Origin of the sequence: Bulleidia sp. zg-1006, assembly GCF_016812035.1 — a bacterium.
GTDB lineage: Bacteria > Bacillota_I > Bacilli_A > Erysipelotrichales > Erysipelotrichaceae > Bulleidia.
The window spans coordinates 346,029-403,699 of sequence record NZ_CP069178.1 but is presented as its reverse complement, the minus strand read 5'-3'; the positions used below and the strand labels follow the sequence as shown (position 1 = coordinate 403,699).

52 protein-coding genes and 1 other RNA gene (2 of these 53 cut by a window edge) are annotated in these 57,671 nt (G+C 36.4%); 11 read left to right on the top strand and 42 right to left on the bottom strand.

Annotation, left to right across the window (positions count from 1 at the left end; translation table 11 throughout):
• The 10 genes from JOS54_RS02095 to JOS54_RS02050 form a co-directional block, all read right to left on the bottom strand.
• A protein-coding gene (locus JOS54_RS02095) for a DNA translocase FtsK (RefSeq protein WP_203245423.1) crosses the window boundary here: on the bottom strand, positions 1-108 show its start. 2,247 nt of this gene lie to the left of the window's left edge; the window shows 108 of its 2,355 coding nt (coding positions 1-108); its start codon is at positions 106-108; the stop codon falls past the left edge of the window.
• Between the two features lie 8 nt (positions 109-116).
• Positions 117-1,790 (bottom strand): ribonuclease J, encoded by a 1,674-nt coding sequence (locus tag JOS54_RS02090; protein ID WP_203245422.1) that lies wholly within the window; start codon positions 1,788-1,790, stop codon positions 117-119.
• A gap of 48 nt (positions 1,791-1,838) precedes the next feature.
• Positions 1,839-3,281: a tRNA (N6-isopentenyl adenosine(37)-C2)-methylthiotransferase MiaB gene (miaB, locus tag JOS54_RS02085; RefSeq protein WP_203245421.1), complete on the bottom strand. Its 1,443-nt coding sequence runs from the start codon at positions 3,279-3,281 to the stop codon at positions 1,839-1,841.
• A 34-nt stretch (positions 3,282-3,315) separates the two neighbouring features.
• The gene (gene rny / locus JOS54_RS02080) at positions 3,316-4,911 is read right to left on the bottom strand and encodes a ribonuclease Y (RefSeq protein ID WP_203245420.1); all 1,596 of its coding nucleotides are present in this window, start codon (positions 4,909-4,911) and stop codon (positions 3,316-3,318) included.
• A gap of 52 nt (positions 4,912-4,963) precedes the next feature.
• Entirely contained in the window at positions 4,964-5,401 is a 438-nt protein-coding gene (locus tag JOS54_RS02075) for a phosphatase PAP2 family protein (protein ID WP_203245419.1), read from the bottom strand.
• Positions 5,394-6,869 (bottom strand): UDP-N-acetylmuramoyl-L-alanyl-D-glutamate--2,6-diaminopimelate ligase, encoded by a 1,476-nt coding sequence (locus tag JOS54_RS02070; RefSeq protein WP_203245418.1) that lies wholly within the window; start codon positions 6,867-6,869, stop codon positions 5,394-5,396. Before JOS54_RS02070 ends, JOS54_RS02075 begins: the two co-directional genes overlap by 8 nt.
• Before the next feature lie 30 nt (positions 6,870-6,899).
• A complete protein-coding gene (recA, locus tag JOS54_RS02065; RefSeq protein WP_203245417.1) occupies positions 6,900-7,940 on the bottom strand; it encodes a recombinase RecA in 1,041 nt (346 codons plus the stop codon).
• Between the two features lie 45 nt (positions 7,941-7,985).
• Positions 7,986-8,579, bottom strand: coding sequence for a CDP-diacylglycerol--glycerol-3-phosphate 3-phosphatidyltransferase (gene pgsA / locus JOS54_RS02060; RefSeq protein ID WP_203245416.1), 594 nt, complete (start codon positions 8,577-8,579; stop codon positions 7,986-7,988).
• 74 nt (positions 8,580-8,653) lie between these two features.
• An RNA gene (rnpB, locus tag JOS54_RS02055) (RNase P RNA component class B) lies at positions 8,654-8,988 on the bottom strand.
• Positions 8,989-8,998: 10 nt separating this feature from the next.
• Complete coding sequence (locus JOS54_RS02050) at positions 8,999-9,325, bottom strand: DivIVA domain-containing protein (RefSeq protein ID WP_203245415.1); 327 nt, start codon at positions 9,323-9,325, stop codon at positions 8,999-9,001.
• 88 nt (positions 9,326-9,413) lie between these two features.
• On the opposite strand from JOS54_RS02050, the gene recU reads away from it, so the two are divergent.
• The 3 genes from recU (at position 9,414) to JOS54_RS02035 (ending at position 12,927) form a co-directional block, all read left to right on the top strand.
• A complete protein-coding gene (recU, locus tag JOS54_RS02045) occupies positions 9,414-9,995 on the top strand; it encodes a Holliday junction resolvase RecU (protein WP_304502722.1) in 582 nt (193 codons plus the stop codon).
• A gap of 5 nt (positions 9,996-10,000) precedes the next feature.
• A complete protein-coding gene (locus JOS54_RS02040; RefSeq protein ID WP_203245413.1) occupies positions 10,001-12,676 on the top strand; it encodes a transglycosylase domain-containing protein in 2,676 nt (891 codons plus the stop codon).
• A 113-nt stretch (positions 12,677-12,789) separates the two neighbouring features.
• Complete coding sequence (locus tag JOS54_RS02035) at positions 12,790-12,927, top strand: hypothetical protein (RefSeq protein ID WP_203245412.1); 138 nt, start codon at positions 12,790-12,792, stop codon at positions 12,925-12,927.
• Between the two features lie 86 nt (positions 12,928-13,013).
• On the opposite strand, the gene JOS54_RS02030 is transcribed toward JOS54_RS02035, so the two are convergent.
• From JOS54_RS02030 to parE, 10 genes are read right to left on the bottom strand one after another with little or no spacing between them, the layout of a single operon-like run.
• A complete protein-coding gene (locus JOS54_RS02030) occupies positions 13,014-13,190 on the bottom strand; it encodes a hypothetical protein (protein ID WP_203245411.1) in 177 nt (58 codons plus the stop codon).
• Between the two features lie 59 nt (positions 13,191-13,249).
• A complete protein-coding gene (locus JOS54_RS02025; protein WP_203245410.1) occupies positions 13,250-14,143 on the bottom strand; it encodes a DegV family protein in 894 nt (297 codons plus the stop codon).
• A 56-nt stretch (positions 14,144-14,199) separates the two neighbouring features.
• Positions 14,200-14,841 carry an endonuclease III gene (gene nth / locus JOS54_RS02020; RefSeq protein WP_203245409.1) on the bottom strand — a complete coding sequence of 214 codons (642 nt, stop codon included), beginning with the start codon at positions 14,839-14,841 and terminating at the stop codon, positions 14,200-14,202.
• On the bottom strand, positions 14,838-15,368 hold the full coding sequence (locus JOS54_RS02015; RefSeq protein WP_203245408.1) for a DnaD domain protein: 531 nt from the start codon (positions 15,366-15,368) through the stop codon (positions 14,838-14,840). The genes nth and JOS54_RS02015 overlap by 4 nt, the downstream gene beginning before the upstream one ends.
• A gap of 12 nt (positions 15,369-15,380) precedes the next feature.
• The gene (rsfS, locus tag JOS54_RS02010) at positions 15,381-15,725 is read right to left on the bottom strand and encodes a ribosome silencing factor (protein ID WP_203245407.1); all 345 of its coding nucleotides are present in this window, start codon (positions 15,723-15,725) and stop codon (positions 15,381-15,383) included.
• A complete protein-coding gene (yqeK, locus tag JOS54_RS02005; protein ID WP_203245406.1) occupies positions 15,676-16,494 on the bottom strand; it encodes a bis(5'-nucleosyl)-tetraphosphatase (symmetrical) YqeK in 819 nt (272 codons plus the stop codon). Before yqeK ends, rsfS begins: the two co-directional genes overlap by 50 nt.
• Positions 16,491-16,784: a YhbY family RNA-binding protein gene (locus JOS54_RS02000; RefSeq protein ID WP_203245405.1), complete on the bottom strand. Its 294-nt coding sequence runs from the start codon at positions 16,782-16,784 to the stop codon at positions 16,491-16,493. Before JOS54_RS02000 ends, yqeK begins: the two co-directional genes overlap by 4 nt.
• The gene (locus JOS54_RS01995; RefSeq protein ID WP_203245404.1) at positions 16,781-17,827 is read right to left on the bottom strand and encodes a GTPase; all 1,047 of its coding nucleotides are present in this window, start codon (positions 17,825-17,827) and stop codon (positions 16,781-16,783) included. Before JOS54_RS01995 ends, JOS54_RS02000 begins: the two co-directional genes overlap by 4 nt.
• Positions 17,824-20,316, bottom strand: coding sequence for a DNA topoisomerase IV subunit A (parC, locus tag JOS54_RS01990; RefSeq protein WP_203245403.1), 2,493 nt, complete (start codon positions 20,314-20,316; stop codon positions 17,824-17,826). The genes JOS54_RS01995 and parC overlap by 4 nt, the downstream gene beginning before the upstream one ends.
• Positions 20,316-22,232 carry a DNA topoisomerase IV subunit B gene (parE, locus tag JOS54_RS01985; protein ID WP_203245402.1) on the bottom strand — a complete coding sequence of 639 codons (1,917 nt, stop codon included), beginning with the start codon at positions 22,230-22,232 and terminating at the stop codon, positions 20,316-20,318. Before parE ends, parC begins: the two co-directional genes overlap by 1 nt.
• A gap of 101 nt (positions 22,233-22,333) precedes the next feature.
• Between parE and plsY the strand changes: the two genes are divergently transcribed.
• Complete coding sequence (gene plsY, locus JOS54_RS01980; protein ID WP_203245401.1) at positions 22,334-22,939, top strand: glycerol-3-phosphate 1-O-acyltransferase PlsY; 606 nt, start codon at positions 22,334-22,336, stop codon at positions 22,937-22,939.
• A gap of 105 nt (positions 22,940-23,044) precedes the next feature.
• Positions 23,045-24,076, top strand: coding sequence for an NERD domain-containing protein (locus JOS54_RS01975; RefSeq protein WP_203245400.1), 1,032 nt, complete (start codon positions 23,045-23,047; stop codon positions 24,074-24,076).
• Positions 24,077-24,092: 16 nt separating this feature from the next.
• On the opposite strand, the gene JOS54_RS01970 is transcribed toward JOS54_RS01975, so the two are convergent.
• The 6 genes from JOS54_RS01970 to uxuA all read right to left on the bottom strand — a co-directional run bounded on the left by JOS54_RS01970 (position 24,093) and on the right by uxuA (position 29,392).
• Positions 24,093-24,623, bottom strand: a complete 531-nt coding sequence (locus JOS54_RS01970) for a Gx transporter family protein (RefSeq protein ID WP_238928364.1) — start codon at positions 24,621-24,623, stop codon at positions 24,093-24,095.
• Positions 24,596-25,048: a NusG domain II-containing protein gene (locus JOS54_RS01965; RefSeq protein WP_203245399.1), complete on the bottom strand. Its 453-nt coding sequence runs from the start codon at positions 25,046-25,048 to the stop codon at positions 24,596-24,598. The genes JOS54_RS01970 and JOS54_RS01965 overlap by 28 nt, the downstream gene beginning before the upstream one ends.
• 76 nt (positions 25,049-25,124) lie before the next feature.
• Complete coding sequence (gene uxaC, locus JOS54_RS01960; RefSeq protein ID WP_203245398.1) at positions 25,125-26,519, bottom strand: glucuronate isomerase; 1,395 nt, start codon at positions 26,517-26,519, stop codon at positions 25,125-25,127.
• The gene (locus tag JOS54_RS01955) at positions 26,516-26,719 is read right to left on the bottom strand and encodes a hypothetical protein (protein ID WP_203245397.1); all 204 of its coding nucleotides are present in this window, start codon (positions 26,717-26,719) and stop codon (positions 26,516-26,518) included. The genes uxaC and JOS54_RS01955 overlap by 4 nt, the downstream gene beginning before the upstream one ends.
• A complete protein-coding gene (locus JOS54_RS01950) occupies positions 26,703-28,322 on the bottom strand; it encodes a mannitol dehydrogenase family protein (RefSeq protein WP_203245396.1) in 1,620 nt (539 codons plus the stop codon). The genes JOS54_RS01955 and JOS54_RS01950 overlap by 17 nt, the downstream gene beginning before the upstream one ends.
• A 2-nt stretch (positions 28,323-28,324) precedes the next feature.
• Positions 28,325-29,392 (bottom strand): mannonate dehydratase, encoded by a 1,068-nt coding sequence (gene uxuA / locus JOS54_RS01945; protein ID WP_238928379.1) that lies wholly within the window; start codon positions 29,390-29,392, stop codon positions 28,325-28,327.
• A gap of 109 nt (positions 29,393-29,501) precedes the next feature.
• On the opposite strand from uxuA, the gene JOS54_RS01940 reads away from it, so the two are divergent.
• On the top strand, positions 29,502-30,398 hold the full coding sequence (locus tag JOS54_RS01940) for an AraC family transcriptional regulator (RefSeq protein ID WP_203245394.1): 897 nt from the start codon (positions 29,502-29,504) through the stop codon (positions 30,396-30,398).
• A gap of 36 nt (positions 30,399-30,434) precedes the next feature.
• Here the strand turns inward: JOS54_RS01940 and uidA are convergent, their stop codons facing one another.
• The 8 genes from uidA to JOS54_RS01900 form a co-directional block, all read right to left on the bottom strand.
• On the bottom strand, positions 30,435-32,225 hold the full coding sequence (gene uidA, locus JOS54_RS01935; RefSeq protein ID WP_203245393.1) for a beta-glucuronidase: 1,791 nt from the start codon (positions 32,223-32,225) through the stop codon (positions 30,435-30,437).
• 48 nt (positions 32,226-32,273) lie between these two features.
• Entirely contained in the window at positions 32,274-33,560 is a 1,287-nt protein-coding gene (locus JOS54_RS01930) for a PTS sugar transporter subunit IIC (protein WP_238928363.1), read from the bottom strand.
• 180 nt (positions 33,561-33,740) lie between these two features.
• The gene (locus tag JOS54_RS01925; RefSeq protein WP_203245392.1) at positions 33,741-35,888 is read right to left on the bottom strand and encodes an FAD-binding protein; all 2,148 of its coding nucleotides are present in this window, start codon (positions 35,886-35,888) and stop codon (positions 33,741-33,743) included.
• Positions 35,889-36,055: 167 nt separating this feature from the next.
• On the bottom strand, positions 36,056-39,211 hold the full coding sequence (locus JOS54_RS01920; RefSeq protein ID WP_203245391.1) for a collagen binding domain-containing protein: 3,156 nt from the start codon (positions 39,209-39,211) through the stop codon (positions 36,056-36,058).
• Positions 39,212-39,276: 65 nt separating this feature from the next.
• Positions 39,277-40,539, bottom strand: coding sequence for a histidine phosphatase family protein (locus JOS54_RS01915; protein ID WP_203245390.1), 1,263 nt, complete (start codon positions 40,537-40,539; stop codon positions 39,277-39,279).
• Between the two features lie 46 nt (positions 40,540-40,585).
• Positions 40,586-41,950, bottom strand: coding sequence for an aminopeptidase (locus tag JOS54_RS01910; protein WP_203245389.1), 1,365 nt, complete (start codon positions 41,948-41,950; stop codon positions 40,586-40,588).
• Positions 41,947-43,191 carry a GTPase HflX gene (gene hflX, locus JOS54_RS01905; protein WP_203245388.1) on the bottom strand — a complete coding sequence of 415 codons (1,245 nt, stop codon included), beginning with the start codon at positions 43,189-43,191 and terminating at the stop codon, positions 41,947-41,949. Before hflX ends, JOS54_RS01910 begins: the two co-directional genes overlap by 4 nt.
• Positions 43,188-43,925: a hypothetical protein gene (locus JOS54_RS01900; RefSeq protein WP_203245387.1), complete on the bottom strand. Its 738-nt coding sequence runs from the start codon at positions 43,923-43,925 to the stop codon at positions 43,188-43,190. The genes hflX and JOS54_RS01900 overlap by 4 nt, the downstream gene beginning before the upstream one ends.
• Positions 43,926-44,112: 187 nt before the next feature.
• Here JOS54_RS01900 and JOS54_RS01895 point away from each other — a divergent pair, with 187 nt between their 5' ends.
• The gene (locus JOS54_RS01895; protein WP_203245386.1) at positions 44,113-44,589 is read left to right on the top strand and encodes a nucleoside 2-deoxyribosyltransferase; all 477 of its coding nucleotides are present in this window, start codon (positions 44,113-44,115) and stop codon (positions 44,587-44,589) included.
• Here the strand turns inward: JOS54_RS01895 and JOS54_RS01890 are convergent.
• Genes JOS54_RS01890 through JOS54_RS01880 form a run of 3 tightly spaced genes read right to left on the bottom strand, consistent with a single transcriptional unit; the run spans position 44,579 to position 46,697 of the window.
• Positions 44,579-45,250: a YitT family protein gene (locus JOS54_RS01890; RefSeq protein WP_203245385.1), complete on the bottom strand. Its 672-nt coding sequence runs from the start codon at positions 45,248-45,250 to the stop codon at positions 44,579-44,581. The two genes, JOS54_RS01895 and JOS54_RS01890, sit on opposite strands and share 11 nt — an antisense overlap.
• On the bottom strand, positions 45,235-45,915 hold the full coding sequence (locus JOS54_RS01885; protein WP_203245384.1) for a hypothetical protein: 681 nt from the start codon (positions 45,913-45,915) through the stop codon (positions 45,235-45,237). Before JOS54_RS01885 ends, JOS54_RS01890 begins: the two co-directional genes overlap by 16 nt.
• A gap of 2 nt (positions 45,916-45,917) precedes the next feature.
• Entirely contained in the window at positions 45,918-46,697 is a 780-nt protein-coding gene (locus tag JOS54_RS01880; RefSeq protein ID WP_203245383.1) for an enhanced serine sensitivity protein SseB C-terminal domain-containing protein, read from the bottom strand.
• 208 nt (positions 46,698-46,905) lie between these two features.
• Between JOS54_RS01880 and JOS54_RS01875 the strand changes: the two genes are divergently transcribed.
• The 4 genes from JOS54_RS01875 to JOS54_RS01860 all read left to right on the top strand — a co-directional run bounded on the left by JOS54_RS01875 (position 46,906) and on the right by JOS54_RS01860 (position 52,424).
• On the top strand, positions 46,906-48,309 hold the full coding sequence (locus tag JOS54_RS01875) for an ISNCY family transposase (RefSeq protein ID WP_203245382.1): 1,404 nt from the start codon (positions 46,906-46,908) through the stop codon (positions 48,307-48,309).
• A gap of 182 nt (positions 48,310-48,491) precedes the next feature.
• Positions 48,492-49,691 carry a S1C family serine protease gene (locus JOS54_RS01870; protein WP_203245381.1) on the top strand — a complete coding sequence of 400 codons (1,200 nt, stop codon included), beginning with the start codon at positions 48,492-48,494 and terminating at the stop codon, positions 49,689-49,691.
• Between the two features lie 77 nt (positions 49,692-49,768).
• A complete protein-coding gene (locus tag JOS54_RS01865; protein WP_203245380.1) occupies positions 49,769-51,121 on the top strand; it encodes an FtsW/RodA/SpoVE family cell cycle protein in 1,353 nt (450 codons plus the stop codon).
• Positions 51,099-52,424: a penicillin-binding transpeptidase domain-containing protein gene (locus JOS54_RS01860; RefSeq protein ID WP_203245379.1), complete on the top strand. Its 1,326-nt coding sequence runs from the start codon at positions 51,099-51,101 to the stop codon at positions 52,422-52,424. The genes JOS54_RS01865 and JOS54_RS01860 overlap by 23 nt, the downstream gene beginning before the upstream one ends.
• An 86-nt stretch (positions 52,425-52,510) precedes the next feature.
• Here the strand turns inward: JOS54_RS01860 and JOS54_RS01855 are convergent, their stop codons facing one another.
• The 5 genes in view from JOS54_RS01855 to arcA are tightly spaced (at most 60 nt apart) and all read right to left on the bottom strand, a layout consistent with a single transcriptional unit that may run on beyond the window.
• Positions 52,511-53,791 carry an AraC family transcriptional regulator gene (locus tag JOS54_RS01855; RefSeq protein WP_203245378.1) on the bottom strand — a complete coding sequence of 427 codons (1,281 nt, stop codon included), beginning with the start codon at positions 53,789-53,791 and terminating at the stop codon, positions 52,511-52,513.
• Between the two features lie 60 nt (positions 53,792-53,851).
• Entirely contained in the window at positions 53,852-55,309 is a 1,458-nt protein-coding gene (locus tag JOS54_RS01850; RefSeq protein ID WP_203245377.1) for a YfcC family protein, read from the bottom strand.
• 40 nt (positions 55,310-55,349) lie between these two features.
• Positions 55,350-56,291 (bottom strand): carbamate kinase, encoded by a 942-nt coding sequence (arcC, locus tag JOS54_RS01845; RefSeq protein WP_203245376.1) that lies wholly within the window; start codon positions 56,289-56,291, stop codon positions 55,350-55,352.
• Between the two features lies 1 nt (position 56,292).
• The gene (argF, locus tag JOS54_RS01840; RefSeq protein ID WP_203245375.1) at positions 56,293-57,285 is read right to left on the bottom strand and encodes an ornithine carbamoyltransferase; all 993 of its coding nucleotides are present in this window, start codon (positions 57,283-57,285) and stop codon (positions 56,293-56,295) included.
• 38 nt (positions 57,286-57,323) lie between these two features.
• Positions 57,324-57,671 carry the final stretch of an arginine deiminase gene (gene arcA, locus JOS54_RS01835; RefSeq protein WP_203245374.1) on the bottom strand. 882 nt of this gene lie beyond the right edge of the window, so the window shows 348 of its 1,230 coding nt (coding positions 883-1,230); its start codon lies beyond the right edge, outside the window; it ends in the stop codon at positions 57,324-57,326.

The following is a 57,671-nucleotide window of genomic DNA, read 5'->3' as shown; positions in this document are numbered from 1 at the left end:
CTTCATAATGGACACAGTTAAAAGAACCACTAATACAAGAACTAAAACGACCTTAGTGATTTGTTCATTAAATTCTTTTTCTTGTTGAGCTTTTGATTTTCTTGCCACAATAACTCCTATTCTTGAATATTTATTTCAACGATAGCTGGTAAAATCATTGGTCTCTTACCTGTTTCTTTCAACAAATAACGAGCAATCTTTTCTCTTGCTTCCGAACGCGCTTCAAGATTATCATAACGCTTTTCTTTCACCATGGTATTGATGGTGGTTTCTAGGATATTTCCCACTTCTTTTACAATGTAATCCGCATCTTTTAAATAAATCACACCACGACTTTGGACATCTGGTCCACCAATGATTTCTTTATTATGGTGATTCATCACAACTCCCACCACAATAACACCATCAGTACTTAAAATATCACGATCCTTTAAGACCATACCACTAGCGTCCAGGCTATCTTTTCCATCCACCATGACATCACCGGCTTTTACGCTATCGTATTTCTGATCTAAAACACCATCTCTAAAAGTTGCTACTTGACCATTGGCTAAAACCACAATCTTATCCGCTTGATAGCCCATGCCCAAAGCAATATTCGCATTCGCAATCAATTGACGATATTCACCCTTAACGGGTACATAGTATTTCGGACTCATCAAATAAATCATCATCTTTAAATCTTCCATAGAAGCATGCATGGAATAGTTGCGTTTGGCATCAACGGTTAAAACACGATTGGCTTCTTTGTATAAATCATTTTCCATCGAAGCTTCAAGACGTTCGGTACCAGGCACAGCCGGAGAAGCAATCACAACGGTATCACTCTTCTTTAATTCAATCACAGAATCTTCTTTATTCGCAATGCGATGTACCTTTTGAAAAATAGAATCGCCTGTTCCACCAACTAAAACAATCATATTTTCTTCTTCGTTATGGAATTTGGATGGCACCACTTCTAAGCCGGCTGGAATATGATAGTAACCAAGTTTAGCCATATCAGCCATAATAGCCTTCAATCCTTCATCGTATAGGAATACACGACGATTGTATTTATTCGCTAACTCTATGATTTCAATAATGCGGTAGAGATTTTGATTAAAGACAGTAATTAAAATACGTCCTTCGCTTTCTTCAATAATTGGTTCTAAGACATTACTTAAACGATGGTGGGGAGTAGAATTTCCTTCCCGCGTTGCAGCAACGGATTCACAAAGTAGAGCTAAAACACCTTCTTTCGCCAAATCCGTCACATTTGTAATATCGAACACAAAGCTTGGCATATGGGTATCATAGTCAACAATAAATTCAGAGCTATACACCACATAGCCTTCTGCCGTTTGAATGGCTAAACCGAAGCCATCAGCGATGGATTGCATGGTTCCAAAAGTACGGATATTCGTATTACCAACTTTGAATTTCGCATTACGACGAATGCGATGCAGATTGATTTTACCTATGCCTTCTTCCTTTAGTTTTCTTTCAATCATTAAAGCTGTTAAAGGAGCGGTATAGATAGGAGCATCCGGTATTTGTTTCAAAAGGTAAAGTAAACCGCCCATCACATCATCATGACCATGGGTTAAGAAAACCCCTTTCACTCGATCTTTATTTTCAACCAGATAACTTACATCGGGAACAATCATTTCAATACCTAAGCTATCCCCATTCAAGGGAAAGCGTAGACCACACTCAATCACAAAAATATCATTATTATTTTCTACAACATAGAGATTCTTGCCGTCTTCATCAAGACCTCCAAGTGCAAATAAACGCACTATATTATTCATATTTTCCTCCAAAAAATCTTCTCCTTTTTTATTATAAAGTAGCTAACCTTATTTTTCCAACACTCTTCCATTCAAGGTATAAGAATGTGTTTCTGTAATCTCAACATCCACAATTTCATCCAGACAATTCCAAGAACAAGAAAAATTCACTAATTTATTATCTTCTGTATACCCGGCATACATTTCATTATTTTTCTTAGAAGCACCTTCACATAAGACTTTTACCACTTTGTGCAAATAAGTCTTATTCTTTTCCGCCGCTATATCACGCAAACGTTGATTTAGTCGTTGTAAGCGTTCTTTTTTAACTTCTTTTGAAATGAAATCCGGCATAGAAGCCGCCGGTGTTCCCAGCCTGGCTGAATATAAGAAAGTATAAGCCATATCGTATTGACAATGTTCCACAAGGCTCATGGTCTTTTCAAAATCCGCTTCACTTTCTCCCGGGAAACCAACAATAATATCGGTGGTAAAAGTGATATTAGGAACCTTTTGAATCATTTCATTGTATAAAGAAATATAATGTTCAACTGTATACCCACGTGCCATTCTTCTTAAGACATCGTTAGAACCAGATTGAACAGGGAAATGTAGAAAAGGCATAATATTCTTTCTTTCCGCCATTAAATCAATTAAAGAAGAATGATAATCTCTAGGATGAGAAGTATAAAAACGAATGCGCTCAATTCCTGTATCAGAGACAGCTCTTAGTAAATCTGTAAAGCCATCTTCCATGTGTAAATCTTTGCCATAGGCGTTCACATTTTGTCCTAAAAGAACCACTTCTTTTCGCCCACTTTGTTTCAAATCTAAAACTTCATCCAAGATATCTTTCATGCGACGGGAACGTTCTTTCCCTCTAGTATAAGGCACAATGCAATAGGTACAAAATTTATCACAGCCATACATAATATTTACAAAACCCTTTGCTGACATGGATCTTTTCACCGGTAAAGCTTCCACTACTTCTCCTTCTTGAGAATACACCTCTACCTTTTGGATTTTCTTAAGCATTACTTCTTGTAAAAGGGAAGGAAAGCGATACAGGTTATGGGTACCAAATATCAAATCTATTTGTGGATGCTTCTGAAGCAATTCTTCCACCACATCTTTTTCTTGAGCCATACAACCGCAAAGAGCAAAAATGGTATCCGGTTTTTCTCTTTTTAGATACTTTAAATTACCAATTTCCGCTATTACTTTTTCTTCTGCGGCGCGACGAATAGCACAGGTATTAAAGAGGATGACATTCGCTTTTTCTGGTACTTCGGCATACGTAAATCCCATCATTTCTAGCATTCCCGAAAGTGATTCACCATCTCGCACATTGGCTTGGCAACCATAGGTTTTCACAAAATATTTTTTATCTTGTCCTAAGCGATTGGCTTCTAAACTCATTTGAAAATCACGATAGTTGGTCGCATTATCTTTTTTCAAACTTCTTTTCTTTTCCAACTTTAAATCCGGCATCAAATAATCTTTATTTTTCATAGACTACCATTATAACAAAAAATAGGGGCGAGCCCTATTTCGCTAATTCTTGTGCACGAACTTCACGAATCAAGGTCACTTTAATTTGACCTGGATAAGTTAATTCTTTTTCAATTTGATCCTTGATATCATGAGCCACTTTCACCATCGCAACATCATCCACCACTTCCGGTTGAACCATCACTCTTAATTCACGACCGGCTTGAATCGCATACGCTTTTTCAACACCTTTATAACTGGTCGCAATCTTTTCAAGATTTTCCAAGCGAGTAATATAACCTTCTACCGATTCATACCGAGCCCCCGGACGAGCTGCACTAATCGTATCAGCGGCAGCAACCAACACAGAAATAATATCGGTTGGTGCCACATCTCCATGGTGTGATTCAATCGCATTCACAACAATTTCATGTTCACCATATTTACGAGCTACTTTCGCTCCTAATTCGACATGACTTCCCTCTTGTTCAAAGTCTAAAGCCTTACCAATATCGTGCAATAGACCAGCTCTTTTCGCTAACACCTGGTTTAAGCCTAATTCAGCCGCCATCATACCGGCAAAACGTGCCACTTCTTCGGAATGCTGCAAACCATTTTGACCATAGCTATAACGATACCGCAAACGACCAACCAACTTAATCAACTCACGATTCATCTTACCAATACCAAGACGATAAACGGCTTCATTACCAATCTTGAAGATACTATTTTCCATTTCACTTTGGACTTTTTCAACCACTTCTTCAATACGCCCCGGTTGAATACGCCCATCCTTCAATAAGATTTCCATAGCTTGACGAGCCACTTCACGACGAATTGGATTGTAACAAGACAAAGTAATCACATCTGGTGTATCATCAATAATCAAATCAACACCTGTTGCCTGTTCAATCGCACGGATATTACGACCTTCACGACCAATGATGCGTCCTTTCATCTCTTCATTTGGTAGCGTAACAGTACTAACTGTTCTTTCCATTACTTCTTCTTGTGAATAGCGATGAATAGCATTAGCGATAATGTTACGAGCTTGCGCTTGTGCATTATCCTCTGCCTCTTCTAATTTATCACGCAAATAAGCACCAATTTCTTTTTCACTTTGGCTTTCAACCTTTGCCATCAATTCCGCTTTTGCGTCAGCTTGGCTCATTTGTGCCATCTTCTCTAATAAAGAAGATTGTTCCTGTATTTTTTGATTTAATGTTTCTTGTTTCACTTGAAGAGATTGCTGTTGTTTCTGTAAAGACTCTTCCATTTTGTGAAGATTAGCCATTTTATCATCGATTGAACGATTCTTATCTTCCCATTTTCTTTGGTTGGATTGAACTTCATTCTCCTTAAAACGCAACGCATCCTCTTTTCTTAACAATTTATTCTCTTGTTGAATCAATTGTTCTTGTCTACGTTGAGCTTCCTTCTCCGCTGTTAATTGTACTTCGTATGCTTTTTCTTTTGCTTCTAAAGTCGCCTCTTTTAAAACACTATCTGCTTTGTTTTGAGCATCTTTTACGATTTGTTCAGCTTCGGCTTTCGATTTAGAAAGACCTGCTGAATTCATGATTAACATAACGACGATTCCGATTGCTAAACCGACTAATCCCACAAAGAAATACACCATTTCTGGATTCATATGTTCTCCTTCTTTGTTGGACGTTATTCTTCTCGTCTTTTCTATTATACGGTTAAAATAGTTTTTGAACAATATAAGCAACAAGGATACCACTGATTATGCCTAAGCTCATGCCGGATAAAATATCCCGATAATCATGCACTTTGGATTTTACTCTTAAAATAGCTAAAGAAATAGCCGGGAAAAACAAAAAAACACTTAACCAAGTTGGAAACATAAACCAAGAAGAAAAGATGACATAAAAAGCTGAGTAGCTATGCCTAGAAGGCCAAGCTTCCCCTTGCTTCTGCTTATCTAGCAAATTTTTCTCCGGTCGATTCTTATTCACTACTTTACGAATCAAGGTCACAATACCTAAATTTATAACGGATAATAAAACATATACAATTAGCTTTTTAAAGCTTTGTTGACTGAATAGATATAGCAACCAACCTGCTAACAACACAAAGAAAGCTGTTAGAAGATAATTAATGACTTTAAGTTTATTCATGTGCCTTTTTTTCCAAAGCTTCTTTTACAAATTGCACTTCATTAAATGGAATTCTTTCTCGCTTGATAAGTTGATAAGGTTCATGTCCCTTCCCCGCAAAGAAAAGAATATCACCCCTTTTGGCTAAGGATACCACTTGATCAATGGCTTCATGACGGTCCACCACAAATTCATAATTCTTCTTATCTGAGCCCTTGACCATTTCATTCATAATCTTCATCGGATTTTCATCACGAGGATTTTCTGAAGTAAACACAACATAATCACTATGTTCTAAAGCAATTCGACCTAAATCTTGACGAATAGAGTTATCACGATTACCACCATCATGACCAATCATCGTAATAATCCTTGTGTGTTCAATTTCTTTCAAAGCAGTCATGGCTTTTTCTAGTCCATCTGGTGTATGGGCAAAGTCGACAATTGCATGAATACCTAAGCTATTTTCAACTCGTTGCATACGACCTTCTACACCCTTAAAGCTCTTTAAAGCTTCAATCGCTAATTCTAAGTTTCTATGAACTGCATAATACGTCGCTAAAGCCGCTAAAACATTCTGTACATTAAATTCACCAATTAAGCCAGACTGAATAAGATATTCACGACCTTGGAATACCAATATAAACGAAGTGCTTGTTGCCGAATACTGAATATCCTTTGCATAAAATTCAGCACTAGAATCTTTCGTACTATAATACCAAATCATCGCATTACAACGATTCGCTATTTCCTTTGCGTAAGCATCATCTTTATTCAAAATAGCGACTTTTTTATCATTTCCCGAACCCAGTTGAGCAAACAATAGACTTTTTGCCATACAATATTCACTCATCGTATGATGTGTTTCTAAGTGTTCATGAGTTAAATTCGTAAACACAGCTACTTTAAAATCCACATGTTGAACACGACCCATCACCAAAGCATGTGAAGATACCTCGGCGGTACAAAACGATACCCCGGCCTTCTTCATCTTGGCTAAACTCTTTTGTAAAGTAAGAGCATCAGGAGTTGTATTAGGGCTATAAATGTGTTCTTGTTGATACCAAATACCATTGGTACCAATCATCCCACAGACTTGTTTATTCTTTTCAAACAAATGACGGATGATATGCGTTGTCGTGGTTTTACCATTGGTGCCTGTTACCCCAATCAATGTTATTTCTTTACTTGGATTATGGTAAAAACGCATGGCTAAAAAAGCCATCGTTCGAACAACATCTTCGACATAAATAATCGGAATTTGTACATCCACCGGTTTAGAAGCAATCAAACAAACCGCTCCTTTTTCCTCTGCTATTTTTGCGAACTGATGCCCATCAAAAGCTGCTCCCGGTACACAAAAGAACAAAGTATTCTTTTGTATATCACGTGAATCTTGCGATAGATATTCAATATTTATATCTTGAATAGAACCTTTGATTGTACGGTATAACTGATAATTCAAATCCAATAAATCCACCAACTTCATAAAAGCCCCTTTCTGAATAAAAAGCAGAAGTTATTCTTCTGCTTGTGTTTCTTTATACTCGCTTGGGAATAATTTTTCCTTCACTTGTTCACTAATTTTCGTATCTAATTCTGGATGAGATTTCAAGAAATCACGCACCGCATGAAAGCCTTGACCAATCTTTTCTCCCTCATACGAGAACCAAGCCCCTGCTTTATCAATAATATCGTATTCAACCGCTAAATTAATGACTTCATCTATATGTGAAATACCTTCCCCAAAAATCATATTGACAATTGCCATTTTAAATGGTGGAGCTACTTTATTCTTAACCACTTTAATTTTCGTTGCTGAACCAACCACATCGGTACCACTCTTTAAAGCCTCCCCTTTGCGAACATCTAAACGAACGGAAGCGTAGAACTTAAGTGCACGCCCACCCGGAGTCGTTTCCGGGCTACCAAATAGAACACCCACTTTTTCACGCAATTGGTTGATAAAGATAGCTGTTGTATTTGAACGGTTCATTGCACCGGCTAGCTTACGCATTGCTTTGGACATCAAACGAGCTTGTAAACCAACCGAGGCATCCCCCATTTCACCATCCAATTCAGCTTGTGGAACTAAAGCGGCTACTGAGTCAATCACAACCAAATCAATACCGCCTGACTTAATTAAAATTTCGGTGATTTCCAAGGCCTGTTCACCAGAGTCCGGTTGTGATAGGATCAGTTTTTCAATATCAACCCCCAGTTTAGCCGCATATTGCGGATCAATCGCATTTTCAGCATCAATAAAGGCGCAACAACCGCCTTGTTTCTGACATTCCGCAATCGCATGCAGAGCCAATGTCGTCTTACCGGAAGATTCAGGACCATAAATCTCAATAATTCTCCCTTTTGGATAACCACCGATTCCTAAGGCCTTATCCAAAGCAAGCGAGCCCGATGGCAGTGCATCAATCGAAACATCTGCCCGATCACCCAAACGCATGATGGAACCTTTACCATATTCTTTTTCAATTGTTTTTAAAGCCTCTTGAAGAAGTGCATCTTTTTTATTATCAGTCATTACTGCTTTCTTTTCCGCCATAATAGCCTCCTAGTTTTTATATTACCGAAAGGATTGAATTTCCTTTTAAATTGTTTCAAAAATATCGTCTTTCAATTGATTTAAGTATTGAATACCGGATAAAATAGACACAAAGGCAGAAAACCATAATAAAACAATACTAACCGGTAAATGAAAGACTTCAAATGGTAAGTTATTCAAAAGAATCAAAGCTACAGTTATCATTTGTAATACCGTCTTTAACTTACCCATCGTGCCAGCCGCCACTACTTTACCATTACTGGACGCAATCATTCTTGCACCATCCACAACCGTATCGCGAGCCATCATTAAAATCACTGGAATAACAGGAATAATTCCCCTCGAAACAAACAATAAGAACATAGTTGTGGTTAATAACTTATCCGCAATGGGATCCGCAAATTTACCAAAAGTTGTAATCATATGATGTTTACGAGCATAATTACCATCCAAGGCATCCGTTATAGCCGCCATCACATACACAATTAAACAAATGATATTAATTAAACTAATCGAGACATCCGCCACCATGTAAGATGGAACTTCAATACCAAACTTGGCATAAGGAAATAAATAAATCAAAACAATTACAGGAATTAAAATAATTCGAAATATAGTTAAACGATTTGGTAAATTCATAAAACTCCTTTTCCTTGCTCATTATACCATAATCCCCAAACAAAAAGAGGAGGCAACTCCTCTTTTCTGTATACATGCATAAGCCATGTTCTGTCCTGTTGCCAGTGCAGCCATTTATCTGTATTTCTACCTTCCTTCTTTTTCAATTCAAAGTTGAAAATTCCCCTACCAAATTTGGGTTTCTCGCTTGTGGGGTTTATCTCGTTCCACTTCTTTTCTTTCAAAAAGAACTACGTCACTGTGACACCTTAAGGGCTCAAGTCATAGATAAATCCTTAGACTATATTGCTCCGCCGTTATCCGAAGATACCTGACCTTATTGATTCGATCAGCACAAACACTACCATCATCGCAGATGGTGCGAGCATGGACTTTCCTCTACCTAAAAAGGCAGCGACTGCCTTCTGTATACACAATCTTTATTTACGGAATACCTCTTTTTCCAAGCGGGACAAACGCTTCAAAACATCAACATTTGTCATGCCGGTCGGTAAATTTTCTTCCGAAGCTTCCTGAACCTTTAAGCGACCTTCTAAGTCAATTAACTTTGCCCTTAAAGAAGCATTGGTTCTTTCCAAATCCTGAAGCCGTTCATTCGCTTGTTGTAAAAGACGCTCATAGGTTTGGTAATCTTTAATCACTAAATCAAAGAAGCCATCGACTTGATAAGCGTTATAGCCTTTGAAGTCAATATCAAAGCGCTTTTCAACAATAGCGATTGGATCTAAATGAAATGGTTTTGCCATAAAAACCTCCCCTAATGTCTTTATATTATAAGGTTGTCTACTATGAAATTCAATCACGAAGAAAAATTTAGTATAATATCTTTACATGATGATTAAATATCCAAATGGCAAAAAAATAAGTGGTGCTTTAGAAACAAGCCCTCATTCCACCTCCAATCGTGGTATGGAATTAGAAAGTGAAATCAACCGTTCCAACGAATATTACTTAAGTTCTAAAATGGCGGTAATTCATAAAAAACCAACGCCAATTCAGATTGTGAAAGTGGATTATCCAAAGCGAAGTGCTGTCAAAATCACCGAAGCTTATTTTCGTCAAGCTTCCACAACGGACTACAATGGTGTCTATCGTGGTCGGTACATTGATTTTGAAGCCAAAGAAAGTAAAAACAAAACTTGCTTTCCTTTAAAATTAGTGCATCCTCACCAAATTCGCCACTTAAAAGAAGTTTTATATCATGGTGGTATTGGCTTCTTCATTATTCGCTGGACTAGTCTGGAAGAAACCTATTTAGTCCCTGCCGAAAAAATGATACACTTTTACCAGATAGCGATGCGTTCTTCCATACCATATCAATGGTTTATAGAAAATGCTCTGCTAATCCAAGGAAATTATGTGAACCCTGTCGATTATTTAAAAGTCGTTGATCAGTTATATTTTGAAAAGAGGTAAATATTGTGAAAGAAAAACAACCCAAAGGAAAACCTCATGGTAAGCGCCGTTACCATGGTCTAAAGATTGCAAACACTTTAATGGCCATCATCTTAGGAATTGAACTGGTCATTGGTCTAGTTGGTGTCACGATGGTGAATTCTACCCTTCATCGTACCCCTTCCTTCAAGTTAGAAAAATTTAGTACCAGTCAAAGTACTTTGATTTATGACCGAGAAGGAAAACAGATTGCTGACGTTGGAAATCAGTTGCGTGAAAATGTTACGTATGATCAACTACCAACTTCTTTAGTCGATGCCTTCTTATCGGTCGAAGACTCTCGTTTCTTCGTCCATAACGGTTTCGATGCACCTCGTTTCACCAAGTCTATTATTGAAACCATTCTTCGTGGCAATATGCAAGGTGGCTCTACGTTCACGATGCAGTTAGTCAAGCTAAGCTACTTTGTTAACGATGAAACAGGGAAAACCTACACCCAAAGTATTGATTACAAAATTCAACAAATTGCTCTAGCTTTAAAATTAGAAAATAATTCTAGTAAAAAGGACATTTTCACGATGTATGTAAATAAGATGAACTTTGGTGGTATTGGTAATATCCGTGGTGTGCAAAAGGCATCCCGTCAATATTTCGGTAAAAATGTTAGTGAATTAAATACTTCTGAATCCGCCTTATTGGCTGGTATTGTCAACTCACCCTATAGTTATGATCCTCATAACTACTTAGATCGAGCGACGAAACGTCGCAATACTGTCTTAGATTTAATGGCTTACCATGGTTATATTTCTAAAAAAGAATGTCAATTAGCAAAGAGTATTAAGGTTGAGGATTTATTGATTGATGCGAAAAAGACTTTACCAACCGGTAATGCGAATCAAGCTTATATTGATGCGGCCTTAAAGGAAGCTCAAGAAGTGACGGGGCAAGATCCATTAAGTACGGCCATGGAAATTCATACCTCTTTAGACCAAAAGACACAAGCCTTATACGAACGCATTCAAGCAAACAAAGAATCGGGTATTCGCTTACATGATCGTCTGGAAGTCTGTGGTATTTCTATCAATAACCAAAACGGTGAAATCGTAGCAATTGGTGGTGGTCGTAACTGGAGTAAAGGTGGTTCTCAATTGTTAAATCGAGCCACCCAACAATACAATCAACCGGGTTCTGCGGTAAAGCCGTTCTTGGATTATGCGTTAGCTTTTGAAGATTTAGGTTGGTCCACCGGTCATGAACTCGTGGATAAGCCTGTTAAATATGGAAACTGGACCTATCGTAATGCGAATGGTAAGTACTTTGGTCGTGTTAACTTGAAGAAAGCGTTGAACTGGTCTTTAAATACGCCAGCCATCCAAGCTTTCCAAGCGGTGCAAGATAAAAGTGGATTGAAGCGTATTCAAAATTACTTAGTTGATCAATTGCATTTTAAAGGTTTCAACAAAGATGAGGTTGGTATCAGTTATGCGATTGGTGGTGGATCAATGCGTGTTACTGCCGAACAATTGGCTGCCGCACATGCCATTATGATGAATGGCGGTAATTACATTAAGCCCCATACTATCACAAGCATCCATTTCCGTAATGGTGATAAAGCGGATTACAAAGCTAACTTCCAAAAAGAACAAGTGATTTCTTCAGCCGCCGCCTATATGACAGCTTACTTAATGGAAACTAATGTTTCCAAATCAGATGTATACAACTACATGCAGATATTGAAGCGTTCTTATCCTGTTTATGCGAAGACAGGGACAACCGACTGGGGTAGCGATGGTTTGCAATATGGTATTCCAAAGCTGGCTCAGAAAGATAAATGGATGGTTGCTGAAACAAGCCAATATACCTCAGCTGTTTGGATTGGTTTCAATTCAGCTGAAAAGGGTAAGCTATCGTATGTGACAAGTTCCATTGTCAATCAAAACATACCCGGTCGTATCAATTCCAAGCTATTGGATGTCTTACACCGTGATAAGAAACCATCCGGTGTCAAAAGATCAAGGGATGTTTCAACCGTTAAGTTTGTGCGCGGTATCTTCCCTTACGTTGCCCCAAGTAGTCATTTACCAAGTGAGTTAATCACAACTGGTTATATTCGTAAAGAATTTGAAAAATTAAAGACTGCCGAAGAGATGATTGGTCATCTACAAAATATCGCCGGCTTCAATGTTACATACAATCCCGACCATACGATGAGCTTTAATTGGGCTTCTTATCCAGATGCGAAAGCTTTAAATGAGGTTGGTAATGACAGCTTAGATATTCGCTCCTTAACTGGTCCGGTTGTCTATAAAGCACGGATTGTTCAAAATGGTAAGACCATCCAAGAAATTCAATCCTCTAAGGAAACATTGCAACAGAAGATTAGTGGCTTGGCAGCGAATACGGATACTCAAGTCTGTGGATATTATGGCTATAAGAAGATTAATATCAATTCAAATGAAGCTTGTGCTATCTTTAAAACACCAAGAGACTTAACCTTAGTACCATCCTCTTCTAAAGCAACGGATTATACCGCTTGGGCAAAGGCGAATAATATTCGTCTTGAAACAAGAAGCACTAAAACATCAGACGCTTCCCAATGGGGATTGGTTGAAAAAATCGTCGATACAAGTGGACAAAATATTGCAGGCACGCAAATTGATAAGGGATCATCCGTCATTCTTTATGTCTATGGATTAAATTAGGATACTTGAAGTATCCTTTTTTGAGCATTCCTATTGCATTCTAAAAAGAAGTCATTATACTTAATAAAGCGAACGTTTTATTTTTATTAAAAATAGTAGAAAGGAGCATTAAGATGTTTTTAGTGCGTTATCAAGAAACAAAAATTCAAAGTATTGTAACTGAATATACCGATAAAAAAGGTTTACAAGCACTTCAAAGAAAAGAAAAGGACGGTGCCATTACCATCCTAAATAACTCTAAAATTCGATAGGCTAAGGCCTATCTTTTTTAAACCAACATCCCATACAAAACCATGCCCGTGTCCCAAATAAGGGTACTAATAAAGCAACTAAAATTTTAGAAGTTATATCCACCTGCATTTAAAAACTTTTCATAGGCTTCCTTAACTTCTGGCTCTATATCTTCCAATAAACCTCTAATTTCCCCTTCTCGTTGATATTTCACTGCGTATTTTAGAAACCATTTTGCTTGTTCTAAATGACTATATTCTTGCCAATTCTCTGGTAATTTCATAATTCCCCTTTTCCAATAGTATAACTTTCATTCATTTTCATGAAAAACAACTAGAATACCTAGTTGTTAAAATCCAATTCAACCTCACGACGATCCTTCCCCATAAAGAAGAACGCTACCGTACCTGGTCCAGTATGTGAACCAATGGTTGTTCCAATATCAAAATGATGAATTTGAACACTCGGATATGCTTCTTCTAACATTCCTGCAAGCATTTTCGCATCTTCTAAGCAATCCGCATTAGAAATAAAAATTGTTTTTTGTTCAGCATCACCATACTTTTGCACCATCTCTAAAGAAGCCGCTAAAGTCTTCTTCTTGCCCCGAATCTTTTTACGAACTTTCAATTTACCATCGGCTCCAACACTCATCAATGGCTCAATGTGTAACATATTTCCAATTGTTCCGGCGGTCTTAGAAATACGACCACCCCGAATAAAATACGTTAAATCACCGGAGAAGAACCATAATTCAACTAAATAACGTGTCTTTAAAGCATACTCGTTTAACACTTCTATCGAACAACCGGCATCTCTTTCATTCGCCATCTGATCAACCAATAAACCAATTCCACTTGAAGCACATAAACTATCAATAACGAAAAGCTTACGGTCAGGAAATTCTTCTCTTAGCTGTTCCGCCACCATACAAGCCCCATTGTAAGTACCCGATAAGCCCGATGATAAACAAACATGAATGACATCCAATCCTTTTTCTAAAAACGAGCGGAAATAAGCCTCGTATTCCCCATTTGGAATTTGTGAAGTGCGTGTCATTTCTCCTTGACGCATGGCCTCATAAAAATCCCTAATGCTTAAAGTTTCGCCAAAATCATCTGTATATAACTTATCAGCCAAACTGTAATGAAAAGAAAGACTTGATATATTTCTACTTTCCAAATATTCTCGACTAACATCAGCCGCTGTTTCCATGCTCAATACATAGCTTTCCATCTTCTACCTCCATTTTTAACTATTCTAACTGGTTTATATGAAAAATAAAAATATTTCTAAGCAATTAAATTCTTATTCTTCTCATGACAATGTTCCACAAAGGGGCAGCGATAACACCGGGGCTTTCTCGCTTGACATAAATAACGACCAAAGAAAATCATTTGATGATGAGCTTTTGTCCATTTTTCTTTAGGTAGTTTCTTTTTTAACTTCCGTTCAATGACCGCAACTGAATCCTTTTGATAAGCCAAACCCAAACGCTTCGCAATTCGAGATACATGCGTATCCACCGCCAAGGATGGTAAATGAAAGCATTCTCCTTGAATCACATTGGCACACTTTCTTCCCACACCCGGTAATGAAGTCAAATCTTCCATAGAAGAAGGAATCACACCATCAAATCGTTCTATCACCACTTGTGCAAAACCAATGATATTTTTCGCTTTTGCTCGATACAAACCCAAACGGGCAATATAGCTTTCCACATCGTTGAGCTCTGCTTTCGCTAAAGATTCTAATGTTGGATAAGCTTCAAATAAAGCTGGTGTTACCTGATTGACGGAAACATCGGTACTTTGAGCAGAAAGGATAACCGCTACACAAAGCTCATAGGTATTCCGTGAATTCAATTCCCCTTTCGCTTCTGGAAATAGCTTTTCCAACTCCTCGATAATCTTTAAGGCCGGTAGGTTCTTCATCGCTTTCCCTCAATGATTTCTCTTAACTTAACCGCATCGTTATAAGCCGATAAGATACAAGTTTCAATATAAGGAAAAGAAACTTTCTCATTAATCAAAGCCTCTCTTAAAGCCCAAAGAACAACCTTTGGATCATAGGTTTTTTGCCAATCAGAAAGCTTTTGAAGCTCCGTTGTGGATAAAGGACGATTAAAATTTTGATCAAAAATTGAAAACAAATCACTCTTAATTTCTTCCTTTTGTTGGTCAAATAAGAACAGCCCTTTTAAATCAAAGACCGGTCCTGCTTTTGAACTACCTATTTCCAAATAACCTTTTTCCATTAAGGAGCTTAATTGTTGCTCAACTTCACTTTCCGTTTCATTCAGTTTCTTACCTAACTGAGCTAAGCTAATAAATTGATCATGTTCATTCAAAAAATCCAAGATTAAAACAAGTAAACTTTCTTTCTCATTTAAATTTAGTTCTTCTAAATGACTCAATATCCAATCGCGATGCTGGAAATAAGGTTGTTCATACCACTCCATAGCTAACTCCTTCTACTTCACTAACATTTCTTCCATACGATATTGTGGCTGATCTGCCCAAAGGGCTTCCAAGCGATATTGGCGACGACTTTCTTCCAAAAAGAAATGAATCATAAAGTCTTTCGCATCTAATAATAACCAAGAACTGCCATTTTCACCTTCCCGATGATAGCCTTGTCCCAATCGATCCAATTCCTTTTCACAATCGTTTAATAAAGACAATAAATGACGTGGATTCTTCGCTGTCACAATCACAAAATAATCGGTATATGAACAGACACCACGCATATCAATAACTTGTATCTGTTCAGCTGGTTTGGTTTCTAAAAAAGTTAAAATCGCTTTTAATGTGTCCATCCTGGTTCCTTTCTAAAAATAATTTCTGCTTGTATAAAATCAATTTTACAGTTTTCTTTAAATCTTGTTTCGCCAGTTGTTCTTCTTCACTAGTGTCATAATTTCTCAAAGGTTCAATCTTATCAGCAATATATAAGATATGGTCATAAGCTGTTTTACCTAGTTCCCCTCGAGCATGACGTTGAATGGCTCTTAAAATATCTTTATCTTGAATACCTAAATTTTCCTTTAGCCACTTAGCTCCTAAATAACCATGAATGGTCCAACTTGGTACTTGTTTATAGGGATAATAATAAGCCATTTTTTCTTCTTGATGCTCTTCATCCTTACAAATATCATGCCACAAACCCATTAAATACGCTTTCTTTTCATCCAAATGATGTTGATGCGCTAAAGCTTGGCACACTTTCGCAACAGAATAAGAATGCGCGACTCGTTTGGGCTTTAAATGAGCTAGCAATATTTCTTTAGCAAAGGCATTTTGTTCAATCAGATTTTTGCGAATACAAGCCGGTACTAAATAAAATTTGCCACTTTGAATAGCTTGTTCATCTTGGCAATTGTATTTTATTGGCTGTTGAAGTTTATCCACGATTTCTATCTTTTTAACAGCCTGAAAGACCATTCTTAATAATTCCAAACGATACGCAAAAGATAGCTTACCTTCTTGGAAACAAGATAGAACTAACCTTTCTTTTTTTGCCATCTTTCTAAGCTTTAAAAAGTCTTTTAAAGAAATAGGATCAAAGCTAGCGATGAGTTCTTTCATTTTGGTAATCCGATTCTAGGTGTTTTCATTGGCTTATATAGCACAATCTGACGACCAATAATTTGAACCACTTCTGATTTTGTATAGCGGGCAATATCAAAAGCTAATTCTTTTAAATCCACTTCTAATCCTTTCAGAACATGAATTTTTAATAATTCACGCGTATGAAACGCATTTTGAATTAATTCAATAAACGTATTGGATAAACCATCTTTTCCACATTGAAATTTCGCTTTATCTGTTTGTGCTAAAGAACGCAAATACGCTTTTTGTTTAGGAGTTAATATCATAAAATTGCCTTTCTAGTATATACTTCAATCCCTTTTGGTAAGTGAAGTTTAATCTGTTGAAAATAACCTGATAGACAAATCCAACCAAGACCCGGCAAGACAATGTCCAACTTTTCTTTTCCTTTTAGGATAATCTTTTCTTCACTTAAATCTTTATTGAAACAAGGCTTTAAATCCTTACCTTTTTGACGCTGATATAAATCATCTGCCTGTTCTAGTTTTGTTCGATGAATGATTAATTGCTCATGAAAATAGAAAGCTAGAGAAGCTTTATCGCTCGTCTTTAAATCAATCCGAAACAAAGCCCCAATAAAATAGCTCTGATTACTATATAGTTGATAATTACGAGCCACTAAGGTCTTGCTTGGAAGTAACTTTTTCAAATCTAACTCATTGACTTCCATGAGATAAGAAGCCTTTACTTCCATCCCTGGTGTATCAATAAAGGTATAGCCATCTTTTTCTAATTTTAAAAATTCCAACGTTGTTCCAGGATAACGAGAAGCGGTTAAAGCTTCTGTTTCTAACAATTGATTTAATAGAGAACTCTTACCCGCATTGGCTAAACCCATAAAAATAAAATTTGTTCCTGGAGGGTACTGATGTAAATACACCAACAGTTCCTCTTTCCCTAAATCCACCTTCGCTGAGTGGAAGAATAGCTTTTTTATAGGAAGATGTTTTTGATGAATTTTTTCAATCATCATTTTCGCTATTTTTTCTTCATTGATTTCAGCTGGCAATACATCTCTCTTACTAAGAATAAGAATGATTTCTCGATCTTGAAGCTGTTGAACAAAGTCCTGTTCCAAGCTTTCTTCCATAGAAAAACAATCCACAACCCAAATCAAAATACCTTCTTGTTTCTGAATTTGTTGAAAGACAAGCCTTGAATCAATACCAAAGCGTTTGGAATAGACAGGATCATCATAGTGCCTTAAACGAAAACATCTTTGGCAATACAAAACTTCTTTTTTTGGACTATAACCGACCTCATTTGGACACTCATCTTGCAACTTAGCCCCACAGCCTATGCACTTCATTCTTCCACCTCAAACAAACCTAATTGTTGAAAAGAAACTTGGTCTTTTTGCACTTCCGGTTCATCCTCAATGAGCGCTTCTTGAATGCCCAACTTTAAATAATAATCTTTATCTAGTGATAAAGCACTAAAACCCACTTCTTTTTCTTTAAATGGAATATCGGTAGTCGATAATACTTGTTTCAATGGTCCACCAAATTCTAAGTCCTGACTCGCTTTCACCGCTAAGACATATAACAAGCAAGATGGATTGGACTTGTTCTTTTTACAAATCCTTTCTCCCATATTCTTCGCTCTTCCACTTAAGCGTAATTCTTCTAAATGAATGCGTTTCGCTTGTAAGGCATTGGTCATGAATAATAGATTTTCACCAACATGGACGCTTGTCGCATAAACCACTTCATCCTCTTCAGCCACTTTCATAGCTTGCACACCCTTAGAAGTTTTTACTTCGGGAATTTGGTCTTGTGGCATACGCAAAGCATACCCATCCTTCGTCAACACAACCACTTCTTGATTTTGATAGGTCATAAAAGCCGCACAAACTTCATCATTCGCTTCTAAATTAATAGCTTTAAATAAACGTGAAGTTCTTTCCACTTTCCAATCGCATAATCTGGTCTTTTTGATCTTATTGCCTTTGGTAACTAAAGTAATCCAAGCATAAGAATCAAAGCTTTTCACAACAATCGCAGATACAATCTTTTCTTCCGAATTAACCCGCACAAATTTATTTAAATGACTACCAATATCCTTCCATTTTTCATCATCAATTTGCCAGATTGGTAACATCGCATAGTTACCAAGTGATGTCAATAATAAGACTGTATCTAACGTATTCACTTCTTTTTGACCAATCAATTGATCGCCTGTTTTTAAGCCGGTTTCTTGATCACGAACCGCATTGAAGGAACGCAAAGACACACGTTTTAAATAGCCATCTTTCGACACTGTCAACATCACTTGTTCACTTGCAATCATCGCTTCTTTACTAATATTAATTTCATCAATTTCAGCTTCTATCTTCGTACGACGTGCATCCCCATACTCTTCTTTCACTTTGCGTAATTCTTGAATCATCAAATGGTTCAACACGGCTTCATTTTCCAAAATAGATTTTGTTTCTTCGATTTGGTTCACCAATTGCGCAAATTCATTTCTCAAAGACACAATGTCAGTATTGCTTAAACGATATAAACGCAAAGACACAATTGCTTCGGCTTGTATTTCATCAAAACCGAAGTTTGCTATTAAGTTACGCTTAGAATCGGCTTTATCTTTGGAAGCACGAATCATCGCAATCACCTCATCCAAGATAGAAACAGCTTTGATTAAGCCCTCAATGATATGCACTCTAGCTTCCATTTTATTTAACTCAAAGCGTGCTCTTCGTAAAACCACTTCTTTACGGAATACAATAAATGCATCTAAAAGCTTCAATAACCCCACTTGAACTGGAGTTTCTTTAATAATCGCTACATTATTGTAGTTATAGTAGACTTGCAAATCCGTATTTTTAAAGAAATATTGCAAGATTAAATTTGCATCGGCATCCTTACGAACATCCACCACAATACGCAAACCATTTCGATCCGATTCATCCCGCACATCCATTAAGCCATCGACTTCTTTTGATACGCGAATTTCATCCATCTTTTTCACTAAATTAGCCTTAACAACTTCATAAGGTATTTCAGTGATGATGATTTGTTGAAAATTCTTTTCTTGGATGATTTCTGTTTTAGCCCGTACAACAATACGCCCTTTACCGCTTGTAAAAGCTGCGCGAATTCCTTCTTCTCCTTGGACAATTCCACCAGTTGGAAAATCTGGTCCGGGAATAATATCCATGACATCCTTTAGTTCACAATCAGGATTTTGGATACGATAAATCGTCGCATCCACCACTTCATTAATGTTATGTGAAGGCATATTCGTTGCATAGCCTGCCGCAATTCCCGTTGCCCCATTCACGAGCATCACTGGAAAAGCGACTGGTAAAACCGTTGGTTCAACATCGGTATCATCAAAGTTCGGACTCATTTCAACCGTATTTTTATCCAAATCTTCTTCCATGACTTGGCTTACTTTCGCTAAACGAGCCTCGGTATAACGCATCGCTGCGGCCGGATCATCATCAATAGAACCATTATTCCCGTGCATATCAATAAAAGGCATTCGTACTTTCCAATCTTGTGACATACGAACCATCGCATCATAGACGGAAGTGTCTCCATGGGGATGATAATTACCAATAACTAAACCAACTGTCTTAGCCGACTTACGATAAGGCTTATCATAGGTATTTCCATCGTTATACATAGCGTATAAAATTCTCCTCTGCACTGGTTTTAAACCATCCCGTGCATCTGGTAACGCTCTTTCTTGGATGATGTATTTCGCATAACGACCAAAACCAGCGCCCATAATATCTTCTAAGCGTTGGTTTAAATAACGGGTGTGATCCATCCATTCTTTTTTCCTGGCCATTACATCTCTCCCTTAAAGTTATCTTCTAATGTGAATTGAATATTCTCTTCAATCCAATGACGACGTGATTCCGGCTTATTTCCCATCAACATTGATACTCTCTTTTCTGCCATCAATAAATCATCAATATTGACTTGAATCAATGTACGATGGGCCGGATCCATGGTTGTATCCCAAAGTTGCGTCGCATTCATTTCCCCTAAACCTTTATAGCGTTGGATTTCCACCTTACCAAGTTTGGACTTTAATTCTTCTAATTCTTCATCACTATAACAGTATTGAATTTCTTTTCCTTTACTAACCTTGTACAAAGGTGGTAAGGCAATGTATACCATACCCTTTTCCACAAGAGGTCGCATATAACGGAAGAAGAAGGTCAATAAAAGAATTTGAATATGAGATCCATCATCATCCGCATCGGTCATAATGATAACTTTGCCATAATTCGCATCTTCCACTGTGAATTCTTTACCAACACCGGCACCAAGGGTATAAATCAATGTATTTAGCTCTTCATTCTTTTCAATTTCAGCTAATGATACATGTTCGGTATTCAAAACCTTACCACGCAAAGGCAAAATAGCTTGGTAATGAGAATCACGACCTTGTTTTGCTGAACCACCGGCTGAATCTCCTTCGACCAAAAAGAGTTCTTTGATTTTAGAATCTTTGGTTTGGGCCGGGGCTAATTTTCCCGATAAAACCTTTTCTCCTTTTCCTAAGCTCTTTCCTTTGCGAACATTTTCTTTCGCTTTACGAGCCGCTTCACGCGCTTGTTGAGCACGAATTATCTTCTTAACCAAATCATCGGCCGCACTGCGATGCTCTTCAAGCCAGAAACTAAGTTTCTCAGAAACCACACTTTCAACCGCTGTCTTAACTAATGGAGTGGTTAATTTACTTTTTACTTGGTCTTGAAATTCCAAATAATCTTCTGGAACACGAACCGAAATAACCGTCGTTAATCCTTCTCGAACATCCAAACCATCTAAATTTTTATCCTTTGTTTTAAGCAAACCATATTTACGGGCATATTCATTCATGGCTTTTGTGAAAGCCCCTTTAAAGCCAATCTCATGGCTTCCCCCGTCCCTTGTGTGCACTAGGTTAGCGTAGCTATACGTATTTTCTTGGTAATCATCGGTGTATTGAAAGATACAGGATACATCGATTCCTTGATATTTTCCTTCAAACTTCACCGGTTCCATCATTACCCGACGATCTTCATGTAAATATTCTAAGAAAGCAACCAAGCCATCTTCATAAGAAAAAACTTCCCGTGCCTCTTTACCTTCTCGTTTATCTTCTACAACCATTGAAATACCGGATAATAAGAAAGCTTCTTCACGTGCTCTTTCCGCCACTTGTTCAAAATGGAAATTTATTACATGAAAAATAGTTGGATCTGGTTTAAAACGAACAATCGTTCCCGTCTTATTGGTCTTGCCTATCTTCTCCAATTCAGAAGCGACTTTTCCTCTATTAAAAGTCATCCGAACATGTTCACCATCATGGAAAGAATCCACCGTTAACCATTCACTTAAAGCATTCACAACCGAAGCCCCAACTCCATGCAAACCACCGGCTGTCTTATAACCACCTTGACTAGTGAATTTACCACCGGCATGAAGAATGGTAAAGATTACTTGAATGGTCGGTATTCCTGAAACGTGCATACCCGTAGGCATACCACGACCATGGTCTTCCACACTCACTGAACCATCTTTTTCTAAAGTGATTTGAATTTCCTTACCAAAACCATTGAGTGCTTCATCAATCGCATTATCGACAATTTCCCAAATCAAATGGTGCAAACCACGAGAATCGGTAGAACCACTGTACATACCCGGTCTTTTACGAACTGCCTCTAAACCTTCTAAAACTTGTATACTATCATCAGTGTATTTATTCGCCATTTGTTCTCCTAACAGTCTTTTTATTATACTAATTTTCACACTTTTTTTGAAGTGATAGAACACATGGTATATACTAAAAACACATTCACAGGAGATGGACTATGTTCAATAATATGATTGTTTGTATAGTAGCGTATTTATTAGGCTCTATTCCCTGGGCCTTAGTCATCGGAAAAGTGTTCTATCACACCGATATTCGTAACCAAGGTTCGGGTAATCTGGGGGGCACTAATGCCGGGCGTGTTTTAGGAAAAAAAGCTGGTGTTACCGTTATTGTTTTAGATGCCTTAAAGGCTGTTCCGGCTATGTTACTGAGTTATTATTTCGCCCCTGAAGTTCTTATTCTCTCTGGTCTTGCTTGTTGTTTAGGACATTGTTTCCCAATCTTTGCCCAGTTTAAAGGGGGTAAGGCGGTAGCGACCGGCTTTGGTTTCTTACTTGGCATTTGTTTGTTTCATAAGGGTGAATATTTAGGCTTATTCGCTACACCATTGGCTATCTTTTTAATCACTCTCTATCTATCCAAGATGGTTTCTCTTTCTTCTTTAGTAGCTTTATTCTCGGCTGGTGTCATGAGCATTCTCTTAAAAGAACCTATTTCCATTCAACTTCCCTTATTTGTGCTTTGGTTATTCGTTGCTTATCGTCATAAGGAAAATATTAAGCGTATTAGAAATAGAACCGAATCGAAAATTAGTTGGTTATAAAAATAAAATTTGGTTTTAACAAGAAAATACAAAATATATTATCCATAACTTCAAATAATGCGTAGCGTTTCATTGTATAATAATTTAGTTAAGGAAACAGATACTATGGCACTTCTTGATAATATTGTTCGTTCAATAACGAACACTTTTCGATTTAAAGAGACAATTTTTTGTAAAGAAAATAGTGATTTGCAAGATCGATACGATGCTTTGCAAAAATTAAATAATGAATATCCAAACAATGAAGATTTATTAAGTGAATTATTTACTATTAAGCAAGGTTTGAATGGTGAAAATGAAGTGGCTTATCAATTAAAAAGAGCCAACATTGGGATGTATGTTCTACGGGATATCAAAGTTCAACACGAAGATTTAAGCGCTCAAATTGATTATGTCATTATCACTCCTATATTCACCTATTATGTCGAATGCAAAAATTTAGTAGGCAATATCACTGTCAATGATAAGGGCGATTTTATTCGTGAGTTAAATATCAAAGGTAAAAGAATCAAAAAAGGTATGTATTCTCCTTTAAGACAAGTTGAAGCTCAAAGAGCAGTGCTTCGGAAAATCTGGGAAAAGAACGCATCTTCTCTCGAAAAAATATTAACCTCCCAATGTTTTGAATACTATCGTCGGGTATTGGTGGTCGCAACAAATCAAGAAACCATCTTAAACACTTCTAAAGCCCCAAAAGAAATGAAATATAAAATTTTAAGAGCTGATGCTCTCGTTCGACAACTAGAGTATGATCTCCGGCATAAGAAAAGTGATGATTTATTTAATACTCAAAAGTCTATGGAACAAAGAGCCCAAGCTTATCTTCGATTTACCAGCTCTGAAACAGTGGATTATTATAAATTTTATCAAGATAAGTATGACCTATGCCATACACTAAGTACAGAAGAATTTAAAAACATCTTGTTGGAATTTAGAAAAAAACGTTCCAATGATCTCCGTGTGCCTGCTTATTACATTTTCACCAATGATGAATTGGATAGGATACTAGAGGTTAAACCTACGACAATGAAAGAACTTCAACAAGCCCATATTTTAAGTCCCATCCGAGTGAAAAGGCATGGTGAAATCATTATTCAATGTTTGAATAATGCAACAAAGTCTTATCATGAGAAGTAAAAAGCTTAGGTTGAACCTAAGCACGCATTGGTTTCACTCTTTGGATAGCTAACTTAGAGATATAACCAGTCAATAATCCAGTAGGAATAGATAATAATAAGAAATAAGGCAAAATAACTAGAATCAGCCGTTGATCATAAAAAAACATAACGATCATCACTTGCCCGACAGAATGCGCTATTGCACTTAAAACAGAAGTAAATAACAAGCTGGATTGCATATAATCACACACAATCAAGATGATACTTGAGGAAAGAACACCCCCAAAACTAATCCAGAAATTAGAACCTAAGAAAGTACCACTCATTAAAGTTCCTATGAAAACACGCATCGTATTCACAATTAGCATTTCTTTAATACCCAGTATCTTCATCGCTACTAAAGCAATAATATTCGCTAAACCAATACGAAATACCCCTGCAATTGGTGGAATCATCGCTGTTTCCAACAAATTTACGGTAATAGCCATAGCAACCAATAAAGCTAACACTGTAAAATGCCTTGTTTGATTAGGACGATTCATGAATTCACATAACTTTCTATCCATTCACTTGTTCCAACATAAATACCATTCGGAATACAAGAAATTGGATACAATGAGCCACCATCATCCCAACCCATCTTTTCACAAAGATGATTTGGACAATCCACTTCATGCGCATGCCATTTTCCATTTTTCACTTCCACACCAAACTTACCATAATCCCCTTTAACAACATAGCTTCCATCAATCCCTGAATCAAACCATTGGATGACCTTACGGCGATGAACAATACCAACCCATTTTCCTTTGGCTTTCGTTGTTGGCTTCGTTAAGCCCATATCTTGTTTTGATTTATTTTCTTTTGGTTGGGGTGCAGTTGTTGTTTCATTTTTTTTAATCACTGAATGCTCTCTAAATTTCATAAATCCAAGTAAACCAAGAGCGAATAAAGCCAGTATGGCAATGATATAAATCTCTTTCTTTTTCATATTCAAGATTATATCATAAACTCTTACTTTCCTTTCGCTTTGACCATATGAAAAACAGGCAACGCCTGTTTTATCATTAAAATCCGAAATATCGTTTTACATTATTGTAAGAAATATCTTTAATCAATTGACTTAAAGCTTCCTCATCATTTGGAAACTCACCCAATTCCACAACTTCACCAATGTACTTACATAAAACTCTTCGAAAATATTCATGGCGTGCATAGGATAAGAAACTCCTCGAATCCGTCAACATTCCCACAAAATTTCCCAGCAATCCATTCGCTGCCAACTCTTTCATTTGCTTGGTCATTCCATTCAAAGAATCATTAAACCACCAAGCGGCACCATGTTGCAGATAACTGGCCACTCCTTCTTGTTGGAAAGAAGCTAATATTGTATCAATGATGGTATTATCATTTGGATTTAAAGAATAGACGATTAGCCTAGGAAGACAATCTTCTTCCACCAAAGAATTGATGAACTTAGATAACTGATCCAAAGGCACCTTAGCACCAATGTGATCACCTCCAACATCAGCACCGGCCCTTTCAAATAAACGGTGATTATTATTACGACTTACGCCGAAGTGTAGTTGCATCACCCAGTTTCTTCGTTTATATTCCTTTGATAAGAATTTCAATAAAGCAACATAGAAAGTGTGTACCTCTTGACTATCCAAAACTTCATTGAATTTCTTCTTAAAGAATATGGAATAAGCTTTATCATCTGCATTTTCCACATAAGGAACGTAATCCAAGCCATGATCTGATACACGACAACCATGTGCTTCAAAATAATCCAAACGCAAAGATAGGGCTTTCTTTAAGTCCTCAAACGTATCAATTGACATTCCAGAAGCTTCACTTAATTGACTCATATAATCCAAGTAATCCGATTTTTCAATAGCCATTGCTCGATCAGGACGCCAAGCAGGTAAAACTCGTGTCTGAAAGGAAGTGTCTGCTTTCAATTTTTCATGCCACTCTAGGGAATCCACCGGATCATCCGTCGTACACAAAACCTCCACTTTAGAATCCAAAATCAATCGGCGAGCTGACATACACTTAATTTTTTCATTACATAATTGCCAAACTTCCTCGGCTGTCTTTGCATTCAATATACCCTCATAACCAAAGTATCGTTTCAATTCCAAATGTGACCACGAATACAATGGATTACCGATCGCTTTTTCCAAAGTAGAAGCCCAATAAAGAAACTTCTGGTGCGCATCACCATTTCCTGATACAAACTGCTCAGGAACACCATTCGCTCTCATTAAACGCCATTTATAATGGTCACTGCCAAGCCATACTTCACTAATATTTTCAAACTTTTTATCTTCATAAATTTCTTGGGAGCTTAAATGACAATGATAATCAATAATCGGTTCTTGTTTGGCTACTTCATGAAATAGACGTCTTGCTGTTTCAGTTGTTAATAAAAAATTTTTACCTAAAAAACAATTCATCGTTGAACCCTTCCATTTCCATTCATTAAAGCTTTCCCACCATTATGGCTAGCACTTATACTTTCAAGCAAAGTCACTTCTGCACAAGGTAAACCACCATTTAAAAGTGCTCTAGTCAAAGGACGAAGCTCTTCCAGGTCATCAATGACCACAGCTGGAACAATACCGACTTTTTCAAACGTATCAACAATTGATTTCATTTCTTAATTCCTCCATTGTTTTATGTAATACAGAACGAACATGACCTTTTTCTTGCATATCGATAAAATAAGAAATAATACGATTTGATAAGCCGGCTTTCACTAAATCCACTCCAAATAAAGATTGATCTTTTAAAATCGGTTCTAAAACGGAAGATACATTATCTTTATTTAATACACTTAGCTTCTCTTGCATTATCTTTAGTAAAGGATCATCGCTTAATTCCATTGGATTACCTTCATCATCTCTCGCTAGTAGATAGCGTAACCAACCGGCAATCACTAAAGAAATACCAAATAATAAAGAAGTATCTTTACCTTGGGATAGATACGTTTTAATAGTCTGACCAAAGCGAATCGCTAATTTTTGTGAAGTATCTGTTGCAATGCGTTGTGGGGTATCAGGCATAAATACATTGGGAAGGCGAATATCAATAACCGTGTCAATAAACTCTTTTGGATCTAAAACACCGGGATGAACAACTACCGGTAAGCCCTCTACATAGCCGATTCTCTTAATCAATTCTAACAAATCTCCATCTTTCACTTCATCGCTAATTTTATGGAAACCAAGCAGGCATCCATAAACGGCTAAAGCAGTATGTAAAGGATTTAAACAAGTACAAACCTTCATTTGTTCAACCTTTTCCACTGTTTCGCGATTGGTATACACCACACCAACTTGTTCTAAAGGTAATTTACCATTTGGGAAACGATCTTCAATCACCAAATACTCTGTCTCTTCTGCATTCACAAATGGTGCCACATAGGAGCCCTTTGATGTGATGACTGGGGCTAAATTCAAACCATCTTCTTTCAATATCTTTTCCACACTTGCATCAGGTCTTGGAGTAATCTTATCAATCATTGTCCAAGGGAAGCTAACTTTGGAGTTATCTTCAATATAAGCCAAAAATCCCTCTTCCACAATGTGATTAGAAACCCACTCTTTTGCGAATGTATGGACAGTCTTATATAATTTATCGCCATTATGTGCACAATTATCCATCGATACCATTGCAATAGGCTTTTGATTAGCTTGATATCTAGTAAATAATAAAGCCGTTACTTTTCCAATATAGCTTCTTGCTTGAAATGGATGTTGTTTAAAATCCGCTAAGACATTTGGAATATAGTGACCATCACCATTAACTAAGCTATACCCCTTTTCTGTAATGGTAAAAGAAGCCATCTTTAAGCTATCCTTAGAAAACATTCTCTTTAAATTTTCAATTTCTACTTTATTTGAAAAATCCAAGATAGCTGTATTAGCAATCGAGGCAATCACTGTTTTTTCTACTTTTCCATCTGCTTTTAAAGTAACTAAAACCGATAAATTATCATGGGGATGATATTGTTTTGAAATGATTTCATAATCAAAACCATCGACTGCCACTAAGCCTGTTTTTACAAGACCTTTGTTCAATAATTTTTGCATTAAATTGGCTTGAAAAGCACGAAAAATATTTCCTGCACCAAAATGAATCCATTCCGGATTTTCTTTTGTTTCGGATATGACTTCTTCTAAATTAAATTGAGGAAGCTCATAGCCTCTATCTAGCCAAAAAGATTTCTCTTTTAAAGATTGACGATTTAATTCCATCACTATTCTCCCTTTTCACTTTTTTCAATTGCTTCCCATAAACCATTGATATAGGTAGCACCCAAAGCACGATCATACAAACCATAGCCGGGCATTGCTTTCTCATTCCAAATCATGCGACCATGATCCGGACGAATTGGTCCACTAAATCCCGTTTCATAAAGAGCTTTCACGATTTCATACATATCAAAAGTACCATCACTCGATAAGTGAGCCGCTTCCTCAAAATCATCTTGTGAATGAAATCTTAAATTACGGATGTGAGCAAAGTGTATTCTTCCTTTCAAAGAGTGAATCATCGCCGGCAAATTATTCTTTAGACTAGTTCCTAAAGAACCTGTACAGAAAGTCACCCCGTTGTGTACATCATCTACCGTCTTCATTAAGCGCAACAAATTATCTTGATTGATGATAATTCTTGGTAAATCAAAGACCGACCAAGCCGGATCATCTGGATGAATGGCCATCTTAATATCGTATTCATTGCATACTGGCATAATTGCTTTTAAGAAATACACTAAATTTTCAAATAACGTCTCGTTATCCATATTTCTATAAAGGGCAAATAATTCTTTCACTTTTGCCATGCGTTCAGGTTCCCAACCGGGCATAACCGTACCGTTCATATCATCCACAATAGACGCAAACATTTTTTCTGGCACAAGATTATCCACTGCTTTCTGCGTATAGGCTAAAACCGTTGAGCCATCTTCCCTTTTACGAGCCAGCTCCGTTCTCGTCCAATCAAAAACCGGCATAAAGTTATAACAAACCATGTGAATATTTTCTTTTCCTAAATTACGAAGAGTTTCGATGTAAGTTTCAATATCGTGTTCCCGTTCAGCACTAGCAGTTTTAATTGCATCACTAACATTGACACTTTCAATACCGGAAATTTTCAATCCTGAAGCCTCTACCTCTTCTCTTAAAGCATGGATTTCTTCCTGAGTCCAAAGCTCTCCCGGCTGTTTATTATATAAAGTTGTAATAACGCTTTTTACCCCCGGAATTTGGCGTATTTCTTGTAAAGTAACGGTATCGTAAGCACTACCATACCAACGTAATGTCATTTCCACGTAAAGTCCCTCTTTTCTTTGAATTTATTATAAATTTCATGCTTTTTTATTCCGATTGAAGTCATTGTTATTCATATTGTAAAAATTGCGATAAAATGAATGTATGAAGAAGAAATTTAGATCTAGCTTTACCTATCGCCAGTTTATGGTTAATCAAGATTTTGAGCTTTACTATTATTCAGATGAAAAATTTGAGCCGGTGGAGTTACATCGTCATAGTTATTATGAAATTTACCTCCCTTTAGAAGGTGATATTTATTTAGATATTGATGGTGTTGTTCTTCCCTTAACAAAGACTGATGTTGTGGTTGTTCCGGCCGGTCAAAAGCATCGTATCGTGAACGTTAATCCAGACTTACCTTATCGACGTTTTATTTTTTGGTTAAATCCTAGTTTTATGGAAAAATATGAAAAGATTTTTCCTGAAATTGACTTCCTTCCTCGCTACTTAAAAGAAACCAATCGTTTTAGTTTTCATTTTAGCAATTCTGATATTTCCTTAATTCATACGAAATTTTTACGTTGTTTAGAAGAAATTCATTCTCATCGCTTTGCGGAAGAAGGAATGTTAGCGCTTGGGGTTTTTGACCTATTACTAACTTTATCGCGCTTAGCGTACGAAACTGTTAATCCTTCCATTCTGAATGAAAGTGATGATTTATTTCAAAATATCATTTCCTATATTGAACAAAATTTAGAAGATAATTTAAGTCTGGATGAGTTAGCCAATCATTTCTTTGTGTCTAAGTATTATATTTCTCATTTTTTCAAGGAAACTGTTGGCATTTCCATTCATCAATACATCTTAAAAAAGCGCTTAGAAAAAGCTAAATCTTTAATGATTTCCGGTGCTTCAATTAAAGAAGCTTTCAAAGAAAGTGGATTTAGTGATTACTCCAGCTTCTTTAGAGCTTTCCGAAAAGAATACCACTTATCCCCCAAAGAATTCCAAAAAGTATACATTCAAGATCCTATTCGTTTAGAGAAAAAATCGCATTAAAAAGTGCCTTACAATTTTTAAGTAAAGCACTTTTTTCTATTTCTCTTCCCAGCGTTTTTTAAGAATGAAAGCAACTTCTTTCGGCTGACGATTGCGGGTAAACACACCTTTCTTGTTACCATTCACACGGAAAACTCCTTCTCCTGTTTGGAAGTCCGCGAAATTCCAAGTTAATTCTCCCTGCACAAATTCATAATCATCAAAAACTTGAAAGTTCATTTGGTAATACTCGTTTTGGTATTCTTGACTCCACATTACCGATGGTAACTTATGTTCAGAACCAAGTGTATCTGTACCAAATTCGGTAAAGACAAATGGTTTATTTAACTTTTTAGCTTGCCAACGATTCATTTCATCTCTAAATTTAACCTCCGCATCTTCCATTTCAGCACCACCGGAAATATACCAACCATAATAACGATTTAAACAAATAAAATCACATAGCTCATGACAATAATCCAATTCCGGAGCAGAGTTCTTTTCAAAAGCACCTGTTAAAGGTCTGGTTTTATCCAAGCTTCTAGCAAATTCAAAAACTTTCTTAAAATACTCATATGATTCTTTCGTTGTAGTTTCCGGTTCATTGAATAAGCTATACGCAATAACGGAGGGATGATTTTTATCTCTTTGTATCATTTCTTCAACAGCCATTAAATGATTTTTTAATAAAGCCGGCACCGTATCGGTTTGAAAGAAATTTGTTACTTTTCCAGATCCGGCATCGACAGCATTTCTAGTTGAACGCATCATACCGACAGCCGGAACTTCATCCATGATTAAAAACCCTTCTTGATCCGCAAAATCATACCATTCTTCTGCATAAGGATAATGTGATGTACGGAAGCTATTCGCATTAGACCACTTCATCAATTCAAAATCTCTTTTGATTATTGGATAATTGAAACCACGACCAAAGACTTCCGCATCTTCATGCTTACCAAAGCCTTTTAGATAAATCTTCTTGCCATTTAGAAGGATTGTTTCACCTTTAATTTCAATGCTACGAATTCCTAATGGACGACTATATTCATCTATTATGGTATCCTCTTTTACTAATTGTATTTGTAAGGTATATAAATACGCATTTCGAAGTTGCCAAAGTATTGGTTGGTCAACAACCAACTCGCTTTTTTCTCCTTTTGCTTTAGAAACTTCTTTTCCACCAGCATCAAATAAAGTCACAAGGACATCACAATCACTATTTTGTCTTACTGAATAATGCACGATTGCTTTTTCATTTTCTAAAGTAAAGCTTGTTTCATAGTCTTGAATTGCTTGATTAGGAACTTCGACAAAGTCAACATTTCTATGAATACCAGCATAATTAAAGAAATCAAAATAAGGTGTAACTAGTGGTCGACCATTTTTCAAATACTTAACAGCACCACATGGAAGACTGGCTTCTGATAATGAATTATTTACTTTTACAACAATTGTATTATTCGCATTTGGCTTTAAAGCCTTCTTAACATGAACAACAACCGGTAAGAAACCACCCTCATGTTCACCAACTTTTTCTCCATTCACGAAAATTTCACAGCGATGTGTTACCGAACCAAAACGTAAGAACGCATCTAAGTCACTTTGGTGGTAGAAGATGCTTGTTTCATACCAAAAATCTCCTACATAATCACGGATTTTTTTATCGGTGTATAAATCATTGAAACTAGCTGGTACAGGAATATAGTCATATTCCTTTAAACCATTCTTCCATTTTTCTTCATCACCTATTGAATTTGGATCCAAAGAAAATTTCCAAAGACCATTTAAGGATTGTTTATGCCGTGCTTGATTTTGTACGGGATATAATTCTGAAAATTGTAACATCGTGTACCCTCCTAAAAAATGGTCATACAAAGATGACCAATGAAATAATTACTTAGCTACCTCCGCCTCAGTGGCTTGTTCTTGTTTAAGTGCTTCTCTTTCAGCCTTCTTAAACCAAGGATACCACTCAATTGGTGAAAGTACTAACTGAATGAATAATTGTAAGATGATAATGGATAAACTGCCTCCTACCATTGCGTGAAATCCTAAAGGTAAGCCAAAGATAGGTTGAATACCTGCACACCTAGCAACGATTCCCATCTTCGTTAAGAAGTAAGCTAACGTTAAATTGATTGAGTTATTTAAAACAAATGGGAAGAAGAAATTGAAATTAAATACTAATGGTGTACCGAAGATAACTGGTTCTGTGATACCAAATAAAGCAGGAACCAAAGCAATCTTACCTAATTCACGATATTGTTTACTCTTGGATCTTAACATCCAGAAAATTAAACCTAAAGCCGAACCACCCCAACATACAATGGAGAAGAACGCATTACCAACGATATTTGGCAAGGCTGTACCAGCTGCTAAAGCAGCCGTGTTTTGAGCATCTAGTGCCAAACGAACCGGCTGAACAATAGGATTGATAACATTGGTACCATGAATACCGAAGAACCATAATAATTGCATCAAAAAGCTTGTTAAAATCGTCGCTGGTAAAGAAGCACCAATACCTTGTAATGGAGCTTGGATAATACCATAAATAAAGGCATGCATATTACCATAGCTTGTCGCTTGGAAACATAAACGAATCACAACAAATATAGCCGCAATAATGAAGGCTGGAAATAAAGAGTCGAATGCTTTCGATACATTTGGAGGAACAGAAGCAGGCATCTTGATTGTCCATCCTTTTTCTTGGAATAAAACATAAATACGACCTATAACTGCACCAATAATCATAGCAGAGAACACTCCCGCAGCACCTAACCATTGAGTAGGTAAAACTGTCGCCTTATTCATAGTAGCTAATGGCGTAATGATTAAGAATGCCATTAAGGATAAGGCACCTGCCATAGCACCATCATCACTTGCTAGCTTAAATGTAACTAAATTCTTTGCCATTAAAAAGGAAACATAAAGTGCCAACGCACCAATTGTGACTGAATTGATAGCTAAGAAAATTGGTGTTAAACCAACATTCGCAAAGAATGTCTTTACAGAAACGACCGGAAAAGCCGCAAACAATACAGCCACAGAACCAACCATAACCGGACCTAACGTACCCATCATTGTGTTGGAAATGGTCTTTAGGTAAACATTTTGTCCGACTTTACCAAAAATTTCGCCGACTTTACCAAAAAATTCCATAACTTTATCTTTAAAACTCATGATAAGAATCCCCTTTCATTTCTTACAGTTATATTTATATCAAAGAAGACTTGTTAAAACATTGTCAAAAAAACTTTAGACTTTGTAAAAATTGCACAATCCTTCTTTTTGAAAAAATAAGTCGTTTTATTTTTTCAAAACAAAAAGGGAATGAAAAATGAAGTGCACCCCCTTCTTTTCTTACTTCGCTAATTTAGCTGCTTGTTCACCGGCAATTTTACCAGAAACAAAAGTCCAAGATTGAGCTTGACCACCCCATGGTGTATAAGCTTCACCATCTTTATTAGCAACTCCTTCTGAATCCTGACCAACCGCAAATAAGTTGACAATTGGACTACCATCTTTCCTTAAGACATTCATATTCTTATTCACATCTAAACCACCAACTGTACCATAAGAATACGCAACACTTTCAAATAAGTAATAGTTCTTATCCTTATCACCTAAAGACTTGACCAACTCTTCTTCTTTCATATTCAACTTCTTCGCCAATTCAGAAGCTGTTCCTTTCCAAGCATTATTGGTATTCATAGCAACTTCGATAATTTTATCAATGTCTTTAATTGGTGTATTAGCCATAGGAACTTTACCGCCTTGACCTAAACCGAAGATTGAAACCTTAGCTGTCTTTTCACTCAATCCCTTTGTCTTAATTGCATCAATTTCTTCTTGGCTATAAACATTATAGAAATGGAAACCGGGTGTATAAACAATACCCACTGTCAATTCACTGTTTTCTGTACCTGACTTATCCGCCTTTCCCAGTACCTTACCTGTCTCATCTATTTGTTTACCATCTAATGTTGTAGCGATAGCTGATAAAATAGCTTTTTGATCTGCCGTTAAAGAATTATCACGAATGATATTTGGAACTTGAGATACATGAACCATCGGTAATGTCTTCATTGCATAAGTAGCACCACCTACCGATTGACCCATCTTAATGCCGGATCCTTTATTCACAGTATCACCAATTGGACGAATACTAGAACCATATGTTTCCTTTAGCATTTCTTCATTTCCTAAGAAACCACCCGTTGCCAGAATGACTGATTTACCATAGATTTCATAAGTTGTGCCATCATAAGAAACAGCCTTAACTCCCGTCACATTTCCCTTATTATCCTTCAATAATTCTTTTGCGCTTAATTCTAACTTGTAATCATTCTTTTCATTCTTCGCCTTTGCTTTTTCTAAAGCATGCGTGAATTGGAATGTGTGATCAGGTCCAAATGTATACCACTTTTTATTGGCTTTATCAGCGGTATAAACAGTCCATAATTTTGTCCATGTTGGAACAACGAAGGAACCGACCAATCCACCCATACCATCAAAAGAAAAGTCATATTTATCCATGTAATAATCCAAAGCTGTTCCCGATTGTTCAACTGCTTCTTTGATGACATCGGCTTTTTTATCTGTACCGACATACTTCAACCAAGTTTGATAAACTTCATCGGTTGAAATATAGTCTTTACCACCATTGTATTTTTTCGCTAAGTTCTTAGAATTTAAAGCCATTGGTCCATACACGGAAGCTGAATTACCCCCAATTTGTGCTGCCGCATCAAAACCAAACACCTTAGCACCATTATCCGCCGCACTAGCGTAAGATAGAATACCAGATCCACCTAAACCAACAACAACTACATCATAACCTTCTAGCTTCACTGTATCTTTTTTCTTTTCAACTGGTGTATACCATTCATCGCTCTTACCACCAGCCTGTTCAATAGCAGAAGATACAATACTACGAATAGCACCGGAGGAAGTCGTTGCTCCGGTAACGGAATCTGTCGCTAGGGATTGGTTTTCTAATAAACGAGGAATGAACTTTGTTTTAGCTTGTTCAAACCATTGTCCTGTAGTACTATCACTTTCTTCACTAATTTTCACATCTTTAATTCTACCATTCGCAATTGTTACTTCACCCTTCATTTGTCCTGTGACGGAAAATGAATTCGCAATAGCTTTATAAACACCATCCTTAACACTTGCCTGATTGATGCTTGCTTTTAAAGCTCTTCTAACCGCATCACTTGTTTCAGTCGCACCCGTTACACCATCAAATTCACCACTTTGTTTGGATAGAATATTCTTAACCAGTTGCTCAACCGCAGCTTGACCAATAGAAGCTGTTTCTCCACTTGCGTCAACTGTTACTTTTTCAATCTTATTCTTTGAAAATTCAGCTGTTACTTTTACCTCACTACTATGTCCTTTTGAAGTAGCACTGTATGTTCCGGGCTTATATTTTGAATAACTCGAACAAGCAACAAGAGATACAGCTATACCGACCGCCAAAAGTCCATTAACAACTTTCTTCATTCTTTTTCTCCTTCTTTTTGAAATATCACATTCACTATTAAAACACTTTCAAAAACTTGAAACAAGATATTAAGTTTATTTTTTACCTATCTTCCGGCAAAGGATAGGTAATATCCAAGCTCTTTGTTATCAAAGGAGTACAAATCAATACTAATTTTCAAAGTACATCAAGTCAGTCTTTTCAATTGCAAAGTGAAAATTATACCTAATAAAAATACCGATAAAATAAAATACCACCAATAACCAGGCTTATCCCCTGTTTTCACTAAAGTCTTTTTCTTATCCTCCACTCTTAAAGAGATTACTTGTTTTTGATTAAATGAATAATCCTTTTCAATATGAACTGGGATTGGGTTCACATCCACTTCATAACCCTTTGGTGCTTTCAATTCCCTAATGAAATACCCATCTTTTGCATAAGGAACCTCCCTCTCTGCTTTTCCTTGCTCATTACTAATCAAATCCACAAAAGCACCTGTTTCATCCTTTAATGCTTTTCCATTCTTATGAAAAACACGATAATGCGCGTTTGCCAGTAAATGATGTTGACTACCTTTCTCTCTTTTTTCCAATTGAAGACGTACTTTCTTCGTTTGATTTAAAAAGGAAATACGAATTGGTTTCGCATATTTTGAAATATGGATTAGTTGATCTTCTTGACTATGATAACCAAATGGTGTTTCCACTTCATGAATCCAATAACGACTATCTGCCTTTAAAAGTGAGGACACATTCCAATCTTTACCATCCGAAACCCATTCCTTTAACACCTTCTCTCTCTTTTCATCTAAAAGTTGTAACTTAGCACCTGTAACACCATGACCAAATTCATCCACTTTTTGAATACGAACATCCAAATGACCATCCATCATCTGAACTTTCGTAATAGAACCATCCTCTTTTAATCTAAAAGAACTATTTTTAGCAAAGGAATATCCCTTTGGCGCAACTCTTTCTTCTAAAATGTAAGTTCTTCCTTTTTCTAAACCTTGAATGCAATGTGCCTCTTTTTTAGAATACCAACTTGAAATCTTAGCCCCATTTTCATCCTTTAAAACCAATTCAGCGCCTTGTACCTCTTTTCCATTTTCATCCATCTTAGAAAATTCAATTCTCGTAAACGAATTCTTCATTTGGAAAAAATAAGGTTTTTCACTTAATTCAATTGTTCTCGTTTGCTGGTCCAGTTCTACACCCTTCGCAACTTGAACCTCCTTTAATTCATACTTACCACAATGCAAATAATTTAAATCCACTTTTCCCTTTTTATCTAAAAAGAAAGAGCCTACCTCTTGACCAAAAATATTCTTCGCTAAATCTCCTTTCTTCATAACTCTAGTCCCATCACTATTCGCATAAATATCTTCTTTCGCTCTTAATTCAAATTGAATCTTTGGGAAATCCTTTTCAGCAAAGTTATCCTCATTTACTCTTTCATCCCACTTTTTCTGCAAGTGAAAAGAAGCGTACTTTCCCTTATTTTCAATTGGAATTAGTACTGTATTTTTTCCCTTTTCCTCAACCGTATTCTGATTCAATACAACAATTTTTTTAAATCCTTTTTCATAACCTTTTGGACTTTCCACTTCTTCTATTTCATATTTGCCCGCCGGTAAAGCTAAAGGTAAAATCAATTCTCCGTAGGAATTCTTTGCATCTTGCCAACTAGTTTGAAGTAAGCCTTTTGAATTTGTTGAAAATAAAGAATATAGTTTCGAGCCGATTCTTTGTGTGATCACTTCTCTTACTGCTTGTCCTTTTTCATTTTCTATACGAGTAATGCGAAAGGTAGCGGAACTTTTCTGAATGCTTTGTTTCGTGTCTTTATCCAATTTTAAAATGCGCAAATAATAGTTCTTACTCACATTTTTCAAAACAAAAGATTGGTGTTGGTGATCTTCTTGAACTGTGAAAAAGAAAGGACTTTGGTATTGTTCAATTTCTTCATTCATGGCTTTGGTTTGTCTAATTTCATAACTTCCATAAGCCAATTCAGAACTTTTTGCATAGCCTTTTTCATCCGTTGTTAAAATAGCGTATTCTTTCGGATTGAATTTGTTTAAATGCTTTCTTGCTTGTGCAAAGCCTCCATACTTTTGAACATGTTTCGAGAGAATGGCGATAAATTCCGCCTTTTCCTCCGGAGGTAAAAAAGCACTTTCTTCTGAATTAGACAGATATTTTTGTATAGAAAAAGTACCTGTTTTCACTTGGTCTTGAACAACAATAGTTTTTGTGTTTTCTTTTAAAGAAGACAATTCAGCACTTTTTACAATAACAGGAATTTTATCTTGGTGCAGACGCATTCCCATTGGTGCAACAATCTCTTTTAAATAGTAGGTTTCATCCGGCAATAAGTTATCAATATAGTTAGACTTTCCATTTTGAAGTATAAATGTTCCTAATAGCTTTCCTTCCTTATTTAAAAGCTGGTACTTTGTTCCATTAAAATTAGAAACATCTCCTTGTGGATGCTTGGTTTCAACATCTTCTTTGCGGATACCTAGACGATACCCCTTTGCCATAATTTCAACATCGAAACCTTCCACCTCTTCACCATCATAAATCATTAAATTCTGCAAGGATTTACCAATTAGCGCAAAGTTTTTCTTCTTAGTAGACTGACTTTGCAATGATAGCTTTTTACTTTTCTTTGTAAAGCCAGCATCAACGGTAAACACAAATTGGTTTTTAACAATTGTGCCTTGAATATCACCCTCTACTTTTTTCAATTGAAAACCCTTTAATTTTCGTGTGACTTGATAGCGATGACCTAATATAGCATTTGTAAAACGTAAGTGCTTCCCTTGAACTTTCATAACTACTTGTTTTGTGGTTAAGTCTTTTAATTCAATTTCACTCTTCTCTAAATTTTGAACTTTCTTTTGAATTTCTTGTATTCGCTTTTGAACTTCTTGGTGACTATGAGGACCCTTTTGAATGCTTGGTTGGTAACCGACTAAAGCCCAAGCGTACATTTGCGCTGCCGCATAGTTAATATCCCCATCACCAACACCATTTTCAAAGGCATAAGCCATAAAATGATTCAATCGTTCCGTATTAGAACCCATAATTTCTTTTAAACTTTTTTTGTGATAATCATTGCCAAAGTGCATATCTCTTTTTGGATCTATGCAAATGGCCGGGCGACCTTGATAGGTCACATAACTAATATATTCTCTTGCTCGATTTTTTATAGGACCTGGTGTAGCGGTATATTCCATGCGACGAACAACCGTTAATTGTTCTGCATAAACTGGTAAAACCAAACTCACCATAATGCTAAATATCCAAATCCATATTGCTTGTTTCTTTTTTCTCATATACACCTCTTTCTATGTACTTCTTTTTTCCCGAAAGATGAGTAATTCCTTCCATAAAAAAAGACTTATTCGTGTAAATAAGTCTTTGGATCTTGCATGAGTTGAACTAAATGAATGCCGTCTTTATTCAATTGGAAACGAGCAATTCCACCATTATAGGAATACTGCTGACCACGTTGTTTACAATAGGCTTCTAAACCAAGACGGTCCGTCTTTAATAAATAAGCGACCATAATCGCATACATGGTACCATGCCCTACAAATAAGACTTGATCACCATCTTGATTTTCAAAATACACTTTTTCTAAAATCGATTGCCAGCGTGTTTTTACAGCTCCTAAGTTTTCGCCTTGATGATTTAAAAAATTCTCTTGATTTTGATGACAAGCATACAGTTCTTTTAAGATAGCTTCATCAACTAATCTTCCTTCCAAATCACCAAAATTCATTTCTTGTAGGTTTTTTTCAATAGAAATTTCGGTATCATGACCAGCCAACACAATCTTAGCCGTATCTACAGCTCTTTTTGCATAAGACACATAAGCTTTTGAAAACTGTTTATTCTTTAAGGCTTGTTGGGCTTGAATGGCTTGTTCGATACCTAAGTCCGTTAAAGGCGCATCACTTCGACCTTGTACTTGATGTCTTAGGTTAAATAGTGTTTGTCCATGTCGAACATAGAAAATATCAATCGTTTTATCTTTCTTTGGTAAACATAAGTCCTTCGCTTCACATGGCTTTTGAATTAAGCTTACTTTTCCGTGATCCTCTTGGAAGATTAGAATGCCGGCATTTGGCATAAACACCCTGCCTTCATCTAAACAAGCTTGCCGATACGCTAACATATCTAACTTCAAAATGTAAGACATAAATGCCATGGACATAATCCCATGGGAAACAATTAAAATTCGATCATTCTTTTTCGTTTGGGAGAGAATTTCTTGAAAGACCTTTTCTGTTCTTAAACGAAGTTCTTCTTTACCCTCTCCACCAGCTTGTTCAAAATCCAAGCTACCAAAACATTTTTGCATTAAGTCTTGGTCTTCTACTTGACGACCTTCCATTATGCCGAAGTTTGGCTCTTGTAAATCTTCTAAATATGTCAATTTAACTTGACGGTTCTTCAATAAAATATCCGCTGTTTCACGCACTCTTCCAGCCGGAGAAGCAAAGGCACAATCAAAAAATTGACCTGATAATACCTTGGCACTTTTTTCGGCTTGTTGAATTCCCAATGGTGTCAAAGGGGAATCACAACGACCTTGTAGCTGTAAACGTAAATTAAAATACGTTTGACCATGACGAACAAAATAAAATAAACGACTCATACCCCATCCTTTTTGCAAAAAGCCTTGCTTGAAAGCAAGACCTATCTTATTGCATGTCCTTTAAAAACACAAAGTAAGCCCGATAAGCCTCGTAAACATCCACCTTAGAAACCACTTCATCTGGAGCATGCATATTTTGTACCGCAATACCGGCATCAATCACATCCATATTCTTTTGCGCTAAGATATAGGCAATTGTATTTCCACCGCCCACATCAACAGCTCCTAATTCAGCTGTCTGGAAAACAACTTCATTTTCATCCATAACTTTGCGAATTTTGGCTAGAAATTCTGCACTAGCATCATTCGCACCGGATTTACCACTAGCCCCTGTATATTTATTAAAACAAACACCTTTACCTAAATAAGCCGAGTTTCTCGCCTCGAAGGCATCCGCATAGTTGGAATCATAGCCGGCTGATACATCGATGGACAACATATAGCTACTCTCGTACAAATCATACAAATCCGTTATCTTGTTGAAACCCTTTTTCTCAAGAATGCGAACCATCACATGTTCAAAGAAATCTGAATGAGCACCCGTTGCCCCAACTGAGCCAATTTCTTCCTTATCCGTTAAGATTAAAACTGAAGTTCTCTTTGGTATTTTGATTTCATTGATGGCACGAATAGAGGTATAAGCACAAACCTTATCATCATGACCATAGCCCAAAATCATCGAACGATCCAAACCATAATCACGTGCTTCACCTGCCGGTACTACTTCAATTTCAGCACTTAAGAAATCCTCTTCATCAATGCCATATTGCTCTTGAAGTAAGTCTAGCAAGAAGGCTTTAACCGGTTCTTCCTCTACCTCTTTCTTTGGACGACTGGCAATAGTTAAATCTAACTTTTCTCCTTCAATGACGGTAGCTCCTGTTTTTTGCAGTTGTTTCTGAGCTAAGTGAATCAATAAATCTGATATACCAACCACCGGATCACCTGGTTTATCTCCAATATTAATATCGATTACTGTACCATCTTTCTTAGCCACAACGCCCACTAAAGCAAGTGGACGAGCCACCCATTGGTACTTCTTAATCCCACCATAATAATGCGTATCGAAGAAGGCAATACCATCTTTTTCATATAGTGGCTTTTGTTTTAAATCCATACGTGGTGAATCGATGTGGGCTCCTAAAATGTTAACACCCTTATTCATTGCTTCCTCACCTATAACAAGCATCATAATGTTCTTTTTACGATTAATCACATAAACCCGATCGCCAGCTTTTAATTCTTGAAAAGAATCAAGTGGCTTAAAGCCATTTTCCAAAGCAAAAGCTTCTGTGTTTGTCACAAAGGTTCTTTCTGTTTTCGATTTAGTTAAAAACTGACGATAATCTTCATTAAAGGCCATCACAGCTTTTACATCTGTTTCTTCTAATTTATCCCAAACCGTTTTCATTTTGCAGCATCCTTTCTTTTTATTTCGTAATGTCTTAATGGTTTTAAATAGTCCCCATCCCCCGCAACATCGATTACCAATCCTTCCTCTTCTTGACTGATAATTTGCAAATGAACTAAGGACGATAACTGATCGAATAAAGCCATTTTATCATAGGGCAATAAACAAGTAAATTGAACATTCTTCGGATATAAAAGACGAATTAATTGATCTAATAATTCCTTGATTCCTGCTTGCGTATGAGAAGAAACCCATAAGCCCTCTTCTTGCTGTGCCATTAAATCTTTTTTGGTACGAACTAGTAAATGATGCTTGGGATGAGCTCCTATTTTCTTTAAAGACAATTTCGTCGCTTCTTCTTTGACAAAAGCCAACGGATCACTACCATCCACCACATGAATTAATATATCTGCTTGCTTGGCTGATTCTAAGGTGCTATAAAAGGCATCTACCAATGGTTTTGGCAAGTCAGACACAAAACCAACAGTATCGTATAAATAAAACGCAAAGCCTTTGTATTCAACAAGACGAACCGAAGTATCCAATGTTTCAAAAACGCGATCACGCACAACAACGGGTTTCCCATTTTGTTTGGTATAAGCCAATATTGCATTTAATAAAGAACTCTTACCGGCATTGGTATAGCCCACTAAAGCCACTCTGGGATACAGTGTCTTCGCTCTTCTTTTTTCATCTTGTTGGCGTTGTTTCTCCACCAGCTTTAATTCTTCTTGTAGAACATGCTTACGATGCGCATACTTACGAACAATCATTTCTGATCGCTGTTCTCCAGAACCACGAGTAATCACTCCCCCACCCCTTTGTCGGTCACTTTCTTGTTCTAAAGAAGCTAGTTCTTTTGGTAAGGCATAGGATAAGCGGGCTAACTCAGTTTGAATTTTCGCTTGTTTACTACGTGCTCTTTGGGCAAAAATATCCAAAATAACAGCGGTTCTATCTAAAACTTCTACTTCTAATTCTTCACTAAGCCGCTTAGAAGCGGATACCGATATTTCATGGTAAAACACAATGGTAACAATTTCATCAGCTTGTATCAGTTTTTTTAATTCCATTATTTTTCCTGAACGGAACACCGTCTTAGAATCTCGTGATTGTAATTTTTGAATAAAGGTTTGAACCACCTCATAATTACATGCCTCACACAAAGAAACACATTCTTGAATGATTTCCTGATCATTGTTCCCTTTTCTTTCCACCCCTACTACATAGCAACGTTTCATTTTCGGTACACCACTTTCCCAGCTTTAATCGTACATAAGACTTCTTTCTTTTTGTTAATAAGCATACAATCTGCGACATCTCCAACCCGAACATTCTTCTCCACTTCTTTTTGTTGAAATGGTTCTATGGTGATATTTAATTCTTTAAATGATTGGCTTTGTTTAGAAGATAAATCGTAGTTTGAAATAACCTTTGTTCCTAAAGGGTTATTCTCATACAAGCTTCCTTTTAATACTTCTAAAGCCAAATCCACCTGATTTTCTAAATAAATATGAATCGGCATATTGTAGCGATTAGACACTTTGCAATATTCCAACAATTCTTCTTTTACGCTCTTTTCATCCACCACTAATTTCAAAGCAGAAATATGAAAGGAAGCTAAGGATTCTCCAAAGCTATGACCATTTTCTAAAAATCGTTCATACTCTTTCAACTCTTGTATATGAACATCCTCATACACATCCAAACTTAATTTTCTTTCATAAGCCAAATTCATCAACATTCTAAAAACTTGCTCATAATTTTCTTTAAAGTCAAAGAAATCATCACTAATAACGGAAGTAATTCCTTTTTCATAGGCTAATTCTTGACCTTTTAGTAGCCATTGCCTTATTTCATCAAAGCTTCCTTTTTCTTGACTAACTTTACCCGAATGAAGATAACCTATTTTTGCAAGAGAAAAGAATTGTTTTTGTTTGGATTGGTAGATAAAAGCTTCCTTTCCGTCATACACTTCTTCCCCTTTTAAATCTTTCCCTATTTCTTTAATAAAACCATCTTTGAAAGCAATATCTACTTTTTTTCATTACTGATTACATTTTTTATAATTTGATACATAAAAGCTCCTTGCTTTTATTGTACTCTAGTTTTGACAGAAAGCCTTATTCTTGTTAGTTTGATTTGGAAAGGAATAATAACTTATGAAAATTTATTTTGCGTCCCCTTTATTTTCCGAAATGGAACAGTTGTATAATGCCCAACTTGCTCAACAAATTCGTCAAAAATATCCTGATATTGAAATGTACGTCCCTCAAGAACAAGCAGATATCAATGATAAAAAAGCTTATGCAGACTCAAAAGCAATCGCAATGACAGATACAAAGCATTTATTAGAAAGCCAATTGGTTATTGCTATTTTAGATGGTTCTATTATTGATGTTGGCGTCGCAACGGAAATTGGTGTTGCCTATCAAGCAGGTATCCCTATTCTTGCTTTATATTCTGATTCACGTCAACAAGGTGCTACCAATCCACAAAAATTAGTCGCTTTGCAAGAAATTGCAGAATCACAATTTAGCTACATCAATTTATACACCGTCGGCTTGATTAAGCTAAATGGTGAAGTGGTTAATACTTCCAAGAAATTGGTGGAAAGAATTGCTCACTTCATTCATTAGCTGTATTTTGCTCATAAATCCATTTATGTAAAATTGGCTTTAAATACTTCACACCATAATCCACCAAAGGACTAAATAAGAACATCAATATAACGGTCCCTTCTCGCAAAGAAAGTGGAATGTGGAAGAAATACCAAATCACAAAAACCGAAGAAAAAAAGAATACATCCACCACAAAACGAACAGAAGAAAAGCGAAGATGATATTTCTTGGCAATAACCATACATGTGGATTCCATCGCTAAACTAATCATTCCTGAAGCAACCACTAATGAAATCCCAAAAATATCTGCCAACACAAAGAAGATAAACCATACCAATTTCAAGGCATAAACATCTGGCACAATCTGGTCAAAGATATGGTAATAGAAAAGATTAACCACCACACCAATCACAATCGATACGAATATCTGTAACAAATACAATGGCTTATATTTTCTTCTTAATAGAATCATTTGAACAAGAACACAAATCAAATTGATAACAGTCGCTATCGTTCCTACTTCAATATGGCTTAAGAGACTAATTGACATTGAAAAAGCATCGTAAGCTGAGTTACCTAAGCCTGCTTTCATAATACCTGCCCCACCAATGCTTAAAATAATAACACCGACGGTTTCGACCAAAAGGTGTTTCCAAAAATGTTTTATTTGGATTTCCATACAATCCTCGACGAAAAATATTGTTCCCGAAAGGCAATGTCTTTTAAAATTTCTTCTTTCTGAATGACTTCACCAATACGACCAACCACTAAGGTTGCCACATCACTACGTTCATGATAAATAACTGCCACAACAACACCAAAAAAAGTATCTTTGTCTTCTTTATCACCAATCACATAGGCATCGATTGGCTCTTCCATACTTTGTGCATCATAGATATAGCCCATTGGTACTCGATAAATCGTATCTTCCAAATAAGGATGTACCATTCCTGCCGGTTGATCAATTTGAACTGTTACTTGTTTACCCAACCAGGTATTCGCCAAAGGGTATTCTAAAAAATCATATTCATCTTCATCTTGAACACTTTCAAAACCAAAGTCGATGTAGAATTGTTTCTCATCATCAAGGGCTCTTTTGATAAGCTTGCCATGACCTTTTTTAGCTTCATAATCAACCAGTGCTTGCAATAAAGATTTCTTATCTGCTCCTTCTAACAAAACAATTTCACCATTCCGGCTTAAAGCAGCCATTCCTTTTTGATTATCAAAAGAAAGCCATTCAAACTCATCAAAGTTTTCTAATAAGCGATTTCGAACCATTTCAAAAGAAATATATTCTTCTAAATACGGTTTTAATTCATTCACTGTTAAAATCTTCTTCATGCTTAAAAACCTAAAGAGCGATCAAAGAAAGGAACACTTTCTTGAATGATTTCATCTTTTAATTGTTGGTTAAAGAATACAGCCTCACATGGTATCTTCTTGGAAAATTCAAAAGCTTTTACACAGAATTCTTTTAATAAATCTTCTTTTTGTTCATTAACATCTAGGATGAAATAAAAGGAAACTTGATTATTCTCCAATTTTTGTTTCAACCAGACACGCTGAATGGTTTTTCTTTGGTTCGACCAATCATACATTTGGTTGACCAATTGAGTTGGATAAATAGTTGGCTCCACAATTTGAACAGAGCTAGCCGTTGGCTCAACAGGGTGAATTAATTGATGAATTAAGGCTGCTGGAGCCACCATGTTGTCCACCCCCGGATTGATAATAATGCCAATTGCTTTTGTGTTTGAATCTGATAATAAAGCATCGTATTGCTTTAATGTCTGAACTACCATTTTTGGTAGTGGCTCATTGGTTTGAGTCAATTGAAACTGACCAGCTCTTTCTAAATCAGTAAAAGCCGGAAAAAAAGTCTTACCATCATTGGTGTTAATTAAATAAAAATTAATGAGGTCTGACTTTACGCTTGGAATATGGTTCTTTGTTAAAGCAACTTCAAATTTTGTTGGTGCTAATAATTGTGCTTTTTCCAAGGCTTGTATGAATTGTAGCTGTCTTTCTGGGCTGGAACCTAATTTTAATTCCTCCATTGCCTTGCGTAATTCAGGATTTTTAACTGGTTTCAAGTTTGGATTTTTAATTGATTTTTTAGACATAAATCCCTCTTTTCTCACTATTAAGTGTATTGAAAATAAGCCCTTTTAACAAGCATTAAATTTTCTAAAAACTCAGGCATATGAATGTTCAGTGATAATGTCTTAATAGATGTTCAGTGAAAATGTCCCGATTATTGATTAAAGATAGTGAGGCATTGTTTTACATCTCTTTCTCCATTTTATTATTTTCCAGTCATTGGAGGAACAAATGAAGAGGATACGATTATCTATGAAAGAACAAGAAAAATATTTGACAATCAAAGATTTAATTGACCATCACGGCAATAAGAAACGAGCAGCTTTAAAACTCGGTGTTTCTATTCGTACAATCAATCGTTTAATTATTGTCTATCGGAATAAAGGAAAAGCCGGTTTCGTTCACGGAAACAGAAACCGACCATCTGCTCATTGCCTCACACAAGAATTAAGCTCTCACATCATACATCTTTATCAATCGATTTATCAAGATGCGGGCTTTAATTTTTCTCATTTTACCCAATTCTTAAGTGAAAAACATGATATCCATGTCAGTCTTTCTTCGGTTAGAAGAATTTTAAATGAAGTAGGTATCTTCTCCCCTAATGAACACCGCTGTTCAAAAAAGAAAAGAAGTATCATGTCTTTAAAACAAACGAAACCGACTCTCACAGATACGGAACTAAATGTGGCTGTCAATCATGAATTAAGTTTACAACTAGCTCATCCAAGAAAAGCTCGATGTAAGAATTTTGGGGAAGAAATACAAATGGATGGCTCTATTCATAATTGGTTTGGGGAAAATAAGGCAACACTACATCTAGCGATTGATAATGCCACAGGCGTGATTGTAGGTGCTTATTTTGACAAGCAAGAAACACTTCACGGCTATTATCACTGTTTTCACCAAATCCTTTCTAACTATGGCATACCCTATCAATTTCTTACCGATAGACGAACTGTTTTTGAGTATGAAAGACGCACGAATAAATCGGCTGAAAATGATGTCTTAACGCAATTCGGTTATGCCTGTAACACTCTTGGCGTTACCATTGAAACTTCCAGTGTTAGCCAATACAAGGGGCAAATAGAAAGAGCGAATAGAACCTTTCAAGACCGCTTAGTTAGTGAGTTAAAAATGGAGAATATAACAACCATAGAAAAAGCCGACCAATATCTTATTGAAACCTTCGTACCTAATTTTAATAGGCGTTTTGCTCAAGATTATACGAAATACCCTTCGGTAATAGAAAGTAGTCCCGGCGAAGAGACAATCAATCTAACATTATCAGTTATATGCGAAAGAAAATTCGATAATGGCTCCTGTATAAGCTATAAAAACAAATATTACCAAGCCTATAATCAAAATAATCAATTAATCGCCTTTAAGCCTAAGACAAAAGCCTTAGTCATTAAAACCCTAAACAATACCCTATACGTAACGGTAGATGATCGTGTGTATGCTCTATTTGAATTAGAAAAGAACAAGAAAGTCTCTGCAAATTTTGACACTAATGACACAAAAGAAAAAAAGCCGAAACAGGTACATATACCGCCAATGAGTCATCCTTGGAAAAGAGATTCATTTATTCGTCAGCAACAAAGAGCACATCAACACAAGCAATTTACACGATGATAGTAAGCTTTAAAATAGCGAGAAATCTCTAATCAAGATTCCCCGCTTATATTACAAATTTTTTGGGACATTTTCACTGAACATTGACAGCATTAAATTTTCTAAAAACTCAGGCAAATTTCACTTAAACTTCACAAATTGGTACTAGTATAATAGACATAGAAACAATAAGGAGGTCTTATATGTCCGAATTTCATTCTGAAGAAAATAAAGTAGAAGATGTTTCTACGATTGAAAATCATTCAAAACCAGAGAAGAAACCTGGTTTCGTCTTAAAAATCAATAAAACATTTTTAACCCTAGTTTTATCCGCTGTTGTTGGTGGAACGAGCGGTTATGTGTTTAGTCAAGGTTCAAGAAAATCGGCAATTGTCTACCAATCCGCTTCCGAATCTCCATCCAAAACAACTTCAGTTCAAAGTGGTCAAGGCTTGACGATTAGTCAAGCCAGTAAGAAAGCCGCCGCTTCCGTAGTTGAAATTGTAACGCAATCAAAAGGAAAGACCTATGGTTTCTTAGGTGGAAACTACACGTCCAATTCGGCTGGATCAGGCGTTATCATTTCTAAGGATGGTTATATTTTAACCAATTACCATGTGATTAAAAACGCGACTTCCATCCGTATCAAAACTAGCGATGGCAAGCATTATAACGCTAAAGTCATTGGTGCTGATGCGAAGAGTGATATTGCGGTTTTAAAAGTTGACGCAAAAAACTTAACTCCAGCCACTTTGGGTGATTCCTCTAAAATTAGTATTGGTGATACCGCTATTGTCATTGGTAATCCCCTTGGAACTCTTGGTGGTACAGTTACCGATGGTATTATTTCTGCCACTTCACGTGAGATGGTCATCAATAATGAAGCCATGGATTTAATCCAGACAAACGCATCGATTAACTCCGGTAACTCTGGTGGCGGCTTATTTGATGGTAATGGCAATTTAATTGGTATCGTAAATGCAAAAGATTCGGGAACAACTAGCTCTGGTGCAACGATTGAGGGCTTAGGTTTCGCTATCCCTATCAATAAAGCTATGGAAGTCGCCAATGAATTGATTAAGAATGGTAAAATTACCACCCGAGCGACGATTGGTGTTTATCTTCAAGACCTAAGCACAAGTGAAAACAATGGTGCTCCTAGTATCTATGTTAGTCAAGTCATAAATGGTTCAGGTGCTGAAAAAGCAGGTATTCAAAGAGGTGACCGTTTGGTGAAAGCAGACGGAGTTCAACTTAGTAAATATTCCGACTTAGCAAAAATCATGAAAAATAAAAAAGTTGGTGAAAAAATCAAGCTTACCATTGAGCGCAATGGTGAACAAAAAGAAATCGATGTGACTTTAACCCAAGTCATCGACACAAATCAATCGCAACATAAATAGGAGAAATGATTTCTCCTATTTTCATTCTTGACCAATCATTAAAAAACATAGAATGAATTTCGTGCTATAGTACATATATGAAAGAAAATTCCTATCGTTATATTATTTTGGCCATGTTACTAGAGATTGCGATGGCTATTCTTCTTTGGTTTAAAGATAGTGGGGTTGCCTTACAATTCTTTTGGCAATTACTTCCTATCTTTCTCATCACTTTATTTCTAGGAACATTTATTTATAATCGCTTAGGTGATTTAAAACTCTTTTTAGCCATTTGTGTTCTATCTACCATTGGGCTAGCCTTTCAGATGTATGCAGATAAAGTATATCCAATTGTCGGTCATTACTCGCTTTGGAAATTTTGGCTTGGGATTGTGGTTGGTGTTTTCTTTACCCTACTATATAAGTACATTTATAAGATTAGCTATTGGAAATATTCCCCTTATCTTTTTTTCTTATTCTCAATGACCTTCTATGTAATACTTCGATTTAAAGGTTTTGATCCAAATGGTTATGGAACAACGGCTTGGTTAAAAGTAGGTGTTCTAACGCTTCAGTTAACCGATGGTATTAAAATCCTTTCACTTTTCTTTTATAGCTCTTTATTGGTTGAAAAATGGAATCGTTCCAACAAAGTTATCTTAATTATTTCAAGCACCTATCTAGGTATGAATTTAATTGGCTCTATGATGATTCATGAACTAGGTTCTTTCTATATTTTGGTTTTCTTACATTTAGCTTGCTTGTTTATTTATTTACCACATGATTCTTACAAGCGAAAATATTTATTTACTTTAGTAGGAATTTTGGCTTTATCCATTCTTCTTTTCTTAGGTTTATATCAAGTTCTAAAACCAATAACTACACAAGGTCAACTAAATTCCATCACGAAAATACTTTGGCCAATTGCTAAGAAAATTCATTCTCGTTTCTCAATTGCGACAAACTTGCAAAGTGATCCTTATGGGGCTGGTTATCAATTGTTCCAAGGTCAAAAAGCATTACTTATGGCTGGCTGGTTTGGCAATACCATTGGTTTTAATCAAATTCCAGTCGTTGAAAGCGATATGGCTTTTGTGGGTTTAGTGAATTGCTTTGGGTATAGTGTTGGCTTGCTTGTTCTTTTATTATTTGGTTTTATTCTTCGTCGAGGATCGCGCATATCTCAGCGCTTATTGTCGATATCCATTCAAAAATCCATCTTTTCTTATGGATTAACGATGTTAGTATTCTTGCAAGCATTCCTAACGATTTTAGGGTCTTGTAATATTATTCCCTTGGCTGGATTACCAATTCCTTTCTTATCAAGAGGCGGTACTTACCAAATGATTGTCTTTTCTTTAATGGGTGTTTTATTACTACATTCTTTATATGGTGTGGAAGATATGGAAGAAGAAAGTGAGGTAGAAAATGATGAACTCGAAAGCGAATAAAAGAATTGGCATTACGATGATTATACTTCTTTTGGCGCTTGTTATCTTAATTATTCACTTTTCTTATTCCTTCTTGTATCTACCAAGTCACAACGCTCAAAAGATACGAGAAAAAAGAATGTATAGTTTTCAATCCCTCCCCAAATCTGCACAAGAAGGCAATTATTACGATACCAATGGGCATCTTCTTATGGAGCATGGAAAAGCTAATTCATCAGAAGCTTATAGTATGGCTTGGTTATTGGGCTATTATGCTAGTGATAACAACCATGAATACAAAATGGGTTTAAGAGGCAATTTAGTTGATTATAGTTACCTGCATTTAAACAAACAAAAAGTAGGTGCTTCTACTTTCTTAACCATTGATTCTAATCTTCAAAACCTAGCTTATGAATTATTACATAATCAAGAAGGAAGTATTACCGTATTAGATGCTAAAACAGGAGCGATTCGAGCCCTAGCTTCTCATTCTACCTTTGATTTTAATATCAATGATTTATCTACTTTAACCAAACAAACAGCTAAAAATTCTCAATTTACCAGAGGGCTTTTTGAAAAAGATCCACCTGGTTCTACTTTTAAAATTATTACCTCTATTTCCGCTTTGGAACAAGAAAACATTCCTAATCTAAATTTTAAAGATACCGGCTCTTATCTTTCTAAGGATGGTGGCACAAAGATTGTCAATTTTGAGAATAAGGCTTATGGAAATGTCGGTTTGGAAAAGGCTTTAAATCATTCCATCAATACTTATTTTGCTCATCTTGGGGAAGAATTAGGTCCTACTGCTTTAGAAAAAACAGCCCAAAAATTTCTAATCGGTCAAGATATTCCAATTCCCTATTTAAGTACACTTCATTCTAAATTGGATGTTCAAGGAGCTAATGAGTTAGCTGCTACAGCTTATGGTCAAGGGAAAACACAAATCACTCCTGTTCATTTAGCCCTAATTGCTCAAAGCTTAGCGAATAAGGGGATTATGAAAGAAGCGTATATTGTTGAAAGTATTCAAAGTGATCAAAATATTCTCTACAAACATCAAGAAAAAGATTTATCAAAAGTAACGGAAAGTGCCGTGATTGAAAAGTTAAATCCTTACCTAAGAAGTACAGCTAAGTTATATGGTTTAAAAGGAGAGGTTTATGCGAAAACAGGAACAGCGGAATTGCCAGATAAAACGACACATATTTACCTATTAGCTTATACAAAAGATTATGGAATATGTTTATCTCTTAATCATAAAAACCAAAGCAATCGCTTAATCCCTTTAGCTAATCGTTTACTTCAATATTTACAAAAATAAGAAGCCTGCATTCTGTACCGACCAAAAAAGTTAGAGCAAAATTCTAACGATTGGAGGTCACCTCATTCTACAAGCTCTTTTTCTGTTCAGTTCTGTGATTTAAGTTCTTTTCCATCTCTTAGCTGTAAACAAATAGTCTTTCGATAAACCGATGGTGACATACCAATGATTTCATTGAAGTGAATGTTAAAGGTTTTTACATTGGAATAACCAACATCTAAAGCGACATCAAGGATAGTTTCTTCATCCATTAAGATGAGTTCACAAGCCTTGTGAATGCGAACTTTATGCAATAATTGGTCTAACTTATTTTCAACAAAGAAAGTCATTGCAGTATTCAGTTGCTTTTCGGAAACCCCAAATTTAGAAGCCATGCGACTAATCGTTAGGCTAGGATCATTATAGTGATTATAAATATACTCTGCCACTTGAAAAGCTAATTCCTGATTGGATTGCGACTCTCCTTTAGACAGGCTTTGGTATTGTTTACGAAAGGCAATTGGATTGATTCCCATCGTTTGAACAAAATGCTTAGAAACATGAGAAGCATCCACATAGCCCATCAAATGAGCAATCTCATCCAAGTTCATATCCGTATACAACAAAATTGATTTTAACTTATCCATTTGAATACGCTCAATCAATTCCCCAAAAGTTAAACCCGTTAAATCATGAATCGTTTTAATAATCTTACTCTCTGATAAATAGAAAATTGTTGAAAGCTTCTCCAAGGTTAATTTATCAAAGGAATGGGCATACATATAACTTAGAATATGTTGTGTATCTTTCACATTTCGATTTTGTCTTGTATTTCCTACATCAGAGCTATACCGCCGATATAAAACAACCAATTCAATTAATTTATTCAAAATATAAATTTGACGCAATGGTTTTTCTTGATTGCTTAATTCCTCATAACTTGATGTTAATTCGACACGTAAAATTCCATAAACGGATTGAATAGCGGATAATTCAATATCATTTAATATAACCACCGGGTTTTGATGAATATGAGTTAATAAATCGGCTTTATCTTGATTTGAACCGCTCAATCCTTTAATTGTTTGCGATAGTCGCCGGTAATCATAAGATATGATTTCCATGGATAACGGTTCATTCACTTCAACAATATCCGTAATACTGTAGGGCGATATAGCAATTAAGCATGGTGCCTTGAGTGGAAAACCTTGACCATCCACAAGAATAGTCCCTTCTCCTTTTTCAATCAATAAAAATCTAGCTCTTTGGTGCATAATTGCCCTAGTTGGCTTTTCAATAAAGTCTGTAAAAAATTCAGCTAATGGTAAAACAGGATTTCGAATTTGGCTTTCATCCTGCAAAATAGCCATTCCAGTTGTTGATTTCATCACCGTTATTGTAGCATAAAAAAAGAAGGATTTCCTATGAAATCCTTCTCGAAAGGGGGCTTATAAGAGCAACATTGCGGCAGTAATAACAACACCGCTGACAACTGCAATTACGACAACTGTCTTCCAAGACCACTTAACCCAAGTAGCGTATGGAACACTAGCTAATGCCAAACCACCCATAATTGCTCCAGAAGTAGGAGTAATTAAGTTAATAACACCATTCGCTGCAACTTCAGCCATGATAGTCGCTTCAACAGAGAAGCCCATTGCTTTCGCAATTGGAGGTACGATTGGTGAAGAAATACCCGCCATACCAGAGCTAGATGGAACTAAGAATGATAATCCTAAGTGTAATAGATAATCTAACGAACCAAAGATACCACCACTAACCTTAGCTGCTTGCATAGCTTTAACAGAAGCTTGTACTAAGTAAGGACCAACACCTGTCTTGCTCATGATAACAGAAGAAGCACGAGCTAGTGCAATAACCAAGTTAACGGAAATCATATCACCTACACCTGATAAGAAGATAGAAGATAATTTACTACGATCTTCAATACCGATGAAACCAATAATGAAGCCCATTAATGTAAACCAAACAGCGGCATCCTTGAAATACCAGGCACCTAATTGCTCACCTGTTAAGAACTTTGACCATTCCATTGCTTTGTAAACAGAATCATTTAAGTCACCCCAAGGGATAAAACCGAAAATCATAACAACGAATGTAAGAGCAAATACCCATAAAACAGCCTTTTGACGACCTGTTAATCTTTCATCACTAGTTTCTTTACCGGCGTTGTACTTAGCTTCAAATTCTGCTAATTCTTCACCGGTGAAAATAGATTTACCTTTATCTGCTTTAACTTTATTAGCATACTTGATAACTGTAAATGTAGCGATTAAGTAAGTAACGATAACAAGAACTAGACCAATCATGATAATCTTGGACATATCCGCTTCAGCACCAGCCGCTTTAGCAGCGTCAACCGCTACTGTAACAGCGAATGGGTTGACAGTTGAACCTAAGCAACCAACACCTGCACCTAATAAGACTGTCGCAACACCGACCATTGGATCCATTCCGGCAGCTAACATTGTCGAAGCTAATAATACGTAGAAACCAACCGTTTCTTCACACATACCATAAGTTGTACCACCTAATGCAAACACAGCCATTAAGATAGCAATCATGACATTTTCCTTACCATGTAACTTACGAACTAAAGCACGAATACCTGTTTCCAAAGCACCAGTTGCTGTAACTAAAGCTAAGAATCCACCTAAGCAGAATACGAAACCGATGACTTCACCAGCATCTAAGAAACCTTCAATTGGTGCTTTTACTAATTGACCAACTGTAGCGTGTTGAACCACCATTTCAACAGTTTTACCAGCTTCACCTTGACCTACATAAGGTTTTCCGTTAAAAATCCAAGAAATCGCATACACGAATAATAATACGATTAACAAAATACTAAACGTACCTAATGAACGTTTTTTCTTTGTACTCATAATTTTTTCTCCTATAAAAATATTTTAAACTTATGATAATTTATTTTTTGATAATTGTTCCCGTTTCACCACGTAAAGCTTCTTTCGCTTTTTCTAGGGAAGTGATTAAGGCTGTTCCACCAAAAACATTGTCCTTTACATAACCCATGCAAGCTTCAACCTTTGGCAGCATAGAACCCTTAGCAAATTGACCATCTGCGATATGCTTTTCAGCTTCTTCTAAAGTCAATTCAGATAAAGCTTCTTGATTTGGTTTATTAAAGTTAATGCATACCTTTTCAACAGCTGTCAAGATAACTAAAGAATCAGCCCCTAAATCTAAAGCTAATTTAGCACTGGAACGATCCTTATCAATAACTGCCGCAACACCTTCGTAACCAACTTCCTTCTTGATAACAGGAATACCGCCACCACCACAAGCAATAACGATATGACCTTGTTCCACTAAAGATTTAATGACATCCAATTCAACGATTTTAACCGGAATTGGTGAAGGAACAACGCGACGGTAGCCACGTCCAGCATCTTCTACAAATGTATAACCCTTTTCAGCCACAATCTTATCAGCTTCTTCCTTTGAATAGAAACTACCGATCGGCTTTGTCGGATTCTTAAATCCGGAATCATTCTTATCCACTTCAACTTGGGTAACGACAGTCGCTACCTTTTGAACCATCTTGCGACTTTCCAGTTCACCTTCGATGGCTTGTTGTAAGTGATAACCAATGTATCCTTGTGACATAGCACCACATTCAGGGAATGGCATACTAGGTGTACCAGCACCATTGTTTGCGGAATATTCCATCGCTAAGTTAATAACCCCAACTTGAGGTCCATTACCATGCGCAACAATGACTTGATAACCATCTGCAACTAAATCAACAATGGATTTAGCCGTATTCTTCACAAGCCCTAATTGTTCTTCAGGGGTGTTGCCGAGGGCGTTGCCGCCCAAGGCAATAACAATCTTTTTGCCACCCATATTACTTCAATGTAGCATACATAACTGCTTTAATTGTATGCATTCTATTTTCCGCTTCATCAAATTGACGAGCTTGTGTACCTAAGAATACGTCATCTGTTACTTCCATAGCTTCTAAGCCAAACTTTTGGTAAATATCTTCACCAACCGTTGTGTTTCTATCATGGAAAGAAGGTAAGCAATGTAAGAAGATAGAAGTTTTCTTAGCCACTTCCATAACATCTTTATTCACTTGGTAAGGAAGTAATAATTCAATTCTCTTAGCCCAAAGTTCAGCTGGTTCACCCATGGATACCCAGATATCTGTATAAAGCACATCAGCGTCTTTAGCACCTTCTTTAACATCTTGTGTGAATTGTAATTCAGCACCTGTTTCTTTAGCAATTTCTTGGCACTTAGCAATCAATTCATCACTAGGCATTAATTCCTTAGGTCCACAAGCACAGAACTTCATACCCAACTTAGCACAAACAATCATTAAAGAGTTCGCTACGTTGTTACGAGCATCACCAAAGAATGTTAACTTACGACCCCGAACATCACCAAATTCTTCTTTTACTGTTAAGATATCAGCTAACATTTGGGTTGGGTGATAAAGGTCTGTTAAACCATTCCATACAGGAACACCAGCATACTTAGCTAAATCTTCAACTACTTCTTGCTTAAATCCACGGTATTCAATACCATCAAACATACGACCTAAAACCTTAGCGGTATCTTCTAAAGATTCTTTCTTACCCATTTGCGAAGAACCAGAATCTAAGAAGGTTACACCCATACCTAAGTCACGAGCACCTACTTCGAAGGCACAACGAGTTCTTGTCGATGTCTTTTCGAATAATAGAACAATTTGCTTGTCACTTAAGAGCTTGTGTTCAACGCCATTTGCTTTCATTCTCTTGAATTCAGCAGACAAGTTCAATAAATAGTTAATTTCTTCTGGAGTGTAATCCAAAAGTGTTAGAAAGCTTCTTCCTCTTACGTTAATTCCCATAAATCTTTAAAATCCCTCTTTCTTTATTTTTGACTTAATTAGTCTTCACGAACTAATGGCATGGACATACATCTTGGTCCACCACGGCCTACACACAAGTTCGATGCTTCTAATTCTAACACATCGAATCCATTTTTCTTCAAGTATTCGTTTGTTACGTAGTTTCTCTTATAAACAACAATCTTACCCGGAGCGATTGTTAATGTGTTGGAACCGTCATTCCATTGTTCACGTTCAGCAGCTAATAAATCGCCACCACCACAAGGGAATAAACGAACCTTTTCTAAGCCCATGAACTTAGCTAAGATTTCCTCTAACTTACCAGTATGTTCTTCAATATGAACATCGTGATTTTCACGGTCAGCTGTAATAGCAAACACTTGTAA

Bases quoted from the DNA above. Each gene is read 5' to 3' on its own strand.
- JOS54_RS01925 (WP_203245392.1), bottom strand. From the start codon at position 35,888: ATGAAGAAAGTTGTTAATGGACTTTTGGCGGTCGGTATAGCTGTATCT.
- uxaC (WP_203245398.1), bottom strand. From the start codon at position 26,519: ATGAATTGTTTTTTAGGTAAAAATTTTTTATTAACAACTGAAACAGCA.
- JOS54_RS02050 (WP_203245415.1), bottom strand. From the start codon at position 9,325: ATGGCAAAACCATTTCATTTAGATCCAATCGCTATTGTTGAAAAGCGC.
- JOS54_RS01950 (WP_203245396.1), bottom strand. From the start codon at position 28,322: ATGGAATTAAATCGTCAATCTTTAAAAGAGAAATCTTTTTGGCTAGAT.
- JOS54_RS01865 (WP_203245380.1), top strand. From the start codon at position 49,769: ATGAAAGAAAATTCCTATCGTTATATTATTTTGGCCATGTTACTAGAG.
- JOS54_RS01860 (WP_203245379.1), top strand. From the start codon at position 51,099: ATGATGAACTCGAAAGCGAATAAAAGAATTGGCATTACGATGATTATA.
- uidA (WP_203245393.1), bottom strand. From the start codon at position 32,225: ATGTTACAATTTTCAGAATTATATCCCGTACAAAATCAAGCACGGCAT.
- JOS54_RS01910 (WP_203245389.1), bottom strand. From the start codon at position 41,950: ATGAAAACGGTTTGGGATAAATTAGAAGAAACAGATGTAAAAGCTGTG.
- JOS54_RS02015 (WP_203245408.1), bottom strand. From the start codon at position 15,368: ATGGAGTGGTATGAACAACCTTATTTCCAGCATCGCGATTGGATATTG.
- parC (WP_203245403.1), bottom strand. From the start codon at position 20,316: ATGGCCAGGAAAAAAGAATGGATGGATCACACCCGTTATTTAAACCAA.
- JOS54_RS02030 (WP_203245411.1), bottom strand. From the start codon at position 13,190: ATGAAATTACCAGAGAATTGGCAAGAATATAGTCATTTAGAACAAGCA.
- JOS54_RS01975 (WP_203245400.1), top strand. From the start codon at position 23,045: ATGGCACTTCTTGATAATATTGTTCGTTCAATAACGAACACTTTTCGA.
- pgsA (WP_203245416.1), bottom strand. From the start codon at position 8,579: ATGAATTTACCAAATCGTTTAACTATATTTCGAATTATTTTAATTCCT.
- JOS54_RS01885 (WP_203245384.1), bottom strand. From the start codon at position 45,915: ATGAAGAAGATTTTAACAGTGAATGAATTAAAACCGTATTTAGAAGAA.
- recA (WP_203245417.1), bottom strand. From the start codon at position 7,940: ATGGCGGAAAAGAAAGCAGTAATGACTGATAATAAAAAAGATGCACTT.
- JOS54_RS01855 (WP_203245378.1), bottom strand. From the start codon at position 53,791: ATGAAATCAACAACTGGAATGGCTATTTTGCAGGATGAAAGCCAAATT.
- JOS54_RS01895 (WP_203245386.1), top strand. From the start codon at position 44,113: ATGAAAATTTATTTTGCGTCCCCTTTATTTTCCGAAATGGAACAGTTG.
- JOS54_RS02070 (WP_203245418.1), bottom strand. From the start codon at position 6,869: ATGAAGTTGGTGGATTTATTGGATTTGAATTATCAGTTATACCGTACA.
- JOS54_RS01870 (WP_203245381.1), top strand. From the start codon at position 48,492: ATGTCCGAATTTCATTCTGAAGAAAATAAAGTAGAAGATGTTTCTACG.
- parE (WP_203245402.1), bottom strand. From the start codon at position 22,232: ATGGCGAATAAATACACTGATGATAGTATACAAGTTTTAGAAGGTTTA.
- JOS54_RS02075 (WP_203245419.1), bottom strand. From the start codon at position 5,401: ATGAATAAACTTAAAGTCATTAATTATCTTCTAACAGCTTTCTTTGTG.
- uxuA (WP_238928379.1), bottom strand. From the start codon at position 29,392: ATGACATTACGTTGGTATGGTAGTGCTTACGATACCGTTACTTTACAA.
- JOS54_RS02000 (WP_203245405.1), bottom strand. From the start codon at position 16,784: ATGATATTAACTCCTAAACAAAAAGCGTATTTGCGTTCTTTAGCACAA.
- JOS54_RS01890 (WP_203245385.1), bottom strand. From the start codon at position 45,250: ATGGAAATCCAAATAAAACATTTTTGGAAACACCTTTTGGTCGAAACC.
- JOS54_RS01920 (WP_203245391.1), bottom strand. From the start codon at position 39,211: ATGAGAAAAAAGAAACAAGCAATATGGATTTGGATATTTAGCATTATG.
- hflX (WP_203245388.1), bottom strand. From the start codon at position 43,191: ATGAAACGTTGCTATGTAGTAGGGGTGGAAAGAAAAGGGAACAATGAT.
- JOS54_RS02035 (WP_203245412.1), top strand. From the start codon at position 12,790: ATGTTTTTAGTGCGTTATCAAGAAACAAAAATTCAAAGTATTGTAACT.
- recU (WP_304502722.1), top strand. From the start codon at position 9,414: ATGATTAAATATCCAAATGGCAAAAAAATAAGTGGTGCTTTAGAAACA.
- miaB (WP_203245421.1), bottom strand. From the start codon at position 3,281: ATGAAAAATAAAGATTATTTGATGCCGGATTTAAAGTTGGAAAAGAAA.
- JOS54_RS01955 (WP_203245397.1), bottom strand. From the start codon at position 26,719: ATGAAATCAATTGTTGATACGTTTGAAAAAGTCGGTATTGTTCCAGCT.
- JOS54_RS01995 (WP_203245404.1), bottom strand. From the start codon at position 17,827: ATGAAGTGCATAGGCTGTGGGGCTAAGTTGCAAGATGAGTGTCCAAAT.
- argF (WP_203245375.1), bottom strand. From the start codon at position 57,285: ATGGGAATTAACGTAAGAGGAAGAAGCTTTCTAACACTTTTGGATTAC.
- JOS54_RS01940 (WP_203245394.1), top strand. From the start codon at position 29,502: ATGAAGAAGAAATTTAGATCTAGCTTTACCTATCGCCAGTTTATGGTT.
- JOS54_RS02025 (WP_203245410.1), bottom strand. From the start codon at position 14,143: ATGGAAAGCTATGTATTGAGCATGGAAACAGCGGCTGATGTTAGTCGA.
- JOS54_RS01875 (WP_203245382.1), top strand. From the start codon at position 46,906: ATGAAGAGGATACGATTATCTATGAAAGAACAAGAAAAATATTTGACA.
- JOS54_RS01850 (WP_203245377.1), bottom strand. From the start codon at position 55,309: ATGAGTACAAAGAAAAAACGTTCATTAGGTACGTTTAGTATTTTGTTA.
- JOS54_RS02090 (WP_203245422.1), bottom strand. From the start codon at position 1,790: ATGAATAATATAGTGCGTTTATTTGCACTTGGAGGTCTTGATGAAGAC.
- JOS54_RS01880 (WP_203245383.1), bottom strand. From the start codon at position 46,697: ATGTCTAAAAAATCAATTAAAAATCCAAACTTGAAACCAGTTAAAAAT.
- nth (WP_203245409.1), bottom strand. From the start codon at position 14,841: ATGAAGAACCTACCGGCCTTAAAGATTATCGAGGAGTTGGAAAAGCTA.
- JOS54_RS01930 (WP_238928363.1), bottom strand. From the start codon at position 33,560: ATGAGTTTTAAAGATAAAGTTATGGAATTTTTTGGTAAAGTCGGCGAA.
- rsfS (WP_203245407.1), bottom strand. From the start codon at position 15,725: ATGGACACATTAAAAGCGATTTTAACTTTTTTAGAAACCAAACCAGCT.
- JOS54_RS01915 (WP_203245390.1), bottom strand. From the start codon at position 40,539: ATGAGTCGTTTATTTTATTTTGTTCGTCATGGTCAAACGTATTTTAAT.
- yqeK (WP_203245406.1), bottom strand. From the start codon at position 16,494: ATGAAAGAACTCATCGCTAGCTTTGATCCTATTTCTTTAAAAGACTTT.
- rny (WP_203245420.1), bottom strand. From the start codon at position 4,911: ATGAATCCAGAAATGGTGTATTTCTTTGTGGGATTAGTCGGTTTAGCA.
- JOS54_RS01965 (WP_203245399.1), bottom strand. From the start codon at position 25,048: ATGAAAAAGAAAGAGATTTATATCATTGCCATACTGGCTTTATTCGCT.
- JOS54_RS01970 (WP_238928364.1), bottom strand. From the start codon at position 24,623: ATGGATAGAAAGTTATGTGAATTCATGAATCGTCCTAATCAAACAAGG.
- plsY (WP_203245401.1), top strand. From the start codon at position 22,334: ATGTTCAATAATATGATTGTTTGTATAGTAGCGTATTTATTAGGCTCT.
- arcC (WP_203245376.1), bottom strand. From the start codon at position 56,291: ATGGGTGGCAAAAAGATTGTTATTGCCTTGGGCGGCAACGCCCTCGGC.